The 57,671-nt window shown below is 64.5% G+C and carries 43 protein-coding genes and 2 tRNA genes (1 of these 45 running past the window's edge); 26 read left to right on the top strand and 19 right to left on the bottom strand.

Translation table 11 applies throughout. From position 1 onward, the window contains the following. Window positions 1-229, top strand: partial view of a DUF6994 family protein gene (locus AC3A3W_RS08470; protein ID WP_487441898.1) — the 3' end only. 491 nt of this gene lie to the left of the window's left edge; 229 of the gene's 720 nt are visible here — the last part of the coding sequence; its start codon lies beyond the left edge, outside the window; it ends in the stop codon at window positions 227-229. Window positions 230-473: 244 nt separating this feature from the next. Further along, the gene (locus AC3A3W_RS08465) at window positions 474-1,814 is read left to right on the top strand and encodes a competence protein CoiA (protein WP_487441896.1); all 1,341 of its coding nucleotides are present in this window, start codon (window positions 474-476) and stop codon (window positions 1,812-1,814) included. Here the strand turns inward: AC3A3W_RS08465 and AC3A3W_RS08460 are convergent. Then, window positions 1,811-2,653 (bottom strand): GIY-YIG nuclease family protein, encoded by an 843-nt coding sequence (locus AC3A3W_RS08460; RefSeq protein WP_487441895.1) that lies wholly within the window; start codon window positions 2,651-2,653, stop codon window positions 1,811-1,813. The two genes, AC3A3W_RS08465 and AC3A3W_RS08460, sit on opposite strands and share 4 nt — an antisense overlap. Window positions 2,654-2,727: 74 nt before the next feature. After that, complete coding sequence (locus AC3A3W_RS08455; RefSeq protein WP_487441894.1) at window positions 2,728-4,572, bottom strand: zinc-ribbon domain-containing protein; 1,845 nt, start codon at window positions 4,570-4,572, stop codon at window positions 2,728-2,730. Between the two features lie 89 nt (window positions 4,573-4,661). On the opposite strand from AC3A3W_RS08455, the gene AC3A3W_RS08450 reads away from it, so the two are divergent. From AC3A3W_RS08450 to AC3A3W_RS08425, 6 genes are all read left to right on the top strand, one after another. After that, complete coding sequence (locus AC3A3W_RS08450) at window positions 4,662-4,952, top strand: hypothetical protein (RefSeq protein WP_487441892.1); 291 nt, start codon at window positions 4,662-4,664, stop codon at window positions 4,950-4,952. 12 nt (window positions 4,953-4,964) lie between these two features. Then, window positions 4,965-5,732 carry a GIY-YIG nuclease family protein gene (locus tag AC3A3W_RS08445; RefSeq protein WP_487441891.1) on the top strand — a complete coding sequence of 256 codons (768 nt, stop codon included), beginning with the start codon at window positions 4,965-4,967 and terminating at the stop codon, window positions 5,730-5,732. Between the two features lie 377 nt (window positions 5,733-6,109). Beyond that, entirely contained in the window at window positions 6,110-7,186 is a 1,077-nt protein-coding gene (locus tag AC3A3W_RS08440; RefSeq protein ID WP_487441889.1) for a hypothetical protein, read from the top strand. 48 nt (window positions 7,187-7,234) lie between these two features. After that, window positions 7,235-7,552: a hypothetical protein gene (locus AC3A3W_RS08435; protein ID WP_487441887.1), complete on the top strand. Its 318-nt coding sequence runs from the start codon at window positions 7,235-7,237 to the stop codon at window positions 7,550-7,552. A gap of 267 nt (window positions 7,553-7,819) precedes the next feature. Then, a complete protein-coding gene (locus AC3A3W_RS08430; protein WP_487441885.1) occupies window positions 7,820-8,194 on the top strand; it encodes a hypothetical protein in 375 nt (124 codons plus the stop codon). Window positions 8,195-8,237: 43 nt separating this feature from the next. Next, window positions 8,238-8,942, top strand: coding sequence for a helicase associated domain-containing protein (locus tag AC3A3W_RS08425; protein WP_487441883.1), 705 nt, complete (start codon window positions 8,238-8,240; stop codon window positions 8,940-8,942). A gap of 86 nt (window positions 8,943-9,028) precedes the next feature. On the opposite strand, the gene AC3A3W_RS08420 is transcribed toward AC3A3W_RS08425, so the two are convergent. Further along, window positions 9,029-10,759, bottom strand: a complete 1,731-nt coding sequence (locus AC3A3W_RS08420; protein WP_487441881.1) for a hypothetical protein — start codon at window positions 10,757-10,759, stop codon at window positions 9,029-9,031. Window positions 10,760-11,055: 296 nt separating this feature from the next. Continuing rightward, window positions 11,056-11,304, bottom strand: a complete 249-nt coding sequence (locus AC3A3W_RS08415) for a helix-turn-helix domain-containing protein (RefSeq protein WP_487441880.1) — start codon at window positions 11,302-11,304, stop codon at window positions 11,056-11,058. A 2,116-nt stretch (window positions 11,305-13,420) separates the two neighbouring features. Between AC3A3W_RS08415 and AC3A3W_RS08410 the strand changes: the two genes are divergently transcribed. The 3 genes from AC3A3W_RS08410 (at window position 13,421) to AC3A3W_RS08400 (ending at window position 19,794) form a co-directional block, all read left to right on the top strand. Further along, entirely contained in the window at window positions 13,421-14,194 is a 774-nt protein-coding gene (locus tag AC3A3W_RS08410; protein WP_487441878.1) for a hypothetical protein, read from the top strand. A gap of 52 nt (window positions 14,195-14,246) precedes the next feature. Further along, window positions 14,247-14,720, top strand: coding sequence for an AAA family ATPase (locus AC3A3W_RS08405; RefSeq protein WP_487441876.1), 474 nt, complete (start codon window positions 14,247-14,249; stop codon window positions 14,718-14,720). Between the two features lie 265 nt (window positions 14,721-14,985). Beyond that, on the top strand, window positions 14,986-19,794 hold the full coding sequence (locus AC3A3W_RS08400) for a DEAD/DEAH box helicase (RefSeq protein ID WP_487441875.1): 4,809 nt from the start codon (window positions 14,986-14,988) through the stop codon (window positions 19,792-19,794). Window positions 19,795-19,917: 123 nt separating this feature from the next. Here AC3A3W_RS08400 and AC3A3W_RS08395 read toward each other — a convergent pair whose 3' ends face one another. From AC3A3W_RS08395 to AC3A3W_RS08380, 4 genes are all read right to left on the bottom strand, one after another. Beyond that, on the bottom strand, window positions 19,918-21,189 hold the full coding sequence (locus AC3A3W_RS08395; protein WP_487441874.1) for a tyrosine-type recombinase/integrase: 1,272 nt from the start codon (window positions 21,187-21,189) through the stop codon (window positions 19,918-19,920). Then, window positions 21,189-21,395 (bottom strand): helix-turn-helix transcriptional regulator, encoded by a 207-nt coding sequence (locus AC3A3W_RS08390; RefSeq protein WP_487441873.1) that lies wholly within the window; start codon window positions 21,393-21,395, stop codon window positions 21,189-21,191. The genes AC3A3W_RS08395 and AC3A3W_RS08390 overlap by 1 nt, the downstream gene beginning before the upstream one ends. Before the next feature lie 899 nt (window positions 21,396-22,294). Further along, the gene (locus AC3A3W_RS08385) at window positions 22,295-23,464 is read right to left on the bottom strand and encodes an MFS transporter (protein WP_487441871.1); all 1,170 of its coding nucleotides are present in this window, start codon (window positions 23,462-23,464) and stop codon (window positions 22,295-22,297) included. A 44-nt stretch (window positions 23,465-23,508) separates the two neighbouring features. Next, the gene (locus AC3A3W_RS08380) at window positions 23,509-24,423 is read right to left on the bottom strand and encodes a LysR substrate-binding domain-containing protein (protein ID WP_487441870.1); all 915 of its coding nucleotides are present in this window, start codon (window positions 24,421-24,423) and stop codon (window positions 23,509-23,511) included. Window positions 24,424-24,698: 275 nt separating this feature from the next. Between AC3A3W_RS08380 and AC3A3W_RS08375 the strand changes: the two genes are divergently transcribed. From AC3A3W_RS08375 to AC3A3W_RS08355, 5 genes are all read left to right on the top strand, one after another. After that, window positions 24,699-25,778: a PrpF domain-containing protein gene (locus tag AC3A3W_RS08375; RefSeq protein ID WP_487441869.1), complete on the top strand. Its 1,080-nt coding sequence runs from the start codon at window positions 24,699-24,701 to the stop codon at window positions 25,776-25,778. A gap of 83 nt (window positions 25,779-25,861) precedes the next feature. After that, a complete protein-coding gene (locus AC3A3W_RS08370) occupies window positions 25,862-27,061 on the top strand; it encodes a Bug family tripartite tricarboxylate transporter substrate binding protein (RefSeq protein WP_487441867.1) in 1,200 nt (399 codons plus the stop codon). A gap of 8 nt (window positions 27,062-27,069) precedes the next feature. Continuing rightward, window positions 27,070-29,040: a tripartite tricarboxylate transporter permease gene (locus AC3A3W_RS08365; protein ID WP_487441866.1), complete on the top strand. Its 1,971-nt coding sequence runs from the start codon at window positions 27,070-27,072 to the stop codon at window positions 29,038-29,040. Window positions 29,041-29,078: 38 nt separating this feature from the next. Further along, window positions 29,079-29,459, top strand: coding sequence for a universal stress protein (locus AC3A3W_RS08360; RefSeq protein WP_487441864.1), 381 nt, complete (start codon window positions 29,079-29,081; stop codon window positions 29,457-29,459). Window positions 29,460-30,012: 553 nt separating this feature from the next. Then, window positions 30,013-31,458, top strand: coding sequence for an SLC13 family permease (locus tag AC3A3W_RS08355; RefSeq protein WP_487441863.1), 1,446 nt, complete (start codon window positions 30,013-30,015; stop codon window positions 31,456-31,458). 37 nt (window positions 31,459-31,495) lie between these two features. Here the strand turns inward: AC3A3W_RS08355 and AC3A3W_RS08350 are convergent, their stop codons facing one another. Next, window positions 31,496-32,569, bottom strand: coding sequence for a DNA polymerase IV (locus AC3A3W_RS08350; RefSeq protein ID WP_487441861.1), 1,074 nt, complete (start codon window positions 32,567-32,569; stop codon window positions 31,496-31,498). Window positions 32,570-32,885: 316 nt separating this feature from the next. Here AC3A3W_RS08350 and AC3A3W_RS08345 point away from each other — a divergent pair, with 316 nt between their 5' ends. Further along, a complete protein-coding gene (locus AC3A3W_RS08345) occupies window positions 32,886-33,893 on the top strand; it encodes a hypothetical protein (RefSeq protein WP_487441860.1) in 1,008 nt (335 codons plus the stop codon). A gap of 39 nt (window positions 33,894-33,932) precedes the next feature. Beyond that, window positions 33,933-34,112, top strand: a complete 180-nt coding sequence (locus tag AC3A3W_RS08340; RefSeq protein WP_487441859.1) for a hypothetical protein — start codon at window positions 33,933-33,935, stop codon at window positions 34,110-34,112. 128 nt (window positions 34,113-34,240) lie between these two features. On the opposite strand, the gene AC3A3W_RS08335 is transcribed toward AC3A3W_RS08340, so the two are convergent. The 8 genes from AC3A3W_RS08335 to AC3A3W_RS08300 form a co-directional block, all read right to left on the bottom strand. Continuing rightward, complete coding sequence (locus AC3A3W_RS08335) at window positions 34,241-35,086, bottom strand: aldo/keto reductase (protein WP_487441857.1); 846 nt, start codon at window positions 35,084-35,086, stop codon at window positions 34,241-34,243. A gap of 95 nt (window positions 35,087-35,181) precedes the next feature. Further along, on the bottom strand, window positions 35,182-35,625 hold the full coding sequence (locus AC3A3W_RS08330) for a hypothetical protein (protein WP_487441856.1): 444 nt from the start codon (window positions 35,623-35,625) through the stop codon (window positions 35,182-35,184). Between the two features lie 7 nt (window positions 35,626-35,632). Continuing rightward, a complete protein-coding gene (locus AC3A3W_RS08325; protein ID WP_487441855.1) occupies window positions 35,633-36,310 on the bottom strand; it encodes a bacterial proteasome activator family protein in 678 nt (225 codons plus the stop codon). Window positions 36,311-36,348: 38 nt separating this feature from the next. After that, window positions 36,349-36,813 (bottom strand): GNAT family N-acetyltransferase, encoded by a 465-nt coding sequence (locus AC3A3W_RS08320; protein WP_487441853.1) that lies wholly within the window; start codon window positions 36,811-36,813, stop codon window positions 36,349-36,351. Between the two features lie 2 nt (window positions 36,814-36,815). Beyond that, window positions 36,816-37,007 (bottom strand): YbdD/YjiX family protein, encoded by a 192-nt coding sequence (locus AC3A3W_RS08315; protein ID WP_487441851.1) that lies wholly within the window; start codon window positions 37,005-37,007, stop codon window positions 36,816-36,818. A gap of 13 nt (window positions 37,008-37,020) precedes the next feature. Continuing rightward, complete coding sequence (locus tag AC3A3W_RS08310) at window positions 37,021-39,321, bottom strand: carbon starvation CstA family protein (RefSeq protein WP_487441849.1); 2,301 nt, start codon at window positions 39,319-39,321, stop codon at window positions 37,021-37,023. A 119-nt stretch (window positions 39,322-39,440) separates the two neighbouring features. Further along, on the bottom strand, window positions 39,441-40,001 hold the full coding sequence (locus AC3A3W_RS08305; RefSeq protein ID WP_487441848.1) for a PadR family transcriptional regulator: 561 nt from the start codon (window positions 39,999-40,001) through the stop codon (window positions 39,441-39,443). Next, entirely contained in the window at window positions 40,001-40,984 is a 984-nt protein-coding gene (locus AC3A3W_RS08300; RefSeq protein ID WP_487441846.1) for an NAD(P)H-quinone oxidoreductase, read from the bottom strand. Before AC3A3W_RS08300 ends, AC3A3W_RS08305 begins: the two co-directional genes overlap by 1 nt. A 114-nt stretch (window positions 40,985-41,098) precedes the next feature. Between AC3A3W_RS08300 and AC3A3W_RS08295 the strand changes: the two genes are divergently transcribed. The 4 genes from AC3A3W_RS08295 (at window position 41,099) to AC3A3W_RS08280 (ending at window position 47,320) form a co-directional block, all read left to right on the top strand. Beyond that, window positions 41,099-41,186, top strand: a tRNA-Ser gene (locus AC3A3W_RS08295). Between the two features lie 197 nt (window positions 41,187-41,383). Beyond that, a complete protein-coding gene (locus AC3A3W_RS08290; RefSeq protein ID WP_487441844.1) occupies window positions 41,384-41,587 on the top strand; it encodes a hypothetical protein in 204 nt (67 codons plus the stop codon). Window positions 41,588-41,695: 108 nt separating this feature from the next. Then, window positions 41,696-42,487 (top strand): VOC family protein, encoded by a 792-nt coding sequence (locus AC3A3W_RS08285; protein ID WP_487441842.1) that lies wholly within the window; start codon window positions 41,696-41,698, stop codon window positions 42,485-42,487. Window positions 42,488-42,769: 282 nt separating this feature from the next. Continuing rightward, the gene (locus tag AC3A3W_RS08280; RefSeq protein WP_487441840.1) at window positions 42,770-47,320 is read left to right on the top strand and encodes an ExeM/NucH family extracellular endonuclease; all 4,551 of its coding nucleotides are present in this window, start codon (window positions 42,770-42,772) and stop codon (window positions 47,318-47,320) included. 144 nt (window positions 47,321-47,464) lie between these two features. Here the strand turns inward: AC3A3W_RS08280 and AC3A3W_RS08275 are convergent, their stop codons facing one another. Then, complete coding sequence (locus tag AC3A3W_RS08275; RefSeq protein WP_487441838.1) at window positions 47,465-49,402, bottom strand: FAD/NAD(P)-binding protein; 1,938 nt, start codon at window positions 49,400-49,402, stop codon at window positions 47,465-47,467. A 61-nt stretch (window positions 49,403-49,463) separates the two neighbouring features. Here AC3A3W_RS08275 and AC3A3W_RS08270 point away from each other — a divergent pair, with 61 nt between their 5' ends. The 4 genes from AC3A3W_RS08270 (at window position 49,464) to AC3A3W_RS08255 (ending at window position 55,227) form a co-directional block, all read left to right on the top strand. Next, window positions 49,464-51,719, top strand: a complete 2,256-nt coding sequence (locus AC3A3W_RS08270) for a prolyl oligopeptidase family serine peptidase (RefSeq protein WP_487441837.1) — start codon at window positions 49,464-49,466, stop codon at window positions 51,717-51,719. 124 nt (window positions 51,720-51,843) lie between these two features. Next, window positions 51,844-51,931: transfer RNA gene (locus AC3A3W_RS08265), tRNA-Ser, on the top strand. Window positions 51,932-52,060: 129 nt separating this feature from the next. Next, window positions 52,061-53,671 carry a phytoene desaturase family protein gene (locus AC3A3W_RS08260; protein WP_487441835.1) on the top strand — a complete coding sequence of 537 codons (1,611 nt, stop codon included), beginning with the start codon at window positions 52,061-52,063 and terminating at the stop codon, window positions 53,669-53,671. Between the two features lie 152 nt (window positions 53,672-53,823). Then, entirely contained in the window at window positions 53,824-55,227 is a 1,404-nt protein-coding gene (locus AC3A3W_RS08255) for an MFS transporter (protein WP_487441955.1), read from the top strand. Here the strand turns inward: AC3A3W_RS08255 and AC3A3W_RS08250 are convergent. Then, window positions 55,172-57,385 carry a RecQ family ATP-dependent DNA helicase gene (locus tag AC3A3W_RS08250; RefSeq protein ID WP_487441833.1) on the bottom strand — a complete coding sequence of 738 codons (2,214 nt, stop codon included), beginning with the start codon at window positions 57,383-57,385 and terminating at the stop codon, window positions 55,172-55,174. The genes AC3A3W_RS08255 and AC3A3W_RS08250 overlap by 56 nt on opposite strands. Window positions 57,386-57,671 lie beyond the last annotated feature (286 nt).

Here is a 57,671-nt window from a genome sequence, read left to right as displayed (position 1 = left end):
ATTCTTTGCCCTGTTCTGCGACTTCAACGGGTACGTCAACTTCTTCTTGCTGCAGGACCTTCTGAACGATGACGGAACCATCGACTTCTTGCACGACTTCAAAAACTTCGACACCCCGGCCGTCCCGCAGGACGAGACCGAATACCTGAAGTACCTTGCCAAGAGCAACAGCTTCATCAGCGCACGCAACGACAGGATCGCCGCAGAACCCTGCATGGCTCCCAGCTGAAATGCAGTACGCGCTGACGTTGCTTACCCGGCAGCGGGGTGGGGCCAGCTAATTCGACGGTGACAGACGGGTTCTGCAGGCCCTTCACCTCAGGCTGAGCTACGCACTGTTCAGGACGTGGTTCATGGGAGTCGGCGGCCCGCCGCAGATTGTCCATTGACAGACAGGCGGGCCCTTGTGGTCGAATCACTCCCAGGGGCCGGGGCCGGCTCATGATTTGGGGGGAACATTGCTGCTGACCGCGATGCTCGATGGGAGTCGGGTCGACGCTACGATGTACAGCAAGGAGGCCTGGTCCGAGCTGCAGGAGTCTGAGGACCGGAAGCGCATGGTCATGCCCGTATGTGGTGTGCGTGCCGTGGCTAAGACCCGTGGCGGAACCACCAAGTTCTTCGCGCACCTCCGGAAGGCCGGCTGCAAGGTCGATCACGGCGGCGAGTCACCACAGCACCTGGCTCTGAAGGAAGCCCTGAAGAACTGCATCGACCAGGTGCCCGGCTGGCATGCCATCATCGAGCACCCGCACCCCTCCCGGGAATGGATCATCGACGTCCTGGCCGAGTCGGACGACCTCACGAAACGTGTCGCCTTCGAGGTCCAGCTCTCCTCGCAGACCCCGGACAAATACTTTTCCCGTTCCCAGCGTTACTTCGACAGCGGCATCTTCCCGGTCTGGCTGGTGCCCCGCCAGCTGGAGTATCAACAGACCAAGGTGCCAGTGGTGGTCACCGGATTCGGCAAATCATCCACTCTCCCTGAGGACCCTTCCGAACTACTGGCCCTGCCAGCCGACCAGGAATTTGTCCCCTCCCAGAAGAACCTCGGGGACTTCGTGCCCTCCCTGCTCAGTCGAGGTCCGTCCTGGACGGCCGGCACTCCGGAGTACCAAGCATCCCTGCAAAAGGCCCTGGCGGAGCAGGAAGCAGCGCAGGCAGAGGCTGAGCGCAAGAAGCTTGAAGCAATCGAGCAGGCCATCATGGAGATGAATGATCGCTCTGCCTCTCCTGAGACGGCATTCGGCGAGCACCTCATCAGGACGCAGACGGACACGTACGTGTGGGGAAGCCTCACGCCCTGCTGGAACTGCGAAGAGCCGATGCTGGTCTGGGATGCGCGCATCAAGGCCAGGGGCGGATATGCCGGGGCGCCCGGCCTGCGGGTGAAGTCCGAGGTCGGCGAAAAACGATGGGAGAACCACCCCGAGGTGCACCGCGCCGTCGACAACTGGATCAGGGCTGCCAAGTCCGACATTCCCAAGGCCACCATCCAGAAGCGGCGCACTAAGGCCAGTGGCCGGCTCTACAGTGCCTTTGTCTGCCCTGGCTGCGACAGCACCATGGGCCAGCTCTATATCTCCTGCATCCGTCCCGAGAACTGGTCCCTCATCAGCAGCCCCATCGGAGTTCCGTCACAGCGCCCGACAGGGACGTCCTCGGCTGTGAAGACCGAACCTGCAGCAAGCGCCCCTAGGTCAGTCCAGACTGTCACTCCCCCACGCCCGGCCGCCGTGGCCGGCACGTTGCGGTGCCGCCTCCACTCGGCACCGAAGCAGGGTTGTGACTATTGCCGGCGGGCGCAGACCTAGTTCAGGTTCATGCCGAACTGCCGGGTCAGGAGCGCCCGTTTGAAATGGGCCTCGGCGGCATCAACCTGGGCGGCCGGAGCGCTCGGCGAGAAGACCTGCAGGATGCTGAACTGGAAGTGCTGCCGGTGCCGGGCGTCAGCGGCGGCCAGCTCCCGGAGCGCGACGTTGCCGCCGTGGCCGTTCCTGGCGTACTCGCTCCAGCGGCCATAGAAGCGCTCGGCGCCGTCGGCCTTGCCCACATACATCCTGCCGTTGCTGGTGTCGGCGATGAGGTAGATGCCCTGCACGGCGCGGAGGGCTGTCTGCCATTGCTCGTAGCGGTCGTCATTGATGACGGCCTGGAGTTCGTCGAAGCTGACCAGGAGCGAATCAAATCCCGGGAACGGCACGCTGGACGGGTCGGAGATCTCGACAACCGTCATGGAGGTGGCCTGGTCACCTGTCTTGGCCCAGTTCACCGCGTCCTTGGTCCACTCGATCACCAGCCGGTCGGCCAGGGCAGCGAACACCGGGGTGGGCCTCAGGTCGAAGAACCGGCGATCGTCAGTGCGCTCGGCGAGCACTTCGCCGTGGTTCTCGTGTGCGGTGATGAACCGTGCGCGCCGGCCGGTGGTGGCGAGGAAGTTCAGCCAGAACCTTGGAGGCGTCGCCGGCAGCTTGCTGTTGCGGATGCCCTGTTCGCGCACGTACGGCAGCAGGCCAGGTCCCATCGCGTCCGCCCGGGCTTTCAGCCCGTCCGGTTTGAGCGTGTGTCGGATGACCTGCACATCCCCTGGCGCCAGCCCGGAAGCCCGAAAGAGATCGCCGAGGCTCAGTTCGCCCGAGTTGCCGCTATCCATGCCCTGCCTTCGCTTCAGTTACTTGCCGCCCCGACCCGGAACGCGTCCTCACGGTTCCGGAGACGCCGGAGAGGTTATCGCTCAGCGGATTCTAGCCCGCCCAGCCAGGATGAGATTTCCTCCATCGCTTTCTGCGGCTGGGGAGCAGCGGAGTACACGCGAATCTCAAGGTATCGGTCGCTGTTGATCTCCAGCGGCGGCAGGTCATCTTCCCGCAGCCGGACCACCAGGTAGCCGGCGGCCAGCAGGTCGGCAGTCTTCCGCACGTCCGTCATCACCTTGGCAGGCTCGCGGTGCCAGTAGGCGCCGTCGTACTCCACGACCAGGACGCGTCCGCCAACGTTGACGCTGATGTCCGCCGACCAGGACTTGCGGGTCGTGAACGCCTTGTCCCGCAGCACCGCACCCGAGCGCGCCCCGGGGAAGCACTCCTCCGCTGCGGCGTGGTGGGCCAGTTCGACCTTGGACTTGCCGACCTCCCGGCATTCAGGGCACTCGGCCCCGTTCGAGCGGACGCTGAGTGAGCCCGTCCAGACGTGCGCGGGGTTGGTGGCGCAGATCCACTCCGGGACGAAGGGCGTTGACGCATAGGGCCGGACGTGCCAGGCCGTCACCGGATTCGCAGGGCTCCACTCGGCCGCCAGTCCCGGGTCCTGCCACGCCAGGGATCCAAGAATGGTGCGGCACTCCGGGCAGCGCAGCCGGTCGTATTTGTCCCGGGACCGCGGGGACTCCTTCCACTCATGGCCACAGCAATCGGCCAGCCACCACACGACCCGTTTCGAATCCCAGACGACGTCCGCGGCGGTGAGTTTGCCGTTGCGGGTCGGGTGCCACTGGGAGGCAATCTCCGGCAGGGTGTCAGCCAGCCAGTTCTTCTGGGACTTCCGCGTCTCCGTGCCCCGGCAGCTCGGGCAGCCCGATCGCAGGAAGGTGAGGGGGCTGATTCTGGGGTGGTGGCCGACGGGGCAACGGAAGCGGCGCAGCTCCCAGTCTCCGGCGACCATGACGGTCCGCGGGTCGGCTTCATCCGCCCAGGCGGCGGCCAGTTCGGGGACGTCGGCAACCGGGGTCGACTTCCACCGTTCGTACTCCTGATCCCATTCGGCCTTCCGGATCGCACTGCAGGGCGGGCAGGAGTGGCGGCCGGCAGTCATGTCCAGGACCTTGGCTTCGAACTGATGCCCGCACTCGGGACAAACCCAGTGGCAGGTCCTGGTCGCACGGAGGGTCACCGTACGGAATGCCTTCTCGTCGTTGCGCTGATGGTCCCACCACCCTTTGGCGGGGTCGTCCGACTCCGCCAGGAGGACTCCGGACGTGCGCGGGCTCGCGGGATTCGCTGAACGAATGTTGCGGGCCGGGGTTGCCGTCACCGTTTGGGAGGTCGGGCTGGCGGAGCGGGTGTTGCGGGAGCAGGAGCAGCCCCAGCTGATGTCGCCCATGCGCTCAGCGGAGATCCTCTTGCATGCGCGGCACTGCGCCACAACCGGCTCGTAGTCATCTGTGAGTTCACCTGTGGTGGCGACGAGGTCATAGCCGTGCTTGTCGAGGTGGGCGACGATCTCCTCGGTTGAATACGTGTGCCGGAAAGGCACCACGCCCGCAAGGGACCGTGCGTCCTTCGCCCACTGTTTCCAGTAGCAGGCCCGGCAGGTCTTCTCGCTCACGGCGTTCTTCTCGAGGGTGTAAACAAGCCGGTAGTGGGCCTGAACCCCGCATTCCAGGCATTTGGTGAGGCGCCAGGCCTTGGGACCCTCGAAGGACTCCACGGCGGCGAGGCCGCCTTCGGCCAGGATGAGGTCGATGCACTCGGTACACCATGCCGGCTGGCTGCGGGTTTTGTAGGCGGCAGCCTTCCCGCACCCATCCGTCGAACACGGCTGGCCCGTGGTTGGCGCCGGTGCCGGTGCTTTCATGAAGTTCCCCCAATAGTCCTTCTCTCCTAGGAGGGTACACACAAATACCCGTGAGAGACGGCCGATCCGATTGCTCCTAGACTGGCGGCATGGACACCACCAGGGAAGATGCCCGCCTCCGCGAAGCCGTGACGGCGTGCCTGAACACCCACGACCTGCTCGGGGTGCTGGACCTGGGTGCGCCGGCCGACGAGTACGAGCCGGAGATGGAAGACTTCGCGCAGCTGCTGGCCGCCGGCGAACCCATCACCCCCGAAGTCGTGGCCGGCGTCTGGCACAAGTGGTTCGGTGACCCGTCAGAACACCCCGGGCCTCCCACGGCTGAGATGGGAGCCCTGGCCGTCGACCTGCAGGGCCTCTCACGCTTCGCCGCGCACTAGGCGGCGGACAGCATGGCCGACAAACACCTTCCGGGCGCCCCGGTAGAACACTTCGGGGAAATGATCCGGCCGGGGAAGTACGGGCACCGCTTGACGCGCGAGATGTACGCGCTGGTGAACAAGAAGTCATCGACCCGGATCCCCGAGCACATGCTCACCGACGAGCTGAGGGCCTACCTTGCCCCGCATTACGAGGACGCAGAACTGACGATCCACACCGACGAGTTCTGCCGTCGCCACCGGGAAATGGCCCTGGAAAACTTCGACCTGAACATGGCCTTCTTCGCGCAGATTCCCCAGGAGTCCTTCAACGATGCCCTGGACGAGATGCTCCGGAAGAACAAGCGCCTGCGGCCGGTGACCGACCTGAAGTCCCTGGACGAAGAATGGGGCGTCTACGTGCTGGTTCTGGACGAGTACCGCCAGGCCTACATCGGCCAGTCCTCGTGGGACATGCGCAAACGCATCAAGGCGCACTGGAACGGCACCAAGCAGTTCGACCGTCTCCTGTGGGGTGGCGTTGACGAATCGGTGATGTCGATCGATTCTTTCCGTGCACTGGACACAACACGGATCTTCGCCTCCCGGACGATGAACTACGACGCACTGGAGGCCCGGCTCGTGAAGACCTTCCCTGCCGACTATCTGCTCAACCGAATCGACGGCGGAGCGGTAACAGGCATGCGCGGGCTGTTCATCTCGTCTGAGATGAAGCGGAGAGGGCTGGTGCCGGCTGAGGCTACGCCCGACAGCCCCGCCGCCGTGGTCCCGACCTCCTAGACGAACCAGATCCGACAAGCACTAGTGAGACAGCATGCACCTCAGACATCTTTGTCACCGAACCAAAGGCTCGGGCAGCCCCGCCACCGAGCTTTCCGGTACACGCGAGGCGAACGCCCCGATGGCGCAAACCGAGGAGCTGAAGGAGCCCTGGGCTGAACTGACCGAAGCCGCCAAGAGCTCCAAGGTGTTGAATTTCCATGTTGCACCCGTTCGGGGGTGCCGTGGGGCCAGGACCCGGCCTCGGTCTGGGCTGTGGCCGCGATACTCCGTGACTTCCCTGACGGCCAGCGGCGATTGATCCGGAACCAAAGGGCCCGGAGAGTTAAGTGGAGCCCGCTGCGGCGGAAAAGACTTCCGGCAGTGATAATTGGCTGGTGCTGCGCGAACGAGAGATAAATTTCACCTACGACTACCGGATGCGGTGTGAGCACTGCACGTTCAGCAACTCGCTGACCGCCGAGGACTACCACTCGCTCTCCGGGTCGGGGATGATAGCCTGCTCCAGTTGCCGCGACGACTTCAACTTTGGACCGAAGGTTATCGATGTCAGGGACCCGGAGGACAAGGCTCTCGACCCAGCTAAGGTCCCGGAGTTCTATTGGTACCACACGACAACAGACCCCGAATGGCCCAGGGCTTCATGGGCATTGCCAGACAAGGAACTCCGGCACCTCCGCGAAAGAGCGGGCTGGCCTGAGGAGGAAATCGAAAGGCACCGCCGGTTTTACGAAAGCCAGGCTCTGCATGTTGGCACCTACGAAGCAGCTATCGAATCAATGCTGCGCCGAATGGAGGAGCAGGACGATCGTGAATCGGTTTTTTACCTGCACCGCGTCCGGCTTCGACGGGACGTCCGCGTCGCCCCCGAGTGGCGGGACGAGAACCACGAACAAGCGGCGAAAATCACCCGGATGGACCTCACCGCCCAGGACTGGGACGTTGTCCGCTACCTGAACGCTCACGAGGCGATGGGAAGCATCTCGCTTGCCCTGGTACGGAAAGCCATAGGGTCGACCCAGCAAATCCGCCTGCCTGTTTCAGGGCTCATGGATCCCCACAGCGAAGCCACCCTCGCGCGGGCTCGCTCCTACCGGAAGGAGGAGGCCGAAATCCGGGAGGCGGCAGCCGGCAGGGCTCTGAGCCCGTTGGAGAAGCTGCAGCGGCGGGCCGCCGAGCGGCAGGGAAAGCTGCGAACTCCCGAACCCATCGAGGTTCACGGTGTACTGTCGAAAATGACGGATTACGTGGCGGACCAGTATCTGGCTGGAGTGTCGCCTGTTGTCAGACACGACTTCCTGCACGCCATCGGAGGACCCAGCGCAGGGAATAACGCTGATGCGGATGTGGGCTGGCTCACAAAGGTCGCCAGCATGGCCGCCCTCCTCACCCACCCAGACAAGGTGCTGAATGCCCTCGGCGATCAACCCTGGCTAGACATTCGGGCGGCATAGCTGAGGTCCCGCCGTCTCTCACTGCCTTGCGGCCTGAAAGCTCCTAGAATGGCGCCAATAGACATCATCAAACCCACCGCACGCCGGCTCCGGGCAGCCGTCACGGACGTCCTCAACGCCCACGACCTGCTCGGCGTCCTGGACCTCGGGGCACCGGCCGGTGAGTATGACCCGGAGATGAAGGACTTCGTCCGCCTCATCGAAGACGGCTCCGTCATCACACCGGAAACTGTCGCCGATGTCTGGCACAAGTGGTTCGTTGATCCCGGCGAAGCATCCGAACCACCCACGCCCGGCATGATCGCCCTGGCCGCGGACCTTCAGGTCATTCGGACCGGCCTTGCCCGGACGCCGACAGCGGATTAGACGGCACGCAAGACGACACCTGACGTCGTTCCGATTCACCAGGGCCAGCTGCTGCCATGATTTATCCGACAGCACCTGCCCCTTCCAGATAGGCCACCATTGACTCATCTGCCGCACTCCCCCGGACACCCTGGACAGCAGCCCTCGCCCCCGCAGTCGGAGTACCCTGCTCCCCCGCAGACGGGCTTCCAGCACTACAGTCAGCCCCAGTATCCCTACCAGCACCCAGGCGGACCCTTCCTGCCGCCCACGCCACCCGGGTCCGGCTTGCGCATTACGGCGGGAATCCTGGGAATCCTGACGAGCCTCTGGGCGGTCATCCTGGCCATTGCCACGGGAAGCGTGTTCGTCCCGGCTGCGGCGGTTTTCGGACTGGTGGCGCTGAGCCTCCTCACTCTGGGCATCATCCAGATCGTCAAATCCCGGTCCAGGGACGCGGGCATACCGCAGGCGCTTCTCGGTACGACCGCTACCGGCATGGCCGGTGCCGTTGTCGCCGCGGTGCTCGAACTGACCGGCGGGGCCTTTGTCATCGTTGCCACCGGCTTGTTCCTGCCCGTAGGGGTGCTCTCGCTCCTGGCCTTCATGGAAGCCAGGACGGCTAGCCGGAAGCAGGGTCGCTCCGGAGGGCGTTCCCGCTAAGGAGATCCGACCGACGAAGCGTTGCGACTGGCAGGATAGCCGTGTGACGAATCGCTGGGAGGCTGCCCCGAACCCGGAGTGGGTGCTGATGTACCGGGGCGGGCTCCGGCGTGGCCAGATCGCCAAGCTAGTAGGGGCCGCGACGTCGACCGTCGGCTACCACCTGGCCGCTGCAAGAGCCGCTGATCCACAGCTCCAGTCCGCACACGAGGCGGCAACTGCCCTGAAAACAGCGCACACGGCGACGGCATCCGGTCTGGAGCACATGCGCGAGCTCCTGGCGTTCATCCAGGGCAGCGACCGCTATCCTTCCCGGGCCAGCACCGACGATACGGAGCGGACCCTCGCAGCGTGGCTGCAGCGGCGCCGGGAGGAGGCTCGCGACGGGACGCTGGCCCTCGCCTACCGGGATGGTTTAGAGGCTCTTTCGGGGTGGCAGACACCGACCCGGGCGGAGTCTGACAAAGTCTGGTGGGAGAAGCGGCTCGCGGCCCTGGTCCAATTCCGGGCCGCCGGCAATGACTGGCCGCGACACAAGGCGGCCGTGGAAGGGCTGGAGCATGACCTTGGCGTATGGCTGCATTACCAGCGGGCCAAACTCCACCGCGGCGAACTCGACCAGGTCAAAGTGAAGCAGCTGGACCGGGCGCTGCCCGGCTGGCGGACCGGCCGCCGGCGGGGACGGAAGCCCCGCCAGGACGTCCCAGCTAAACCCGGCCGTGACACTGAGGCGTTACATAGGAAGTAGACGGATCTGCAGCAATTTACCGGTGGATTGGCGCCGATGTATGCCTCCCCCTCAATCGGAAAATACTGCTGGTCAGACTCAACGAATCAAACCGCAGTTCGGACAGGGGCAAGCTGCCCAAACTGCGCGTGCTCTGGGATCCCCTCTAGTCCCCATGGTTCGGCGACTACTTTATCGGCCGGCTTCGTCCGGGCAGGGCTATAAATTCGGAAGGGCGTGTTGTCGTTGGGCTTAAAGTGAACTCTCCGGCCAGCAGCCTTGCCGGCCCGAAGTGCCGCCAAATGAGCTGGGGCGTCGTCGGCGCCCACGTGCGGATGATAGATACCAACACTGCCAATAAAGAGCTCCTCGCCAAGGAGTTCAATTGTCCATTCGTCATTTCCGATGAACAGCGTCGCCCCTTCGCCGAACAGGCCGGACTCGGCGATGCCCTGCTTGCCGTTCAATGTCACGTTGAAGCCATTCGCGTCCGGCAGAACCGCGCAGCCTCCGGACAGCATGATGCGGACTACACGGATCCAAACCCTCTCCAAGGCCTCCGGGAGCACCTCCGGGAACTCGAAGGCGACGTTCAGGTGAGATTCGATGAATGCGAGATCATCGATGAGTTCCTGCAGGGCAGCGCTGGGCTCATACGGTTCAACGAACTCGGGAACACCTAACTGGCTAGTATTGCCGTCTACACTCACAGCGACCCGGACAGCCTCGGGCAGCGATTGCAGGAACCGGACTGTCTTCTGGATGTCCCTAGCGGCGCTTCCTGCCGGTTTGAAGCTCATGTCGACCCGGCAGGGCTGGTTTCGGTCGAGAGGGAAGATCCACCGCTGTGTCAGTCCACCCCTGAACGTGCACGTGAGGGTTCCTCCTGCCGAACCTGAGGTGACGTAGGAAGTTCGACCGGAAAGACTGCTGAGCCTGCGGTCGTCAGCACTGTAAGTGGTCGCAGACATCTTCAACTCCTGCTTACTCGAGCTAGGGGGCAGCAGGCGTAGCTCGGCGATGTCTTCTGTTCCGGTGAACCACTCTGGGCCAATCCTTGTGAACGACGTGACGACGTGATCGGGCAGCACCAAAGGCTCGACCACCCCGTAATCGAGAGACTCCTGAAAGGACTTCTGCAATGCAGCATCCTTCGGTCCGAAGGCAGTTTCGACTACAAAGGAAAGAGGCTCGCGCTCTGCTGCGTCCGGTCTCTTGGCGTACAGCTCCTCGTGATACCTCCCACCCTTAACTGACCAACTCCTCCCCCAGTAGGCGCTAATGCCGTCGGCACGCTGATCGAGGCGGAGTGCTTCCGACGCTAGATCCCCCGGTTTAGCCAATACAGACTGTTCACGTCCAACTCTGGACAAGGCATCGAGGCCAGCTTCACGGGTAGCCCAATCATGGACATCAGGGTATTTGGCCAGGAGAAGGTCAAGGCTTGTTGCATCGATGAACCGGATCAACACGTTCCGATCTTTTCTCAATGCCCAGACAGACTTGCGTTCGTTTGTCGTCAATTTGGCTGGCACAACCAGAGTCCAGACGTCCGGATTATGGGCCATGGCCCTCTCAAACGATTTTTTTATCTGTTCTTTGCGGGGACTGAACAGCTTCGAAAAGCCTTCCGGGAACCACTTGAGCTGAAGAATTTCAGTGAGCTGGCCGGTCCGTTCCACCCGGACATCAATGTCGATCCCTCCATCGCCACCACGGCCGTCAATGGCTTGTGCGACCATCCCCTCGCCGGTCCGATCACGAACTATGAGAGACTCGGCGACCTCGTTGAAATCCGTCTCGGAGATGGTACGCCAGTTGATTCTCGATCCCGACAAGTGCCCTCCCTACAGCAGTGGAGCAAGCCTACCGCGCTGCAGAAATGATCAGCGGTCTCACTGCCTGGCAGCGAGGCGCCGTGGAGGAATGCTTGGTACCGGCATGGTGTTTCCCAAGAGGCGGGTAAGTAGTCAGCGTTTTAGACCTGAGCCTTCCACCGGGTCTCCGATTCGGTCTGGATCGCATCAGATCGAATCAAAACCGACGGGTCCAGACATGATCGGTGGGGGCACCACGGCGACCATTAGCAAGGACACCGAGCGCCAGTCACCTTGAATTGAAAAGTCCAAGGCGGCTAGTCTTCAGGCTCCCCGTCGTCCTTCAGTTCACCGGCGACAATGCGCTGGGCAGTGCGACGGTATGCCCCAGCAATGAAGTCTTCAATGTCATCGGTCCCAATGCGCCACACGCCGCGGCCCCCAACCTGAATTCCGCGAAGCTCCCCAGTCTGTAACAGAGCCCGGATCTGGCTTTCGGAAACGTTCAGCTCTTCAGCGGCCTGCGGAATGGTCAGGAAGCGGCGTTTTTGGGGTTGGTCGGACACGGACCCATCTTATGTGCGGTCCGACCCGTCGCAGGCAAGTGGAACGCACATTGCGCATTCGCGCGGCCGCACGCCGCCACTCCAATCAAGGATGGACGCCTACGGAACAGAAGACGACAATGAAGGGAACTGCAGCGACGGCAGAGGCGGATCGGGGGCACGACGACATGGCACGGTCGGCATCGCACCGCAGACCATCGCAGGAAACGGATGAGATTCCACCGTCACAGCGTCCGGCCTCAGTGAACCCCGCAGACCGGAGAGTGCAGATTGCCGCTGCCAAGGCACGGGTCACCTTGGACAAACTTACCCACGATGAGACACCTCGATGGATCATCGCCCTGTCTAAGGAAACACCCGAGTAACAGACAGTCGCCATAACGCAGCATCTCAGAGGGCTAGCGAGCAGAAGGAAATGAGCGTGATGACTACGCAGGAACCTTACCGCGAGCACGACTCCAGTGCCGCGGCAGAGGACGAACAAAGGAACCCTGCTGGCTCAACCCGGACGTCGCATCGTGCTGCCTCCTACGACCGGGGCGTGCAAATTGCGGCGGCCCAGTTGCGGTTGGTGACAGACCGCCGTCTTGGGAAAGCGACGCCGGAATGGGTCACGGCCCTCGCTCAAGAAGAACCACAGGCGCCCTGACCCCCGCTGTCCTGCGGCAGCAGAGCGTCCCCAAGTGGTCCATCGTGGTGGTCCTTCACGGTCCACAGGCGGTACTTGTTGGGCAAAGTCCCGCGAAATTAATGGATTCTCGCCGACCAGACGGACCACTATCCAACTCCTCAAGGATCATCCTTGGACCACCTGAGGACCAGAAAAGGACGAGCCCTAGGAGCACCGGCCACGCGCCGCTGAAGCTGTCCTGATGACTGAACTTCCATATTGTCAGGGGCCGACCACCGGGGAGAGCCCAAGGCAACACTGAGCGGCGGCCTGCTCAGTCTTGCCTGCCTTTTGGCAATTAACGATGCTGTGATCCTGTCTGTGCGGCTACCTTCGACGCTTGATGAGTGGCCGTTCATCCGCACGCGGATTCCTGGCCTACCCCCTTGGAGTCGTGCTGCGTTGACGGACCCGACCATCGAGACTGCCGATTATTGAAGCGCAAACTGTCCGCCGACTTTACATTGACCAGTGGTGACCTATCGTCCGCACGCGGATTCCTGGCCCATCACATGGATGCGGATTTTCGGCGGTCAATCATTCGGCTTGTTGTTGGGCACAATGAAACGGCACAACTTTCGACTTCAGCATTGGCATCACTATGAGGTTTTCAATTTGAAGAGCATCGCGGCACGAACAGGAATTACCCTTTGATCCGCACACCATGTCCCTCACTGAAAACTCTAGTTGAGAGACGAGGGATCCATCAAGCTGAGAGATTACACCGGAACTCACGGCGCATTACCGCGCATTCTCTCACCGTCCCTGACAAGACCTCGGTGCGCGCGCCGATCCGCACCACACGCCCCGTTACTCCCACCGAACGACCATGAAACGACCATCTGGTCGAGTGACAAATTCCGCGGAATACCGGGGAATATAGGGCCCCTACTACTACTACTCTACTTAAACGACCTTAAAAGAGAGATATATATAAGGGGCTCCCTTGTTCTCTTCCTAAAGGGCACCCTCCTTTCCTAGTTAATACACTTTCCCTTCCATATAGGTGTCCCCTCCCGGGTCGTTTTGGTCGAGTGAGGGTCCCGGCGGACCACAATTCCGCGCCAGCGTTGGGATGCGGGCCCGTTTTGCCACCCTACCGGCGGTAGGGTCCCGGGCGATTCAGGGGCCATGTGTGGTGGAGCGGACACCTGGAACCACAGGTGAGAGACGTCCGTTTTAGGCCTCGTGATAACCTGAGGAACGATATTCCGGCTCTAGAGACGATGGTTATCACGTTTCCCATTGCGCCCCGGAAGGCTCCCTTTCCACAGGCGAATGCCTTGAGCCGCAAAAATGCGATGACCCGTAAAAGTTCGCTTCCTTCCGCTCCTCTCCACGCCCCCCTGGATCTCCTGTGGGGCATACTTTCAATGCCAGCATCGCGCGAAGCCTCACGGTCAGCTCGAGACCAAGGACAGCTGGTGATAGATGAGGAGGCACAGATTGGCACAACAAAGAGGCAGTCGCAGTTCTGGGAGAAGGCCCGCCGGCCAGGCATATGCGGCGGTCGAAATATTCACGAAGAAAACGGTCGAGGCTGCGCTGGTTTCCAAGGCGCACCGCGCTGTTGGCCACGTGCATAGGCTGCGGCGAGCCGATCCGAAGCTGTCCCGGGATGACCTCATGAAAGTGCTTGCAGACGAGTTCTACGAGGCCGCCAGGCAGAGTGGCCTGTCAGCTGGAGCGGCCATCTCATCGGGGTCAGCGTCGGCGGTGTCGGAGACGAGAAAAGAGACCCTGGAGGCCGCCGTCTTCTTTGTCCTGGCTGCCACCGAAGCGTACGAGATCCCGCTGTCAGAACTCGAATACCGGGAGGGAGTGGTGCGCGCCGTTCTCCTCGCTAAGAATGCAGACTGGCTCGTCAACCTTCTGGCGTCCAAGACAGCTCCGCATTGGGCCGGGAAGTTCGTAGCCTGGCTTCCGGAGCCAGCTGCCAGAGGCATTAGCCGCATCAACGATGTCATGGGCCCTGGGTTCATCGTCGACCAGGGCGAAGGCGACATCGTGATTGAGAAGGTTGTAGAACGCGGGGTCGGGAGCGCCTTTGGTGTGGTCACCAACGCCGCCTTCGCATGGAATGTCATCAGAGTTACCAAGGGTGCCCTTACCGACCTCGAGCGTTCTCTGGCTCTCGATGGTGACATTGTGGGAGAGGACGATGGCGAGCCCGACGACATTGTGGACAGCGGTACCCAGGGGCCAGCCGGCCACAGATAAGAAGCTCAGCGGTGCGGTGACACCTCGGGCCTGCTCCGCACACATGAGGAGCATGACATCCCTCGGAATTGATCTCTCAGACCTCGGCATCACGCCAATTGTTGATGTGCCGGAACAGACGCCGGCCGAACCCGCCGATGACGGACGCACCCTCATCGTCGGTTCCACCCTGGCCAAGGCGCTCTACAGCGTCTGGTCCGGCGCCCCGATCACGATCGTCGACTCCCCTCCCGGTGCCGGCAAGACCACCCTCGTCGCCCAGGCCGTCGCGTACTTCCGGGAACGGTCCAGCCTGAAGATCATCGTCGCGTGCGCCACCCGCCGCGCGGCCTACGACATTGCCGAGCGGATCGCCGCCGAGCTGGGCCCGGACCGGGACGGAAACCCGCAGGTCGCCCTCTCCGTGTCGAACATGGAACCGCCGATCGGCGTCTCCAAGGGCGGCGCCACACCGGCGGCCGGAACATCCCGGTGGTCCGCACGATCGCGTCCTGCAAGACGAGCAACCGCCCCGCCTGCGACCTGATGATCATCGACGAGGCGTACCAGGCGACGTTCGCCGGTGTCTCCAACGCCTCCGACGAAGCCCAGCAGCTTCTCATGGTGGGCGACCCCGGCCAGATCGGCCCCGTCGTGACCGCCGACGTGTCCGCGTTCCGCGGCCGCGAAACGGCTCCGGCTTACCCGCTTCGTCAAAGTATCGGTTGTCATGAGCCCCATGCGCACGGCACACCCCGGCGCCCTTCCGGTAAATTCAACGGTGCACGTACCGGTAGGGCAAGATACTTCCCATGGGTTCAGCAAGTTTCGAAGACGTCCTCGACCGCCTCTATTTTTCGGCGACCGACCAGCACGACAAGGGCACCAAATTCGAACACCTGATGAAGCGCTACCTGGAGCTGGAGCCCAAGTACGCCGACCAGTTCTCGGACGTCTGGCTGTGGACGGAATGGCCGGGACGGAACGGCCACGTCGACACCGGCATCGACCTCGTCGCCCGGGACCGTTACACCGGCGAACTGACCGGGATCCAGTGCAAGTTTTACGACCCGGCCCGGACCCTGGATAAGAAGCAGATCGACTCGTTCTTCACCGCCGTCGGCAAGAGCGAGTTCTCCTACGGGATGGTCGTTTCCACCACAGACAAGTGGTCCAAGCACGCCGAGGACGCCCTGGAGGGCCAGTCCAAGCCGATGACCCGGCTGCGCTTCGCCGACCTTGCCGACTCCACCATCGACTGGTCCGAGTTCAGCATTGACGCGCCGGAGCAGATGAAGCAGCTGGGCGGCGGCAAGGAGCCGCGCAAGTACCAGCGTGAAGCCATCGAGGACGTGAAGAAGGGCTTCACCGTCAGCGACCGCGGCCGGCTGATCATGGCGTGCGGCACCGGCAAGACCTACACCTCCCTGAAGATGGTCGAGGAGATCGTTCCGATCGGCGGCTCCGTGCTGTTCCTGGTCCCCTCCATCGCGCTGCTGCAGCAGACCCTGAACGAATGGACCGCCCAGGCCTCCGTCCCGCTGCGCCCCCTGGCCGTCTGCTCCGACACCAAGGTCGGCCGGAAAGAGCACGAAGACGTCAGCGTCCACGACCTGGCCTTCCCGGCCACCACCGACCCAGCCAAGCTGCTGAACCGTGCCCGCATCAGCACCGGCCAGGAAGCCATCACGGTGGTGTTCTCCACCTACCAGTCCATCGACGTGATCCACCAGGCACAGAAGGACGGACTGCCCGAATTCGACCTCATCGTCTGCGACGAGGCACACCGTACCACCGGCATCACCGAGGCAAGCCACGACGACTCCGCGTTCGTGAAGGTGCACGACAACACCTACATCGAATCCGGCAAACGGCTCTACATGACGGCCACCCCGCGGATTTACGTTCAGGAAGCCAAGGCCAAGGCCGGCCAGGACGACGTCAAGATGTACTCCATGGACGACGAGGCAGTCTACGGCCCCGAGTTCCACCACCTCGGTTTTGGAAAAGCCGTGGAGATGGGCCACCTGGCCGATTACAAGGTCCTGGTCCTCGCCGTGAATGAGGAAGCGGTCAGCAAGTCCTTTCAGGGCCTGTTCGAGGAGAACGGGGACCTAAACCTGGACGACGCAGCCCGGATCGTCGGCTGCTGGAACGGGCTCTCCAAGCGCGGCGTCAACGGGGAACGGCTGGAAATCAGCGACTCCTCCCCGATGCGCCGGGCCGTCGCCTTCGCCCGTAACATCAAGGAGTCCAAGAAGCTGGCCGCCGACTTCGAGCTGGTGGGCCGGCAGCTGCTCGTGAACCGTGGCGAGTCTGAAGCACCGGCCCTGAAGCTGGAAGCCGACCACGTGGACGGCACCTTCAATGTCCTGGAACGCTCGTCCAAGCTGGACTGGCTCAAAGCCGAGGACACCGCCACCGCGGACGGGGAAGACACCTGCCGGATTCTCTCCAACGCCCGCTGCCTCTCCGAAGGAGTGGACGTCCCGTCCTTGGACGCGGTTCTGTTCCTGAACCCGCGGAACTCCCAGGTCGACGTCGTCCAGTCCGTCGGCCGCGTGATGCGCAAGGCCGAAGGCAAAGAGTACGGCTACATCATCCTGCCGATCGCCGTTCCGGCCAGCCAGGACCCGGAGACGGCCCTGAACGACAACAAGAAATACAAGGTCGTCTGGGATGTCCTGCAGGCTCTCCGGGCCCATGATGACCGGTTCGAAGCGATGATCAACAAGCTCGAACTGAACCGGAACGCCAATGACAAGATCGATGTCATCACCGTGGCAGACCCGTTCGGCGACGGCCCGGGCGGCGGTGGGAACGACAAGCCCAACGGGACTGGCACGGAGGCTTTGTTCCACATGGCCGGCGCCGACCAGTGGCGCAACGCCATCTTCGCCCGCATGGTTCGGAAAGTCGGCGACCGCCGCTACTGGGAATCCTGGGCCAAGGACGTCAAAGAGATCGCCGACCGGCACGTGCTCCGCATCCGCACCATCCTGGACGGTGAAGACCAGCGCCCGCGAGAAGAATTCAGCGTCTTCCTCCAAGGCCTGCGCGGGAACCTGAACGACTCCATCACCGAGTCGGACGCCATCGACATGCTCTCCCAGCACCTGATCACCAAACCCGTCTTCGAGGCGCTCTTCGAGGGGTACTCGTTCGCAGCCAACAACCCCGTCTCCCAGGTCATGGACTCCATGGTCGACATCCTGGAGAAGTACAACCTGGACTCCGAGGTCGCCAGCCTCGAATCCTTTTACCGCTCCGTGCGGGTCCGGGCCGAAGGCATCACCAACGCCGAGGGCAAGCAGAAGATCGTCACCGAACTCTACGAGAAGTTCTTCAAGCTGGCCTTTCCGCGGACCGCCGAGTCCCTCGGCATCGTTTATACCCCGGTGGAGGTTGTGGACTTCATCATCCGCGCCGTCGATGACGTGCTGGCCAAGGACTTCGGCGCTTCCATCAGCGATGAGGGCGTCCACGTTCTGGATCCGTTCACCGGAACCGGCACGTTCATCGTGCGGCTGCTCCAGTCCGGCCGGATCAAACCTGAAGACCTGCTCCGCAAGTACACGCAGGAGCTGCACGCCAACGAGCTCCTGCTCATGGCGTACTACATCGCCGCGATTAATATCGAGGCCACGGTTCATGGGCTGCTCGAGGAACAGGCTGCCGCCGAAGGCAAGGACCCGGCAGCCGTCGAATACCGTTCGTTCGACGGCATCGTCCTGACCGACACGTTCCAGATGACCGAGGACGGGGACACCCTCGACGACTTCGTTTTCACCTCCAATAACGACCGTGTCGTGACGCAGAAGTCGCTCGACATCCGGGTCATCATCGGCAATCCGCCTTACTCAGTTGGCCAAACCAGCGGCAACGATAACAACGCCAATCTCAGGTACAAAGGCCTGGACAACTCCATCTCAACCACCTACGCGGCGGAGGGGACACTAAAAAACAAGAAGTCCCTCTACGACAGCTATATCCGGGCCATACGATGGGCCTCGAACCGCGTGTTGCAGTCGCCCAAGGGGGGCATCGTTTGCTATGTCTCCAACGGCGGCTACATCGACGGGAACGCCGCCGACGGCATGCGAAAGACCCTCTGCTCAGAATTCCATGAGCTGTACGTCTACAACTTGCGCGGAAACCAGCGCACCGCCGGTGAATTGAGCCGTCGTGAGGGCGGAAAGATCTTCGACTCCGGCAGCCGTAACACCGTAGCAATCCTTCTGCTCGTGAAGCGTCCAGGCCCGGTCACGTCATGCAACCTCAATTACAGGGATATTGGCGATTACCTGGACCGCAAGGAGAAGCTCGCCATCGTTGACGGCGCCAGCATCGACAACATCCCGTGGGAGCGGATAGTTCCCAACGCAAACGGCGACTGGATCAACCACCGAAGTGACCTGACAGATTCCTTCACACCGGTCGGGCCAACGGCAGGCGGCCCTTCGATATTCACGCTCGGATCAAACGGAATCACGACGGCTCGCGATGCCTGGGTGTACAACTCATCCCGTGCAAAGCTCCTCAGCAACATTGAAAAAACAGTTGCGACATACAGCGAAGCCTTGGAAACCGGGGAGCAGACCGATGACGCATCTAAAATCAGCTGGTCCCGGGCATTGAGGCGGAAGTTCGCCTCACGGGCAACTCTTGAAGTCGACACCTCGAGTGTTCGCTCCGCCACTTATCGCCCGTTCAACAAGACCAACGTGTACTTCGATCCGAAACTGATCGAAGTACAATCCAAGATGCGGAGCATCTATCCTTCGGAAGCAACCCAGAATCTCGGGTTCTACGTTGTTGGTGCGGGGTCGGACAAGCCATTTTCAGTCCTCATGACGGATTCAATTCTGGACATCGCTTTTTGGGGATCGAGCTCAGGAAATTACTTTTCCCGGCGTACGTTCCAGGAAGCCTCACCCCAAGAGACCCATCTCCTTTCTGCGCTGAGCATTGGCTCCGGTGACGAGCCGGTCGACAACATCTCGGACGACGCTATCCGGGATTTCCGGGAGACATACGGTTCCGATGTCAGCAAGGACGACCTGTTCTTCTACGTCTACGGGCTCCTTCACTCCCCCGAGTACCGGGCCGGCTTCGAGGCCGACCTCGGGAAAATGCTCCCACTAATTCCGAAGGTTGCAGGTGTCGACCGTTTCCGGGCCTTCGTTGAGGCCGGCAAGGCGCTCTCTGACCTGCACATCGGCTACGAGTCGCTGGAGCCGTACCCGCTGAACGAGGTGGCCACCGGCATGGCCGTCGATCAGGACGAGTACGCCCGATATACGGTGAAGAAGATGAAGTACGCAGGGAAGGCCCCGGCCTGGGACAAGACCCGCATCATCTACAACCCGCAGATCTCGCTGGAGGGCATCCCGGCGGACGCGCACCGGTACATGCTTGGGTCCCGGTCCGCCCTGGACTGGATCCTGGAGCGGTACCAGGTCAAGACGGACAAGGCATCAGGCATCATCAATGACCCGAACGACTGGTCACTGGAGAATAAGCAACCGCGCTACATCATCGACCTGATCGGGCGGATCGTGACGCTGAGTCTGGAAACCAACAGGATCGTGGACGGACTGCCGGGCCTCGGGCTGACCTAGCCTACGCCTGGGCTGTCCGCCGCAGCCTGGCCGCCTCGACCGCCCAGTTGGTGCCGAAAGCGACGATGACAGCCGCCCCGAGCAGCCCGGCGGTGTAGGTCGTCAGCACAACGTGATTCGAAGTCAGCCGGCTTTAGACCTTCCTTTCTTTGGAGGAGCCACATTCTTGAGACCGTCTGAATAGTCGGGCACAATCTCCGGTCGATGGATGTAATGCCTGCGTGTCGTCTCGGGTGAGGAATGGCCCAGCTGTTGTTGCGCGGCTTCATCGCGGTAGTGTTCAGCGATCTCGCTGCTGACTGTTGATCGGAAGAAGTGTGGGGTGATTTTCTCGCTGATATTAGCTGCCGTTTTTGCCTTCTTCAGGTCTGACCTGAAATTGCTGGGCCGGACGAAGGTCCCGTTCCGTGTGGCAAAAACAGCGTTGGTGCGGGTCGGGCGCTTGTTCCTGTGCCGTTGCCGAATCATGGCTTGGATCCAGTCCTGCGTCAGCTGCAGTATCCGTTGGCTATCGGTCTTGGGATAGTCCTGACGGTAGAAGAGTCCGTCCTTCTCAACCAATGTGCCGCTCACGGTTACCAAGATGCGGTCTCCATCGAATTGGATGTCGTCCCAACGCACGGCAAGTGCCTCACCAATGCGAACGCCGGTAGCGAAGAGAAACTCCACAACGTCAGACAGCCGTCCGGTAGGTTTGGGCCCTCCGACTCCTGGTTCTGGCTGCCGAGCGCGTACCGCCTCATGTACTGCTGCCACCGTGGATGGCTTCAATCTTGTCGGGAGCTTCCTGGGACTGGGCACCTTGGAGACAAAGCGGACAGGATTGTCTGGGCGGAGCCCTTGGCGTACGGCGTAGTCCATGATCTGGCTAAGCACCTGTTTAGCCAGATCTGCGGTTCTGTACCCGGTTCCGGCTTCCTTGTCATACAGGCTATGGATGGCCTTTTCGCACTCGGGCGTTTTCAGCTCAGCCACAGGGAATCCTCCCAAAACAGGAAGCAGATGGCCACGGAGGTTTGCTGCGTACGAGGTCCATGTCTGCATACGCAGGCCGGTAGTGGGCGACGCACCGGTTTGGGTGATGTGATCGATTTTCACAGGAGAAGGTTTTCTTACCTGCAACCAGCGCTCCGACAGCTCTTCCAGAGTCACGACAGAGGCCTGTGTCTCGGCTTCGTCAGCATCCTTCCTACGCTTTTCGGCCTGTTTTTGAGCCTCTTCGACGGCACGCCGCAATGCAAGGTCGGCGGCGCCTTTGGTCCGGCCTGACCGCTTGATGTCATGCCGCTCTCCCGCATCATCGTTGTACCGGCTTCGAGCTGTCCACTTACCGGTCTCGTCCTTTTTGGGTGTGTACTCGAAAAGTTGCCAAGCGGGAATCTTCGCCCGGGCCATCAGCCGGCCCTCTTCGCCTGGTTTTCCATCCAGGCGTCAATGTCACCCAAGCGATAAAGGACGCGCCCCCGGCCGATTCGCACGTACTCCGGGCCGCACTCAAGGCTTGCCCAGTTTGCGAGGGTGGCAGGGCTCAGCCGCATGTGCTCGGCGGCCTCTTTGCGGGTCAGCCAGGTTGTCTTCTTGGTATCTTCATCTCTATTCACAGCCTTCCCTATGCCGCACGAAAGACGGCGGGTGTCACTTTTCGGCGCCGCACCTGAAGGGCACACTTTGGGGCACACTTTGAAAAGTGATTCCCGGGAGGGTCCGTGAATGCTTCCACCGGGAAATTCGGCTAGTTTGCAGGGTAATGGCCATGATCGGGGAGGGCCGGGTATCCCCGTGATTCCATCACTCGTAATGAAAAGGTCATCAGTTCGATTCTGATAGGAAGCTCGGGCAAAACCCCCTGGAAACCAAGGTTTCTGGGGGTTTTTTGCTGGCTGTTGACATTTTCAGGTGCCTGGGGCGGTGACGCCGCACGGCGACCTTGAAGCACCGCAGCGGAATGTCCGCGCCCGGTGGAGGTCGCTGAGGATCGGGCGACGGCAGGCTGTGTGGGGCCGAATTGCCTAGTGCGCGTGATACCCGGCCCGTCGACTGGCTCGCCGTTCCTGGCGTCGTTCCCGCCTCTCATCGCGGTCTACGCGAGACAGCAACACCAGGATCGTACCGACCCAGATGACAAGAAACACAAACACCAGAGCAATCGCTTCCTGGCTGGCCATACTGCAATTTTATGCCGGAAAGGGCATCACGGGGCGACATCAAGCAGATCTACGGGATTCGGCTCCGGCCGCGGCGGGACGGCCTTCGACGGTGTGCCAGCCGCCGCGCTCGTGTTATGCGGTGCACCCGCTGGTGAACCGCCCGGTCCGCTCTCCGCTCCTGGCGCAGCACCCGCCTTTCAGGGCGGTCCAGCCTGGAAAGCAACAGCAGAATCGTGCCGGCCCAGATAATTGCCATCACAAATACCAGTGCGATCGCTTCCTCGGGGCGCATATGGCAATTTTATGCCTTGGAGCGTGTCAGGGATCCAAGGCGCGTCACTATTCTTGCCGGCTCAGGTTTTTCTCGGCCACCTTATGGATGCGGCGCACAGCACGGCTGAGGACATCCAGAGGGCACCGCCCGGTCCCGCCGGCGCGGCAAGGAGGCCGGCACCGATCGGCAAGGCAACCTGTCCGAGCCGGTTGCCCAGCAGCCTCAGCGCCAAAGCCGCGCCGCGGGCATCGGGAGGGACGGCCTGGGTGATCAGGGTCATCGTTATCGGTTGCCCCAAGCCGAGGAAGAACCCGGCAGCGGCCAGAAGGATGCCGGCTACAACTGGGTTGTCGAACAGCCAAGGCAGGATGGCCAGACCAATGCCGGCACCAGCAAGGCTCGAGGTAACGAGACCGGTTCTGCTCCAGCGGGACAGCAGGACGGGCAGGAGAAGGCGGGACGAAATCGACGCCGCCGCCCGGACCGCCAGCAGGACTCCAATTCCAACGGGAGCAATGCCGGTCTCTTCCCCCAAAAGAGGAAGAAAGGCAACAATGATGTCGGTTGTGGCAAGCAGGGCAAGGCTGGCGATCATGTTGGTCTTGACGGTGCGGACTCCCAGGAGGTGCACCACTGACGTCGGCCGGGAAGGCGCGGATGCCGCTGAGATGTTTGCCCGGGCTCGGGGTGTTGCCGTTGCCGATGCACCTAATGCGACCGGAACCGCGAACAGGGCGATGGCCCCGGCGAGGAGCAGCGCCAAATTGGCGTCTGTGAGCCGGGTTTCGGCAGATACGTTTCCAGCGGACCCCATGGCCAGGCCCGCGACGAGTGGGCCCATGAGCTGCCCGAGTGAGAATGCGGCCGTGAACCATCCGAAGGCTGCGTCCATTTGGCTCAGCGGGACGAACCTCGCGATGGCGGACTGGCCGGCAATCGTGAAGCACAGGTGTCCCATCCCGAGCACGGCACTGGCCAACGCCACCAAGAGCAGGGATGGGGCAGAGGAGAGCAGGAAAGGACCGGCAGACAGCAACAGCGTCCCGACGACCGTGATGCCCCGGAGCGACGCTCGGCGATCGGACATCCGACCCAGCCAAAGCGCGAAGGCCACTGGTAGGAGCGCGAAGGAGGCAGATGTCAGCCCGACCATCACCGAGTCACCGCCAAGGGCAAGCACCTTATAGGAGATCAGGGGACGGGCAAGGTTAAGAGCCATCTGGCACAGCACGGCGGCGGCGATCAGCATCCACAGCCACCGCCGCGGCCCCCTTTCGGGCTTTGGCAGCCCCGTCACCGGAAGTCAGCGGTGGTGTCTTTTGCGACCTCCAGGAGCGTGGTCTGGAAGGCTATTTCAGCGGCCGCGCGTACCCTGTCATGTCGGTGGGCCAGGAGCACCCGTCGGGATGGTGCGCTGCTTCCGAGCGAAACGATGCTGACGCCGGGGTGCTTATTGACCACGGCAGTTCTAGGTGCCAAGGCGATCCCCAGACCAACGCTCACCATGGCCTGGGCTTCCTGGTAATCATTGGCATGGAAGGCGATACGGGGCGTGAATCCTGCTGCGCGGGCGCTTCGGTGCAGCACTTCGACGACGGGATGCGCCTCTTCACGCACAATCCATTCCTCAGCAGCCAGGTCTGCCATGTCCACGTGCTTCCGGCGTGCCAATCGGTGGTCCTTGCCCACGATCAGGGCCGTCGCGTCCTCGAACACGGTGGTCAGGGCAAAGTCCTCCGGGTTTATCCGGTTCCACTCGTAGTCCCAAAGGAGGGACATTCCCACCTGGCCGTTCTCGAGCATTTCAATAAGCTCCCCGAAGCGGCTACTGCGGACGTGCAACTCGATCGCCGGGTATTCCTTCTTGAACCTGCTAATCACCACGGGGAGGAACGAACCGCCCAGGGTGGGGAATGTTCCCATCGTGAGGCTTCCGCGGTTGAGCCCGGCGATTTCCGCCAGGTCAGCCTCGGCCGCGGCCATCTGCCGCAGGATCCGGCGGGTGTGCGAGGCGAGAACATGCCCGGCATCGGTGGGAACCATCCCCCGGGTTTGTCGCTGCAGAAGGGGTTGGCCGATTTCGGCTTCGAGCCGCCGAAGCTGCTGGGACACTCCTGACGGAGAATACACATGCTTCTCCGCAGCGGCAGTGATTGAACCGAGTTCCACCACATCAAGCAGTAACTCAAGTCTGCGCACGTTCAACAAGGCGGCTCCTTTTGAAGTATTTGTTATGCCCCCCACAGCATTCTACGTATTCCGTTCACGCTCGGCACGTTTCAAGGACCCGTGACGACGGAGAAGCATTGTGGCCGCGGCGAATTTACATGCCGAGCCGCGTGAAAGCACCAGTGATTGAAGCAATAGTGCATACTCCTGCAAGATCTGGCGTTTGTAATTCATCTGAGGTTCGCATCACACTTGTACCAGCCGGACAGGCTTGTCGGCCCAACGAAGGGCCCAGGAAGGTATGGAAAGCAATCATGTACAAAATCCCAGCAGTGTGGATGCGGGGCGGCACCAGCAAGTGCTGGGTCTTCGAATGGGACAACCTTCAGGTTCCCGGAAAGAGTGTGGACGAAGTTCTCCTGCGCCTTTTCGGCAGCCCCGACAACCGCCAGGTCGACGGTGTCGGCGGCGGAACGTCCACGACGAGCAAAGCTGTCATCCTCTCCCGCTCCCTCACAGACGACGCTGACGTCGACTACACGTTTGCCCAGGTCGCCATCGATGAGCAGAAAGTGGACTGGGGAAGCAACTGTGGCAACTGCTCGGCAGTCGTTGCACCGTATGCCATTGAACGAGGTTGGGTCTCCCCGGGCCAGCAGAGCACATCGGTCAGGACCCTGAACACCAACACCGACCAGCTCATCCTGCAGAAGGTTCCCACGCCGAACGGCGAGCTCCAGGACCCCGGAACCCAAATGATTCCGGGCGTGCCGTTCCCCGGACTGGCGGTTGGCATGGGCTTCCTCGATCCTGCGGGCAGGACCACCGGAAAGCTGTTCCCCACCGGAGAACCGCTGGACAAAGTGACCTTTGACGGGCAGGAGGTACCGGCCACGCTCATTGACGCCGGCGCTCCCCTGATCATCCTCGACGCCGTCTCCATCGGCCTGACTGGCCACGAGACCGCCGCTGACATCGATGGCCAGGCGGCACTCCTCGTCCACCTTGACGATGTACGCCGAGATGCTGCCGTCCGCATGGGCCTTGCGGCCACTAGGGCAGAGGCGGCACGCGCCATTCCAAAGCTTGCACTCGTGGCCAGGGCATCGCCGAACGACGAAGCTGACCTTATCGTCCGCATGCTATCCATGGGCAAACTTCACCCCGCTCTCGCAATCACCGGAAGTGTGGCGCTCACCATGGCTGCGCAGCACGAGGGCACCGTGGTCCGGGACCTGCTGTCCATGGATCCTTCATCCGGCCTCGTCATGCGCACGCCTGCAGGCGTCGTTCAGACCTGGGCGGAACTACGTGACGGCGTCCCCGTCGTCGGCACGCTTCGAAGCGCCCGCCGCATAGCTGACGCAGAACTGCTGCTTCCAGGCACCTGGTAAGCGGAACCCAACAAAGCCTTCCCCTTCCTGGTACGCCGCATTGGTGTTGCATGGTGGTAGGCACTTAATCAAAGGACCCCTCAATGACGAGCAGTAAGTCATCCTTGGAGCCGCCCGGAACTTCCCGGGAAGGCAGCGTCGGACAGACCGAGCAGCCCGATCCGCCCAAACACTCCCGACGGACCGTCCTAGCCGCCGTCGGTGCCTTCGCACTACTTGGCACGGCGACCACTGTCCTCGGCGGGAGCCTTCTGAACCCACCGTCCAGCACGGAAGACGGAGACTTCAGCGGCGAAACGCTTGAGTTCCTCATCCCCCTTGCCTCTGGCGGCGGAACAGACACCTGGGCTCGATTCATCGGGACGGAACTGACAAACTACGTCCCTGGACGTCCCGGGTTCGCACCCGTGAACGAAGCTGGCGGAGAAGGCATTCTGGGAACCAACAGGTTCGCCCGCTCAGCCAAGACAGACGGTACCGAAATCCTCGTCGGCACGGCATCCACCGTTGTGCCATGGGTCTTGGGACGCTCGGCGGTCAAGTACTCCTTCGAAGACCTGAAACCTGTCGTCGTCAACGGAACAGGCGGAGTCATCTACGCCCGGGCCGAAGCCGGCGTAGCCGGCCTTCAGGACCTGATCAACCGGGATACACCACTGGAATTTGGCGGCATCAGTGCCACGGGCCTGGACATCACTACCTTGGTGGCTTTCGACCTGCTCGAAGCCGATGTCACAAGTACCTTTGGCTTTGAAGGCCGAGGACCCGTCAACCTGGCCCTCCAGCGCGGTGAAATCGACCTCGACTACCAGACCACCTCCGCCTACGCGTCTGCAGTCGCTGGCATCGCCAAGGAAGGCAAAGCCGTCGTCCTCATGTCCTTCGGCCAGCTGAACGATGCGGGGGAAGTTGTCCGTGACCCGAACTTCCCTGACGTGCCCACGGTCGCGGAAGCCTACGAAACGCTCCACGGAAAGAAGCCCTCCGGCGAAAAGTACGAGGCCTACAAGACCCTTCTCGGACTGACCTACACCTACCAAAAGGGACTGTGGGTCCCACAGGAGACCCCGGAGAACGCCTACAGGCTGCTGCGCGAATCCAGCGAAAAGCTCGGCACCGATCCCGGATTCCAGGAAAAGGCTTCCAAAGTCCTCGGCGGCTATCCCCTGGTAGCCGACCCCGGCGTGGCAGACCGCGTCCGGGACGCCTACACAGTCAGCAGCTCCGTACGGTCCTATGTCACTGGGCTGCTCGCGGACAAATACAACATCCACGTTGAATAAGGACCATCATGCTTGACTCCGCAATGGCAGCGCTGGCATCCCTCGCTGATCCTTCCCTTCTCATCATGCTCCTCATCGGCACCGTCGCCGGTCTGATCATGGGCCTCATTCCGGGATTGGGCGGCACCGGCGCCGTGGCGATCCTGCTACCCATCACGTTCGGCATGGAGCCGCCCCAGGCACTGGCGCTCCTTATCGGCGCCCTGGCCGTTGTCCATACCTCGGACACCGTCTCCGCGGTACTGCTCGGTGCCCCAGGGTCCGCCTCGGCCAGCGTCACGATGCTGGACGGATATTCCATGGCGAAGAAAGGGCAGGCTGCACGCGCGCTGACCCTGGCCTTCCTCTCCTCCATGGCCGGCGGCATCATCGGCGCCATCGGCCTGACCCTGGCCATACCCCTCGCCCGACCGCTGGTCCTTTCCTTCGCCAGCCCCGAGCTCTTTATGCTCACCGTCCTCGGTGTAGCTTTGGCCGCGGTCCTGTCCCGCGGAAACATCATCAAGGGAGTCTCCGCAGGCCTCCTCGGTCTGGTGCTCGGCATGGTCGGAACCTCACCGACCACCGCGGAAGAACGCTTCACTTTCGGCAGCCTCTTCCTCGGCGACGGCCTGTCACTCGTAGCCGTCGCATTGGGCATCTTCGGCCTCGCCGAGATCGCCTCACGTGCAAGTCAGCGCCGCGGACAGAAGGAAACCATCACCCTCGGCGGCGGCTGGGGCCAAGGCATCCGCGAGTGGCTCACCCACTGGACCCAGGTTATTCGCGGAGCCCTGATCGGCATCTGGGCCGGCGTCCTGCCCGGCGTCGGCGCCACCGCCGGAACCTGGCTGGCCTACGGCCAGGCCGTCGCAACCGCCAAAGACAAGCGCCAGTTCGGCAAGGGAGACCCCCGCGGCATTGTTGGCCCCGAATCAGCCAACAACTCGGTGGAAGCCGGCGACCTGATCCCCACGCTATTGTTCGGCATCCCCGGCGGCGTCCCCTCAGCCATGCTGCTCGGCATGCTTCTTACCTACGGCATCCAGCCCGGACCTTCCATCATCACCGAACACCTTGACCTGATGTATCTGATCGTTTGGTCCTTCGCGATCGCTTCGATCCTGGGCGCGCTGTTCTGCTTCCTGAGCGTCAAGCAGCTCGCCAAGCTCACCAAGGTCCCCTTCGCAGTTCTGGCAGCAGGCCTGGTGGCCATCATGCTCCTGGGGTCCTTCCAGGAAGGCGGCCAGCTCGGCGACCTCTGGATCATGATCATCCTGGGCGTCTTCGGCTGGCTGTTGAAGTCCACCGGATTCCCCAGGGCACCTTTCCTCATCGGCTTCGTCTTGGCCATCCCGCTGGAACGCTACTACTTCCTCACGGACAGCCTGTACGAAGGATTCGACTGGATGGCGCGCCCCGGCGTCCTGGCCTTCCTGGCAATCCTGATCCTCCCGATAATCTGGGCCTTCATCAAGTTCATCCGTGCGCGCCGCCATACCAACCTGGATGACGGTCACCGGGACGAACAGCCCGAGGACGACGAAGCTCCGCTCAAGAATTCAACCTGGTCCCTCGCCGCGTCAGCGATCTTCGCCCTCGCCTTCGCCGCAGCCCTGATCTCATCCACCTCCTTCTCACCGGAGGCACGGCTCGTCCCGCAGCTGGTGAGCACCGGTGGCCTCGTGTTCTCCGGAATCTTGCTGTTCATCGAGATCCGGACTCGTCTTCGGGCCAAGGCCAGGAGCGCAGGGTGGACGCTCGATGCCGGCTTCGCACTCAAAACCTTCGCCTGGATGACAGGATTCCTGGCCCTCACCGCAGCCTTCGGATACCTGATCGCGGTAACCATCTTCATCCCCGCGTTCCTGCTGGTGGTCGCAAGGGCACGGCTAAAGGTCGCCGTCATCTACACCGGAGTCCTGTACATCGTGCTCCTTGCCCTTCCCTCCCTACTGCCAATCGATTTGCCCCAGGGCTGGCTCAACACCCTGGTTTAGTACTCAGACGCCACATTGAAAGCCATTGGAGAAAACACATGACGGTACTCGTAGCCTATGCACCCGCACCGGAAGGCAGGGAGGCGCTCACAGAGGGCATCAAAGAAGCCCATCTGAGAAAGGCCGACCTGCTAATCGTGAATATCGGACGTGGACACCACGACCTGGAGGCGCAGGAACTGCACGAACTGGAAGCCCAGCTGACCGCCGCCGGCCTTGCCCTGACCATCGAATCCTCTGTCCTGGCCGATCCGGGGGACGCAGTGATCCAGATTGCCCAGGAACGAAACGTCGACATGATCGTCATTGGACTCAGGCACCGGTCCATGGTGGGCAAGCTCATCCTTGGCAGCACCGTCCAACGGATACTGCTTGACTCCACCTGCCCCGTGCTTGCCGTCCGGGCGGACAAACTCTGACGCGACGCCATTTGACTGCCGGCCCAAACGTCCGGCACGCGTGCTGCCGTCCCGCACTCCATCGCAACAGGTAGCCCGAAGGACGGGCGCGAGGACTACGCAGCATGCAAAGGAGGCAGGGGGACACACTGTCGCCCTGCCTCCTCTAATGACTATTCCCCCGCACGGTCCATTCCTCAGACGATCTCTCGATCAAGGAGACCTCCATGAATTACCGTCCCCGCCCGGCCAACCCGCATATGGGATCCCCGACTCTGCAGCCAGTTCCCAACTGGTCCAAACTGTCCCGCACCGATGAAGTCGAGATCCACTGCAACGGCCGGCCTGTAACTTCAGGACGGATCGACATGCTTGCCATGGACGGCAGCATGCTCTGGCTACAACAGAATGAAGGGAGAGGCCGAGCACTCTTCCTTCGCAGCGACGGGTTGCGCGTTTATCGGCTGCCCGTCAGTCGAGACACGTAGAGCCTGGGCAACGTCCCCCTCCCCAAGCCCTCGGCAGCGCCGTCGAGGCCTCCCTCGCAGGAGCCACCCAATGAGGAGAACCCACCATGACTAAGACTGCGGACCGAACTGTCGCCCCCTCGGCCGACACCCGCGACGACCTTTCCGCGCGTCCTGACCGTCGCCGCCGTATCCTGCTCGTGGCGGTGGCCGCATTCGCGGTCCTGGGTCTGGCCGCCCTTCTGCTAGGGGGTACGCTCTTCAGCCCGGCGGCGACGGCGGAATCTGAACCGACCATGACCGCCGTCCAGATCATCCCGCTCGTCGTCCTCGTCGTGATGTTCGTCGTCGCCACGAAATGGCCGCTGAACATCGGGGTGATGGGGCTTGTCGCATCCTTCGGCGTCGGCTACTTCATGCTCGGAATGACAGACAAGGAGATCCTCGCGGAGTTCCCCGCCAGCATCGTCCTAACAATCATCGGGGTTACTTACTTTTTCGGCATGGCGCAAAAGAACGGCACGATCGACGTCATCGTCCAAACCTGCGTGCGCCTCGTCAGAGGAAAGACACTGCTGCTCCCGTGGGTGTTCTTCCTCATGGCTGCCGCCCTGACGGCACTGGGCACTTTCTCCCCGGCCGCCGTCGCCCTGCTGGCACCGGCCGCCATCGGATTTGCCTACGAATCCCGCATCCATCCGGTACTGATGGGCGCGTTCATCATCAACGGAGCCCACGCAGGCGGCTTCTCTCCGCTGTCCGTGGCCGGAGTTCTGGTGCACGACATCGCCATTGAGAACGGCTTCCCCATCTCCCAAGGCGCACTCTTCGCCGCCAGCTTCGCGCTTAACCTCATCCTCTCCGTACTGACCATTGTTCTCTTTGCCCTCCTTGGCAAACTGCGCGACGGCAGGGGCGGCCAGCACTTCGAACTCGACGCTTCCCGTACAAGCCGTCCACACGGCCAGCAGATCCTCACACTGGTGCTGATCGCAGCGATGCTCGTATGCACCCTGGGGTTCCACATGCCCATCGGCTTTGTCGCCCTCTCCGCCGGACTCCTGCTGGCACTGATCAACATCAAGGAACACCAGACCTTCATCGGCGGCATCTCCTGGTCCACGGTGTTGCTGGTGGCCGGCATGATCACCTACGTCTCCCTGCTCCAGCACGTGGGCGTCATCGACACCCTCGCTGAGCAAGCCCTGGCCCTTGGCGCTCCCCTGCTCATCGCGCTGGTCCTCTGCTACGTGATCGGCGTCGGCTCGGCCTTCGCTTCGTCAACAGCTTTGCTCACCGCCTTCATCCCCATGGCCGGCCCGCTCCTGGCCACCAGCTCGTTGAGCGCCTCTGGAACAGTCGCCGCCCTGGCCATCGCCGCAACCGTTGTGGACGTCTCCCCCTTCTCCACTGACGGCGCCCTGATCGTCGCCAACGCCCGCGACGACGACAGGCAGCGCGTGTACCGCCAGCTGATGATGTACGCCGGCGCAGTCGTGCTGGTCGCCCCGCTGCTGGCGTGGGCCATGCTGGTACCCACCGGCATTATGTGACGGTCCCGCCCCGCCGGTCAGGAAGGGAGCGACGCCGTCACCAACCGCCGCGCGTCGGCGTATGCCCCTTTCGGGCATCGTCGGGCATTGCCATTTCGGCCCGCAGGCCCAGGAGGCGGATCGGGCGGCCCGCTTCGATTGCGGCTGCGAGGTCCAACGCCCGCGCGAGGATTTCATTCCGGTCGAATGTCTCGGGAATCTTCCTCGCGTGGGTCTTGGTGAAAAACGGCGCGTACCGAACCTTGAGGGTCAGCCCAATCACGGGCCGTCCTTCGGCCACAACATCCTCAAGGACACGCGCTGTCAGCTCCCTCACGGCGTCGTCCACCTGGGCGGGCTCGGTCAGATCCCGCTGGAAGGTGGTCTCCCGGCTATGCCCGCGGGCAACCCACGGGGTGTCGTCCACAACGCTGGCGCCATCCCCGCGTCCGAGCTCCGCATACCAGGGACCCATCCTGGGGCCGAACTCCGGGACCAGGTCTTGGGGGTCGGACGCGGCGAGCTCGGCGACGGTGTTGATGCCGAGTTTGGCCAGCCGGCCCGATACTTTGGTTCCTACGCCCCACAACTCCTTGGTGGGCCGACTGCCCATGACGTCGAGCCAGTTTGCGGCAGTGAGACGGAAGACGCCGGCTGGCTTGCCGAAACCGGTGGCAACCTTGGCGCGGACCAAGGTGTCGCCGATGCCCACGCTGCAATGCAGCTGCGTCCGCTCCAGGACAGCGGCCTGCACCTGCCGGGCATAGGCTTCCGGGTTCTCTGTCTCAGTGCCTACAAAGGCTTCATCCCAACCCAGCACCTGCACGGTGGCGCCGGGCTGCGCGCGCAGGGTGGCCATCACCGTTTCAGACGCCGCGAGGTAAGCCTCCTGATCGACGGGCAGGATCACCACGTCGGGCACTTTCCGGGCCGCAATGCGCAAGGGCATTCCCGAACCCACGCCGAACGCCCTGGCTTCGTAAGATGCTGTCGACACCACAGCCCGTTCCGTGGGATCGCCCCGACCGCCGACAATGATCGGCTTGCCCGCGAGCTCCGGCCGCCGGAGCACTTCGACCGCCGCGATGAACTGGTCGAGATCGACGTGCAACACCCACCGGATTCCACTCACGCCACCAGTCTGCCCTAAACATCCCCGGCTGGCATCGGCTCTCCCGCAGGCTTGGCGCTGACCCAGAGCACGCCCGTGATGACTGCCGCGGGGATCCGCGATTTCCGGTTACCGGAAATGCGGGCAGTCAACCGGGCTGTTTCAGCGCCTCAATGGGGAGGATAATAAGTAGTGGATCACCGGGGCTGGGCCGGCGGCGGTGCCGCCTGTCTGAGACCAGGGCGGTGTCCCCCCAGCCGTCGTCGGCCCTTTGGGCGAGGAAATTTGCACGGACGGGCTGCGCTACAACTATTGCCTCCGCCCTAAGATGGCTGACATGGAAGAGCAGGACCTTGCCGACGTCGCCGGGCGTCTGTATGCGCTGCCCCTCGACGACTTTGTGACAGCCCGCACCGCCGCTGCGAAGGCTGCCGCGGCCGAATCCAACCGCTTGCTCTCCCAAGCCATCAAGGCCCTCCCCAAGCCCTCCGCCGCCGCCTGGGCGGTCAACATGCTGGCGCACCACCGGCCGGATGCAGTGCGGGAACTGCGCAACCTTGGAGAGACGATGCAGAGCGCACAGGCCGCGCTCGACGCCGCGGCCCTGCGGGAGCTGTCACGGGAGCGGCGCAAGCTCCTCGCCGAAGCCGTCAGCGCCGCCCGGCTCGCTGCGGAGCAGCAGGGCCGCGCCGTCAGCGGACCGGTGGCCTCGGAAGTGGAAGAAACGCTGCGGGCAGCCACTGCAGACGCGGCGGCCGCCGCTGCTGTCCAGAGCGGCATGCTCCTGCGGGTTCTCACGGCCGACGGCGTGGACCGGGTTGATCTCGCCGGCGCTGTCGCCGTTCCTTCCGCCCTCGGGCGGGTGCCCGAGCCGCCCGTACGGCCGCGCGCGACGCCAGCGGCCCAGAAACCAGAAACTCCGCGCGCTGCCGGTGGCCGGTCAGGGCAACCGTCGAAGTCCAGGCGCCCGCCTGCGGACGCGCCGGAGAAACCCCGGCTGCAGGCGGTGGGACGAGCGCCCCGCCCGCCGTCGCCCTCCATCCTGGACAAGGCCCTGGCCGCCCTTGAGGAGGCCGAGTCAGCGGCGGCATCAGCCGCGGCGGAGACCGAAACCCGGGAAGAAGCCTTCCAGGCGGCGTCCGGCGAGTTCACACGCCTGACAGCAGAAGTCAGCGAGGCCAAGCAGCGGCTAAAGGCATTGGAAGCCTCGCTGGAGGCCGTCCGGAAGGACCGCGAGGCGGCGGCAGCGGAGGCGAAACAGGCGGCCCGGGCCGCCGAACGGAGCCGGCGGACGGCGGACCTGGCGAAGGAACGGGTGCTCCGGCTACGCAACACACCGGACTGAAGAACAAAAAATGTCAGACCCCGGCTGCACCATGGAGTCATGGAAATGAACCAGGAATTCCACGTCACGTTCTTCGAAGCCGACAGCGGCCGGATCCGGACCGAAGTCTTTGATACCGCTGCCGACGCCGAGCGGTTTATGAGCCGCTGCCTCTCCAGTGAGGACGACTGGGCCACTGTCGATGCTGTAGCCGTCCGCCAGGACCAGCTGGCAGCCTAGCAGGGACCGGCGCCCGGTCCGCAAGGCCCCCGCCTTATGCTGACAAAGGCCCCGCGCCGCTCAATCGAGCTGCCGTAACGGCAGTTTCAGCGGGACGGGGCCAGCGCCGCGGACGGCGCGCCTGACGATCAGGCGAAGTCAGAGACGGCAGGATCAGGTCCGATGCGTCCCGACCCGGCGGCCGTGCGGTCCAGGCCGTTGATGGCTTCAACGTCCCCCGCATCCAGGGTGATGTTCAGCGCTTCAAAGTTCTCCCGGATCCGCGACTCGGTGACGGACTTGGGGATGACCACGTTGCCGATGGCCAGGTGCCAGGCGATGACCACCTGGGCGGGCGTGGCACCGTGCTTGTCCGCGAGTGCGGTGATGGTGGCATCCTCCAGGAGCTCGCCGCCCTGCCCCAGCGGCGACCAGGCCTGGGTCAGAATGCCCTTGGACGCGTTGAACTCCCGGAGCTCGGCCTGGTTGAAGAAGGGGTGCAGTTCCACCTGGTTGATGGCGGGCACCACGCTGGTTTCGTCGATGATGCGCTGCAGTCCCTCAATCGTGAAGTTGGAGACGCCAATGGACTTCACCCTGCCGCGCTTCTGCAGCTCAATCAGGGCCTTCCAGGTGTCCACGTACTTCTCCTGCTTCGGCTGGAGCCAGTGGATCAGGTACAGGTCCAGCGTTTCGAGACCCAGCCGCTCCATGGATTCTTCGAACGCCGCGAGCGTCGACTCGTAGCCCTGGTCGGAGTTCCACAGCTTCGTCGTGATGAAGATTTCCTCCGGCGACAGCCCGGAGCTGGCGATGGCCCGGCCCACCCCGGACTCATTACCGTAGATCTTGGCCGTGTCGATGTGGCGGAACCCTGCCTGGAAGGCCTGGAAGACGACCTTTTCAGCAACGTCGTCTTCCACCTGCCATACCCCGTAGCCAAGCTGGGGAATCGTGTTTCCGTCATTGAATGTCAGTGTCGGTGAAGGAGTCATCCATCCATCCTGCCAACACTCCCGCCGGGATGCAGCCGCTGGGCGAAAGCTAAGCTAGGCGCTTAATGCCCGCAGGCGGGAATATTTTGACCGGTTCAGGCTTCGGCAAGCAGGCGCTCCGCGTCCGCCACCTGTTCGAAGACGGTCTCTGCCCGCCGCCAGACCGAAGCCGCTCCCACGGGAACCGGGCCGACCGCCAGCCGCAGCATCGCTGCCGCCTCCGCGGTGGCCGCCAGCGAGTTTCCCGCCTTCGACAGAGCACGGTGGACACCGGCCAGCGAGTGCGGGATATCCAGACCGTCGCTGGGGGAACGCTGCTGCGCCTCAACGCAGACCATCCGGACCCGCCCGGATAATCCCGCCAGCTCGTTCGCTATTTCGACAAGTTCGGCATACAGCTGCTCATCCTCCACGCCCTCGAGGACCTGGTGGTAGCGGTCCAGCCCCCGGTGAAAGCGGTCGTTGGCTCGGCGCCATAGCCCCTTACCCAGTTCGGCGTCGTCTTTCCGCCCTTGCCGGGCAGCGGTGAAGAACCCCAAGCCGGACCTACAGGTACTGGCCGGGGCCGTGGTCAGGTTCTTCCTGCCGGCCCGGTTTAAGCGGATCGGAGACCGGCTGAGGGGCCTTGGCCCGCTGCGGTTCGCCGTTCTCTCCGATGACTACCCCGGGCGCAATGACCGTCCCCGGAGGAAGCTGCCTCAACTGCATCTGCGCCATGGCGTGTTCCCGTGCCGCGTGCTGGGCCGCTATGGCCGTTTGAATGCCGTGGAACAGTCCTTCAAGCCAGCCGACCAGCTGGGCCTGGGCGATGCGTAGTTCGGCGTCAGACGGCGTCCCGTCCTCCGGGAAAGGCAGACTGATCCGTTCCAGCTCGGCCACGAGTTCCGGGGCCAGTCCGTCTTCAAGCTCCTTGATGGAGCGTTCGTGAATTTCGGCCAGCCTGCCGCGCGCGGCGTCGTCCAGCGGCGCCGACTTCACCTCTTCAAGCAACTGGCGGATCATGGTGCCGATGCGCATCACCTTGGCCGGCTCATCCACGAGGTCCTGAAGGCTGCTTCCCCGAGGTTTGGCCGGCTCCGCGGGCTTGTCGCCATCGGCAGGGACTGCCTCGACATCAATGGTGGTGCCTTCCACGACGGGCACGTCGTCACCCGGCCGCGCCGCCTGGAAACCGGCGCCTGAGTCAACCGCAGGGCCGGTTTGAGTGTCGTTCGGATCGCTCATGCGTTCATACTCTCACGAGCCCGGAACACGGAGTCCAGTCAATGAAGCTCCTTGACCAGGATTTCGCCTTCGTCCGTAGCGAAACCGCATTTCCGGTAGAAGCCGACGGCAGAAGTGTCGGCAGGCACCCAGACGTCACGCACCCCGTTGGCCCGCATCCACTCCTCCATGGCGGCGATCAGCGCCCGCCCGATCCCCTGTCTGCGGTAACCGGCACGGGTGCCCATCTCCATGAGGAGCAGTTCGGCCCATGGGCCGTGAGTACGACGGCGCTGCACACAGCAATGCAAGAAGCCCACCGTCAGGTCTTCGACCTGAGCCAGCCAGAACAGGACGGTGGGATCCGCAAGGAAGTCCCTGGCGCCGTCGGGCGTTAACGCAACCGACGGCGCCACGGCGGGATCTTCATCGAACAGGTTGTCCGTCTCCGCCAGGGCATTGAGCGACGCGCCGGCCTCCGGCCCGATCCTGCGGATCGACAGCCCGGCGGCGGGGACCCTCATGGTCAACAGCACCGTCCCTGCGGGTTGCTGTCCTGCCGGTCGGTCCGGTCCCGCCAGAATTCCCGCTCCGTCATGGGCTGGCTCGAGTGCCCGGAGGCGGAGTGGTGCTCCAGGTACTTCTGGTAGGCATCAGCCCCCATCACTCCGCCAAGGTACCGGGCGAATCCCCGGAAGCTTTCGGCAATCGCGCTCATGGCCGGCTCCGCATCAGTGGTGCGCGGACTTTTCGAGCCGCAGCTCCGCCGGAAGTTTGTTCCACTCGGCCATCAGTTCCCGCTCGGCGGCCGTCGGAATCAACCCAGCGGGCGCGTAGCCCCTGGACGGAACAGCTGGGTCCTCGTGGTCATCATGGCGGATGCCGGCAGCCTCGTGGCGGAAGGCCTTCACAGTGGCGATCACAGCCGTGATGATGACGATGATGCTCAGCAGGACGAAGATCACGGACAACCACCCCTGGATCATGGTGTTGCGGACCACGGCCTCCATGGCGGCGACGGTCTTCGCTGTCCCGAACTCAGTCTTCCCGTCCGCCAGGGCCTTGGAGAAGGCCGCATTGTTGGCGAAGTAGCCCACGGCCGGAACGGGCGAGAAGATCTTCTGGAAGCTCGCGGTGATGGTGACCACGGCCGCGAACGCCAGCGGCAGGGCCACAATCCAGAGGTACTTGAATGAGCCGCGCTTGGCCGCGATGGCCATGCAGACAGACAGGGCGATGGCGGCCAGCAACTGGTTCGCTATGCCGAACAGCGGGAACAGGGTGTTGATGCCGCCCAGCGGGTCGGTGACGCCCATCAGCAGCACCGCGCCCCACGCGCCGACCATTATCGCCGTGCAGAGCCAGGCTCCCGGCCGCCACGAGTGCTCCTTGAACTTGGGAACGAAGTTGCCGATGGAGTCCTGCAGCATGAAGCGGGCCACGCGGGTTCCTGCGTCAACTGCGGTCAGGATGAACAGCGCCTCAAACATGATGGCGAAGTGGTACCAGAACGCCATCATGGCCGTGCCGCCGATGAACTGCTGCATGATGTGCGCCAGACCCACGGCCAGCGTGGGGGCACCGCCGGTGCGGGAGACGATGCTTTCCTCGCCGACGTTCCTGGCGGTTTCCGCCAGGAGATCCGGGGTGAGGTTCACGCCGGCGAGCCCCAGGCCGTTGACCCAGGTGGCGGCGGTTTCGACCGTGCCGCCTGTCAGGGCTGCGGGTGAGTTCATGGCGAAGTACAGTCCGCGGTCGATGGAGATGGCTGCCACGAGAGCCATGATGGCCACGAAGGATTCCATCAGCATGCCGCCGTAGCCGATGAGGCGGGTCTGGCGTTCCTTTTCGATCAGCTTCGGTGTGGTGCCGGAGGAGATCAGGGCGTGGAAGCCGGACAGCGCGCCGCAGGCAATCGTGACGAAGAGGAACGGGAACAGCGCCCCGGGGAACACCGGACCGTTCTCACGGCTGGCGAACTCGCTGAAGGCCGGCACGGTGATTTCCGGGCGGACCACGATGATGGCCAGCGCCAGCATGACAATGACGCCGATCTTCATGAACGTGGAGAGGTAGTCCCGGGGTGCCAGGAGGAGCCACACGGGCAGGATCGCGGCGATGAAGCCGTAGACGATGAGGCCCCACGCGATGGTGACCTTGTCCAGGTGGAAGAACGCGGCACCCCACTCGGTTTCCGCGACGATGCCGCCACCGATGATGGCTGCCATGAGCAGGACGAAGCCGATGAGCGAAACTTCCATGACTTTGCCGGGCCGGATAAACCGCAGGTAGACGCCCATGAACAGGGCGATCGGGATGGTCATTCCTACGGAGAAGACGCCCCACGGGCTTTCGCCGAGTGCGTTCACGACGACGAGCGCGAGGATGGCGACGATGATCACCATGATCAGCAGGGTGGCGACGAGGGCCGCCGTTCCGCCGATCACGCCGAGTTCTTCCCGGGCCATCTGGCCCAGGGAGCGGCCGCCGCGCCTCATCGAGAAGAACAGCACGAGGTAATCCTGGACGGCCCCGGCCAGCACGACGCCGATGATGATCCAGATGGTGCCGGGAAGGTAGCCCATCTGGGCCGCGATGACGGGTCCGACGAGTGGACCGGCGCCTGCGATGGCGGCAAAGTGATGGCCGAACAGGACGTTGCGGTCCGTACGGACATAGTCCTTGCCGTCCGCCTTGTACTCGGCCGGGGTGGCGCGCCGGTCGTTAGGCCGGGTGATGTAGCGTTCGATCACCTTCGAGTAGAAGCGGTAGCCGATCAGGTACGTACAGACGGAGGCAAACACGAACCAGATCGCGTTGACCGTTTCTCCACGAATGATCGCCAGCATGAACCAGGCCACGCCGCCCAGCAGCGCAATCGCCGCCCAGACGGCAATCTTCGTGGGCGTCCACTTCCGCTCTTCCGCTTCGCGGACCCCCTCGTCCACCGCGGTCGGCGGCAGCGACGGGTCTGGTGTCAGTTCCAGGTCGTCGTCCGCGGTCCGAGCCCTGCCGCCAGGCATGCTGCTCATGTCTCCTCCTCGAGATTAAAAATGTGGCAACCCTCTTAAGCGCACCCTACCAACGGGCGCCGCAAATCGATACGCTCTGTTGCCGGGTGCCGCCGGGCGCAGCGCCAGGCGGTCTTGGGTCAGCGCTCAGCGGTCACCGAAGCCGTCACCGAAGCCGGGGCCAGCTGCGCCATGCGCGCCTCGCAGAGGTCCAGCCAGCGGACCTCCGCCTCGGCGTGGAAGATGAGTGAATCCAGCACCAGCAGCCCCGCGAGGTCGGCGCCGCGCGGGCTGGCGGCCGTGTCCCGTCTGGACTTGGTGTACTCCTGCAGCACGGCCAGTGATGCTGCGCGCTGGGCCCGGATCACGGCAGTCACGTCCACACCTGGCAGCGTCAGGGCAAGGGACAGTTTGATGGCAAGTTCGTTGCGGGGCGGAGCGCTGCGCTCCACGGGCGAGGAGAACCAGGCCCGCACCTGGCCGGACCCTTCGTCCGTGATGCCGTAAACCACCTGGCTGCCGCCGCCGCCTCTTACCTTCCGGACCAGGCCATCACGTTCCAGCCGGTCAAGGGTGGTGTAGACCTGACCGATGTTCAGCGGCCAGGCCGAGCCTGTGCGTTCGTGGAACTCGCTCCGTAGCTGGTACCCGTACCGCGGCCTGTCGTGCAGCAGGGCCAGGAGACTGTGCCGGACGGACACTAGGTCACCAGCAGGATCTTGCCTACGTGCTCCCCCGAGTCGAAGTATTCGTGGGCGGCCCTGACCTGGTCCAAAGGAAACGTCTTGTCCACGAGGGGGTGGATGCGCCCGTCGGCGATGAGGGGCCACACGGCCTCCCGGACGGCTGTCATGATCACGCCCTTCTCTTCGACGGGCCTGGGCCGGAGCGCCGTGGCGACGACGGCCGCGCGCTTCCGCAGCAGCTGTCCCAGGTCCAGTTCGCCCTTGGCCCCGCCTTGCAGTCCGATGACGATGAGCCGCCCGTAGTCGGCCAGTGCGTCAACGTTCTGCTGCAGATACTTGGCACCCACCACGTCCAGGATCACGTCCGCGCCCTTGCCGCCGTTCTGGGCCCGGAGGCTCTCCGCGAAGTTCTCCTCCGCATAGTTGATGGCGATGTCTGCACCCAGGAAGGCCTTGGCGGTGCCCACTTTCTCATCGGTTCCGGCCGTCGCGGCAACAGTTGCCCCGATCGCCTTCGCAAACTGGATGGCCATGGTGCCGATCCCGCCGGTGGCGCCGTGGACCAGGACCGTTTCACCGGGCTGAAGCTGGGCGGTCATGATGAGGTTCGAATACACCGTCGCGGCAACCTCCGGGAGGGCCGCAGCGGTGACCAGGTCAACGCTGTCGGGAATTCTCACCACCTGCTCCGAGCGGACCGCCACCTGCTGGGCATATCCGCCGCCGGCCAGCAGCGCCACCACCTTGTCGCCGATGGAAAAAGGTTTCGTGACACCTGGGCCGAACCCGGCGATGCGGCCGGAAACTTCCAGCCCCGGAACTTCCGAGACGCCCGGGGGCGGTGGGTAGAAGCCCTTCCGCTGGTGCACGTCTGCGCGGTTCACGCCTGCCGCCACGACATCGATCAGGACTTCACCGTGCCCCGGCACCGGCGCCGGGACCTCCCGGATTTCCAGCATTTCCGGCCCGCCCGGCTCGGAGATGTAGACGGCTTTCATGGAGAACTCCCGATTTCCTAGCTGATTCCTGCCCCAAAAATAGTGGGCAGCGGCAGCAACCGCCACATTTCAGTTTTTGTTGCAGCCAACTGCCTATGAAACACTACTAGTCAGGGAAGGTTGTCCGAGCGGCCGAAGGAGCTGGTCTTGAAAACCAGTGTGCGGTAACCCCGTACCAAGAGTTCGAATCTCTTACCTTCCGCGCGGCGCACTATGCGCACGACAAGGGCCGGTGGGGCCAACCTCAGGGTTGGTGCCACCGGCCTTTTCCGCAGGCAGGTAGAGCGTGTACCCGGCGCCGGAAAACAGGTACCGGCGAGTACCGGTGCCCTGAAAATTCGAGTACGCACCACTCATGCGCAGACCACCCCCGCGGGCGTTCCATTGAAGGTACCAACGGTGCTCCTGCCCCGGTTCCGGGACAAGGGCACCATTCCACACCCGCCGCCGCTGTTGGGGGAGGTCGCCGTCGTGAGCAAGGCCGAGAAGCAGAGCCTGAGGTACTCGGACTACTACTGGTGCATGTCGCTCAAGGACTTCATCGAGTGGGTCGAGGCCGACGACGACAACGAACCCGGGACGTCGTTTTCCGACCGGACCTGACGGCGGAAACCATTGAAACTGTCATAGCCCCGGCATAGGGTCGGTCCTGTCTCCACATCCCTTGACCTGCGGACATGCATTCCCGCGGCACCCAAACAGGAGCTGACTATGCCTACCCCTGACATCACCCCCGGCGCGCCCTGCTGGATTGACCTGATGACCTCCAACACCGACACCGCGAAGCAGTTCTACGGCGAACTGTTCGGCTGGGAATTCCAGACCGGGGACGAGGAAAAGTACGGCGGGTACATCACTGCAAACAAGAACGGCAAGATGGTCGCGGGCATTATGCAAAAACCGGCGGACCAGGCTGCCATGCCCGATATGTGGTCCACGTACCTGCGCACCGACGATGCCGCAGCGACGGCCGCGGCTGTCACCGCAAACGGCGGCCAGGTGTACGTGGAACCCATGGACGTCCCCGAGCAGGGCCACATGGCAATCTTCGGCGACGTTTCCGGCGCCGCCATCGGAGCGTGGCAGCCGAGGGAAATGCGGGGGTATGAGCTGGTGGCCGAGAACGGCGCGCCCGCGTGGCACGAGCTGCACACCAAGGACTACGACGCCGCCGTGAAGTTCTACCAGGAGGTTTTTGGCTGGGACACGGACGTCATGAGCGATACCCCGGAGTTCCGCTACACCACGTTGGGGGCCGGTCAGGACGCCAAAGCCGGCATCATGGACGCCTCCGGCTACCTACCCGCCGAGGTCCCGTCCAACTGGCAGGTCTACTTCGCCGTGGGAAACGCCGACACCTCCGTCGAAAAGGCCGTCAGCATGGGCGGGGCTCTCGTGGACGGACCCGACGACACCCCCTTCGGGCGGCTGGCGACGCTGACAGACCCCACCGGCGCCATGTTCAAGATCGTGGCGGACACGGGCCAGGCAGCACAGGGCTGAGCGGCCCCCTGAGTTCACCAGAATAGATCCTCGAAAAAACTACCGGCCGGCAGCTGCCCATGAAGCTACCGGCCGGTAGTCTTTGTGCTGGCTGGGGGCAGTCCGTTCCGCTGGGGAGCGTTCCGCCAAATGCACGCGCCATCAACCCTGCGTTCATCCGGCCCTGTTCTGATGGCCCGGAACTGCCTCACGAGACGCCGTGCCCGGTCCATCTGCTGGCAGTATGCGTGCACATTCCATTGGGTCCCTTACCCGGGACAACCCTATTGAGAGCCAGAGCGGATGCATCAAACACCATGGAAATTCACGCTGGGCGCCGTGCTGTCAGGGGGGCTCATTGCAGCCTCGCTGACCGCGGCCCCGGCTAATGCAGTGGAGGTCTCGCCGGCCGCTGCAGGATCATCGTCCGTCGTCATCAACGAGGCCTACCTCAGCGGCGGCAGCGCCGGAGCGGCATACAAGAACAAGTTCGTGGAGCTCTACAATTCCTCGGACGCCCCCATTTCGCTGGAAGGCTGGTCCCTCCAATATCGCTCGGCAACGGCGACCGGGGCCCCTAGCGGCATCGGCAAGCTGAGCGGCACCATCCCCGCGAAGGGATATTTCCTTGTCAAAGGCGGGACCAACAACACGGCCTCCGCTGCCCCTGATCTTCCAGCCGCCGACGTCGATGCCACGGGTTTCAGCCCGTCAGGCACCACCGGCACGATCGTCCTTGCCAGGCAGGCCACGGCCCTCAACCCGCTCCCGACCGGTTCAGTCGTTGAGCCTGACAACGTTGCGGATCTGCTGGGCTACGGCACGTCCAACACCTTCGAAACCCGGGCGGCAGCAGCGCCGTCCGACAACGGGGACGTTCGGAGCCTGAACCGGACCTCGGGTACCGACAGCAACAATAACGCCGCAGATCTCGTGCTGAGCGCGACCATCACGCCGGGAGCAGCGAACCAGGCCGCGGATTCGGATCCCGCAGAACCCGTGGATCCGGATCCGGGCGCCGCGCTCAGGACCATCGCCGAGATCCAAGGAACCGGGGCCGCGAGTCCGCTGGCCGGCTCCACGGTGACCACGAGGGGCCGCGTGACGGCAGTCTTCCCCACCGGGGGCTTCGCCGGGTACTACCTTCAGACGCCGGGAACCGGCGGCGACCTGACGCCGGCCAACCACCCGGCGTCGGACGCTGTTTTTGTCTTCTCCCCCGCAACCGTGGGCAGCGTCCGGACCGGTGAATATGTGGAGGTCAGCGGAACCGTCAGCGAGTTCTACGGCATGACCCAGGTTTCGGTCGGCAGCGCTGCCGACCTGGCCAAACTCACCGAGGCGGCGCCCGAAGTCAAAGCCACCGGATTCTCACTGCCGGCTGCCGAGCCGTTCCGCGAGTCACTGGAAGGCATGCTGCTCGCGCCGCAGGGAGCGTCCACGGTCTCGGACAACTACGCCCTGAGCCAGTACGGCGAAATCGGACTGTCCGGCGGGACCACCACCCTGGTCCAGCCGACCGCCGTCGCCCCGTACGGTTCGGCCGAGTACGCGGCGACGGTAGCGGCCAACGCCGCCCGGGGGATCAAGCTCGACGACGGCGCCACCACCAATTTCCTGAAAGACGCCTCCACGAAAGCGCAGGTTCTCCCATACCTGACTCCGACGGACCCCGTCCGGGTCGGTTCCCCGGTGACCTTCAAAACCAACGTGGTGCTCGGCTATGCCAACAACGCCTGGAAATTCCAGCCGCTGACCCAGCTCACAGCGGCAAATGCAGACGCTGTCCAGCCGGCATCCTTCGGCAGCACCCGGACGGAAGCCCCCGCCGCAGTGGGCGGAAACCTGAAGCTCGCCTCCTTCAACGTGCTCAACTACTTCACTACCACCGGGGATCAGGTGGCGGGCTGCACTTTCTACACCGACAGGGACGGCAATGCCATCACCGTCAGGGACGGCTGCAACGTCCGAGGGGCAGCGGACGCGGACAACCTGAAGCGCCAGCAGGACAAGATCGTGGCTGCGATCACGAAGTCCGGCGCCGACGTCGTATCCCTGATGGAGGTGGAAAACTCAGCGCAGCTCGGCAAAGACCGCGACGACGCCCTGGCGAAGCTCGTGGATGCGCTCAACATCGCCACCCCCGGGATCTGGGACTACGTCCGCTCACCGGCCAACGCTCCACCGCTGGCCGACGAGGATATGATCCGCACCGCCTTCGTCTTCAAGAAAACCGCGGCCGAGCCTGTCGGCGAATCCATCATCCACAACGACACCGTGGCCTTTGCGAGCGCCCGGAAACCCCTGGCCCAGGTGTTCAAGCCGGTGGGCGCTGCGGACGACAAGAGGTTCATCGCCATCGCCAACCACTTCAAGTCCAAGGGCTCGGCCGCCACGCCGGATGACACCGACAAGGGCCAGGGCGCCTCCAACGTGGCCCGCACGGCGCAGGCCCGGTCCCTTCTGGCCTTCGCCGACGGGCTGAAAACGTCCAAGGGCACGGACAAGGTCTTCCTGATGGGCGACTTCAATGCCTACGCCAAAGAGGATCCCATGAACGTCCTCACCGCGGCCGGCTACGTGAACCAGGACGAGAAGGCGAAGCACGCCGACGGAACGGCCAAGCACTCCTACCTCTTCGGCGGCCTGGTGGGCTCTCTCGACCACATCCTGGCGTCACCTGCCGCCAATGCAGTTGTTACGGGCGCCGACATCTGGAACATCAACTCCATAGAGTCCGTGGCGCTGGAGTACAGCAGGTATAACAACAATGTGACCAACTATTATTCGCCGGACCAGTACCGGGCCAGCGACCACGATCCCGTGCTAGTTGGCCTCGACCTGCCCGCCGCGCCGGTCCCGCCGGCCAGCGTGGACCTGAACTTCCTGGGCATCAACGACTTCCATGGCCGCATCGATACGAACACCGTGCTGTTTGCCGGCACCGTCGAGAAGCTGCGAGCGGAAGCCGCTCCGGGTGCCACTGCTTTCGTGTCCGCCGGTGACAACATCGGAGCTTCACTGTTCGCCTCCGCCGTTGCCAAAGACCAGCCCACCATCGACGTCCTGAATGCACTGGACGTGAAGGCCTCCGCGGTGGGCAACCACGAGTTCGACGGCGGCTGGGCTGACTTGCGCGACCGCGTCGCCGCGGGCGCCAAGTTCCCGTACCTGGGGGCCAACGTGTACAAGAAGGGCACTGCGGAACCCGTGCTGCCGGAGTTTACGGTCCTCGAGATGAACGGGGTCAAGGTGGCCGTCATCGGCACCGTGACCCAGGAGGTGCCGACCCTGGTCACGCCGGCCGGGATCACGGAGCTTGAGTTCGGCGATCCGGTCGATGCCATCAACCGCGTCGCGGCCAAGATCAAGGCCGAGCAGCTCGCGGACGTCATCATCGTGGAAAACCACGACGGCGCCGGCGCCGGAACGCCGGAAGGCGCCACTTTGGAGCAGGAAGTCGCGGCCGGCGGCCCGTTCGCCAAGCTGGTCACCGAAACGTCCGCCGCCGTGGACGCGATCTTCACCGGCCACACGCACAAGGAGTACGCCTGGGACGCTCCCGTGCCCGGCGTTCCAGGCAAGACCCGCCCCATTGTGCAGACCGGCAACTACGGCGAAAACATCGGCCAGATCCAGCTGACCGTCGATACCAAAACCAAGACCGTCACCGGCTACAAGGCGGGGAACGTCCAACGCACCACGGATGCCGCTGCAGACCTGATAGCCGCCTACCCGAGGGTTGCCGCTGTCGATGAGATCGTCAGGAAGGCCCTGGCCGACGCCGCTGAAATCGGAAACCAGCCGGTGGGCAAGGTGACGGCCGATATCACCACGGCTTTCACGCCGGCGACCGAGACAACACCTGCCAAGCGGGATGACCGCGCCAGCGAGTCCACCTTGGGCAACCTCGTGGCGGACTCCCTGGTGGACGCCCTCAAGTCTCCGGATACCGGCGGCGCGGAGATCGGCGTCGTCAATCCGGGCGGACTGCGCAACGAGCTGTACTTCGCGCCGGACGGAACCATCACGTACGCCGAGGCCAACTCGGTCCTGCCGTTCGTGAACAACCTGTGGACCACGTCCCTTTCCGGGGCCCAGTTCAAGACACTCCTGGAACAGCAGTGGCAGACCAACGCTGACGGGACCGTTCCCAGCCGCCCCTACCTGCAGCTGGGGCTGTCCAAGAACGTCGCCTACACCTACGACGCCGCCCGCCCCGCAGGTGACCGCATTACCTCCATCCGGGTGGACGGAAACCTGATGGACCCGGCGAAGTCCTACCGGATCGGCACCTTCAGCTTCCTGGCCACCGGGGGCGACAACTTCCGGATCTTCACGGAGGGCGCCGGCACCAAGGACTCCGGACTCGTGGACCGGGACGCCTGGATCAAGTACCTCCAGGAGCACACTCCGGTGGCACCGGACTTCGCGCGGCGCACCGTTGCCTTGGTGAACACCACGGCAGCCGGGGTCAGCGCTGGGGACCCCATGACGCTGGAGGTCTCCCGCCTGGATCTGACATCGCTGGGCAGCCCCGTCAACAAGTCCCTGACAGCGGAGTTCACCGACTCAGCCGGAACGCCCACTCCGCTGGGCACCGTTCCGGTTTCAGGCGGCGCCGCCACGGTGAACCTCACGGTTCCCGCCAAGGCCGCATCCGGAGCGGGAACTCTGACCCTTACTGCGGCGGAGTCCGGAACGGTGGTCAAAGTCGCGGTCAACGTCGCAGCCAGCGGGCCGGTCCCGCCGGTGTGCACAGCACCGGTTCCGCCGGCCCACTGGTACGACCTCGCCGGGTGGATCAGGTACGCCATCGCCTGGACCGAGTACAGGAAGTGCCTGCGGGGTTAACCCCCAGACCTGAGACCCCATCCGAGAATGCTCCCCGCTCAGGCGGGGAGCATTCTTCGTTTGGCTGCGGGAGGGTCGACCAACAAGCGGCAGGAACTGCGGGAGGGTCGCCCAAAAGGCGGCAGGAACTGCGGGAGGGTCGAATCAGGGGCCGAGGATGGCACGGGCGATCTCGTCGGCGTCGCGCAGGGTGCGCTGCCCGCTGGGGTAGACCGGTCCGGCCTGCTGCACGGCCTCTGCAGCGATGGCCGTCCCCCACTGGTTGGCCGAAAGCTGGAGACCCAGCACGAAGAGCCGCCCGGCGACTTCCCCGTTGGCGGCCACCGGGCGGTACGGGTGCGCTCTGACGTCCAGGCCCGAGGCCTGCACCGGCGTTCCTTCCACCGTCATCATCGTCCGTGGCCTCACCAGCCCGTCGGCGAGCAGCTGCTGCAGCAGGGGCGAATCGCTGACGGCCACCCGGTTGGCCGGCGCCAGGGCCTCCACCATGGTGCGTGCCTGCGCGGCGCCGCCCTGCACCCACGGCGAGGTGGCCGTGAAGAGCCGGGCCTCGCGGTCAAGTCCGAATTTGGGGTCCGGTCCGACGAAGCTGACCACCCCCGCCCGCGCCAGGGCTGCCAGCTGCTCCGCCCGGAGCGCCGGCGGGCCGCTCGCGAGGCCCTCGACGAACGACTCGAACCAGCCGCGCAGGCCGGCGACCCACGACTCGTCGGTGATGCCGCCGTCGGCCACCACCGATTTCAGCACCGCACGGCCGTGGTGCAGCGCGCCGATGGTCATTTTTACCGGATCGCTTTCGCCCAGGGCCGAGCGGCGGGCATCGTCGAGCAGATAGTCCACGACGGCGGCGTCAAGCTCCGCACGGGAACCGAACGCCCGTCCCGCCAGCGGCGCCGCGAGGCTCAGCAGGTCCAGCCTGTGTTCGGGCCGGACATGGCCCTCGATGACGGCCTTGACCGTCTCCTCCCACCTCGCCGTTGTGTGCGCATGCGGGTGCAGCGCCTCGTCCAGCTCCTCCAGAAAGGCGCCGGGATCCGGCACAGCTCCCGGTTCGGAACGCATCAGCGTGGAGTAGTAGGCCCACAGGGCATCGCGGTGCAGCAGGGGCCAGATGTCGTGGTCGAAAGCCGGGATGATGCCCGCCGACTCGAACCGCTGCAGTGCGGCCGCGGTCAAGTACCGCAGGGTCACCGACGCCGGGTAGTAACCGTCCAGCGTGGCTTTGGCACGGTACGGGGTGCCCCGCCGGGAGGCCGCGATGATCAGCGGTTCCTGGCCCGACGGCAGGTATTCGAGGACGTCCCCGGCGTCGATGAATTTTCCGCCCCGCCCCTCGGTGAGCTGGCCCATCACGTCGAAAAAATTCAGCCCCATGCCGCGGACCAGCACGGGTTCCCGGGCCGGGACGGCGGCCCAGTCGACGTCTGCGGGGGCGGCGGGCGGAAAGTACCGCAGGCCCAGCTGGACGGCGGCCGCCTGCAGCTGCCGCTGCTCGGGGCTGAGCCGGGAGTCCAGGTGGCCCAGCGCGAAGACCACCGAGTCTGCGCTGAGCGTGCCGCGGCCAGCCAGTTCGACGTCGAACTTTCCGTCCCCCACGGGGCGCACGGCGGTTGCCGCCGTCTCGTGGAAATCCACGGTGACGCCGTCGGGCAGGACGGCGAGCAGTTCCTCGAGCGTGCAACGGAGGTACCGGCCGTACAGTGCGCGGCTGGGGAAGTCGCGGGCCTCGAGGACGGCGAGTTCGGCGCGTTCCTCGTCCGTCAGCGTGGGCAGCGGATCATGCTGCTGGCGTTCCCGCCACCGGTCGAACGTCGTGCCGGCCAGGGGCGGGGCCAGCTGCGGGTCCTCCGGGATGAGCGTGGGGTAGAACGACTGCGTATTCATCAGGTACAGGCGCGACTGCCCGGGCTGCCACACATGGCCAGGGCCGGCGGGGTGGGGATCGATCACGTCGATGTGCAGCCGGGATCCCGCCGAAGCGGCCCCGCCGGCGGCCCAGTTGGCCAGCAGCCGCTCCAGCACGCTGGTACCCCTCGGGCCGGCGCCTATCAGTGCCGTCCGGATGCTTAGCGATGTGACCACGGCATCCAGAATATCGGCATGTGACTTGCTACCTGTGCCGGGATGTTGTTTGGATGGGGCGATGACCACCACCGCAGCTGATTCTGCCTCCGCATCGGGCGTTCCCAACGGAACTTCGCCCGAGCCCACCGACGAAAACATCTGGCTGGAGGACATCTACGGTGAGGAGCAGCTGGCATGGGTCCGCGAGCAGAACGCCCGGACCGAGGACCTGCTGGAAGATGCGGAGTACGCGCGCCTGGAGGGCGAGATCCTCGAAGTGCTGGACTCCACGGACAAGATTGCGATGGTGTCCAAGCGCGGCGACTGGTACTACAACTTCTGGAAGGACCGGGAAAACCCGAAGGGCCTGTGGCGCCGAACCACGTGGGACAGCTACTGCAGTGATTCCCCGGAATGGGATGTGCTGCTGGATGTGGATGCGCTCGCCGCCGCGGAAGGGGAGGAATGGGTCTTTCACGGGGCGAACTTCCTCCGGCCGGAGCCCGGCCAGCCATACCGGCTGGCGCTGCTGGCCCTCTCCCCCGACGGCGGTGACGCCAACCGCTACCGCGAGTTCGACGTCGAGACCCGCACTTTCGTGGACCCCGCGGCCGGTGGGTTTGACCTTCCGACGGCGAAGGGAAACGTCTCCTGGCTGGATGCGGACACTCTGCTGGTCGCCAGCACCGCCGACGGCCTGCCGCGCACCGCGTCGTCCTACGCGCGCACGGCAGTGAGGCTGCACCGCGGCCAGTCGCTGACCGACGCACCCCGGATCTTCGAGATCCCCGAGGACCACATGATGGCGATCGTGTCCCACGACTCCACGCCCGGCTTTGAGCGGACGTTCGCGGTGGACTGGATCGATTTCTTCAACAGGACGACGTCGGTGCTGCGGGACGGGTCCTGGACGGCCATCGATGTGCCCACGGACGTCAATCTCAGCGCGCACCGGGACTGGCTGGTGTTCCGGCCGCGGCGGGAGTGGACCGTGGGTGGAGCGAGCTATCCGGCCGGATCGCTGCTTGCGGCGGACCTTGACCGGTACATCGCCGGCGAGCGCTCCCTGACGGTCTTGTTCACCCCGGACGCCCACACGTCCCTGCAGTCCTGGAGCTGGACGCGGAACTTCCTGCTGCTCAACCTGCTGCGGGATGTCTCCTCGGAGATCCGTGTGCTCGACCCGTCCGCCGCGTGGTCGTCCTCGGTGCTGGACGCCTGCCCTCCGCTGCACGATGTCAACGCCTTCGCGGTGGACGACGAGGACGAGGCCGAGGGCGGCTCCGAGGGTGGCCACCGCTCTCCCGGCCCGAGCGGAGCAGGGGACGATTTCTGGCTCGTGGCCACCGGCTTCACCACCCCCACGACCCTGACGCGCGGCACCCTGACCCGCGGTAGTCTGACACGCGGAACCCCAGCCGGTGATGCGGGCGTGGTGAGCAGCCATGTGGTGGTCAAGGCATCGCCGTCGTTCTTCAACGACGCGGCGTATGAGGTCCAGCAGCACTTTGCCGTTTCCGAGGACGGGACCCGGGTGCCGTACTTCCAGATCGCGGCGCGCAACCTGGTGCTGGACGGGCAGAACCCCACCCAGCTGTCCGGCTACGGCGGATTCGAGGTCTCCCGTACCCCCGCCTACAGCGGCGCGGTGGGGCGGGCCTGGCTGGAGCGCCGGACCGCGGAATCCGCCGACACGGACGGCACGGCACCGCACAGCCGCGGCGGCGTCTATGTCGTGGCCAACATCCGGGGCGGCGGCGAATACGGGCCCTCCTGGCACCGGGCCGCACTGCAGGAAAACCGGCACCGGGCCTTCGAGGACTTCGCCGCCGTCGCGCAACACCTGATTTCACGGGGCGTCACGAGCCGGGAACGGCTGGGCTGCGTGGGCGGTTCCAACGGCGGTCTTCTCGTCGGCAACATGCTGACCCGTTACCCCGATCTGTTCGGCGCGGTGTCCTGCGGCGTTCCCTTGCTGGACATGAGGCGGTACACCCGGCTGTCGGCGGGCCATTCGTGGATTGCCGAGTACGGTGATCCGGAGCGCCCCGAGCATTGGGACTTCATCCGGACCTTCTCGCCGTACCACCTGCTGAAGGACGGTGTGGACTATCCCGAGACCTTCATCTGGACCGCAACCTCCGACGACCGGGTTGGCCCCGTGCAGGCCCGCAAGATGGCCGCCCGCATGCAGGCCATGGGCATTCCCAACGTCTGGTTCCACGAGGCGCTCGAGGGCGGGCACGCCGGCGCATCGGACAACAGGCAGGCCGCCGCGCTGCAGAGCCGCAGCCAGCACTTTCTGTGGAAGTCGCTGGCCGGCGGGACTGCCTGACGTCTTTGCGGCACACGCGGGCCACTTGGCGGCGAGCACGATGGTGCCGCCAGCGGCCAGGAGGGCGCCGTTTTGCACTGCGTGGCCGGTTCTGCGTATCCTTGGTTGGCTAGTAATAGCGAATGGAGACGTGCCAGAGCGGCCGAATGTGCTTCACTGCTAATGAAGTGTGGGGCACAACTCCACCGGGGGTTCAAATCCCCCCGTCTCCGCGTTTGGCCCCGGTCCCCGGACCGGGGCCTTTTGCGTACCCGGCGACTTTTGCGGCCTTCGGCGCCGGGGTCGGTCCGGGTAGCGGACGGATGGCGCCGTCACTGCTTCCCGGGTGGCAGGATGATCGCATGACTGGCAGCGAGGCATTCGATTCCATCGTCGTGGGCGGCGGGCACAACGGGCTGGCGGCCGCCGCGTACCTGGCGAGAGCGGGTCAGCGCGTGCTGGTGCTGGAAAAGCTCGAGCACGCCGGCGGTGCCGCCGTTTCAGCCCAGGCGTTCGACGGCGTCGCGGCGCGCCTTTCGCGCTACTCCTATCTGGTCAGCCTCCTGCCGCAGCAGGTCATCGACGATCTGGGCCTCCGGATCCGGCTGGCCCGCCGGCGGTTTTCGTCCTACACACCTGACCCGTCGCACCCGGGACGGGGTCTCCTGATCGACAACGGCGACGCCACGTCCACCGCGGCGTCGTTCGCAGCGATCGGCGCCCCGGAGGGCGAGGCGGCGGCCTTCGACGGCTTCTATGCCAGCTGCCGAAAGCTCACCGAGGCGCTCTGGCCCACCATGACGGCCCCGTTGCAGACCCGCTCTGAGGCACGGACTCTGGCAGCAGCTGCAGGGGCCGCGGAGGCATGGGAGGCCGTGATGGAACGGCCCATCGGCGAAGCCATCGCCGGCGCCCTGCAGCACGACCTGGTGCGCGGCACCGTCCTGACCGATGCCCTGATCGGCACGTTCGCCCGGGCCGAGGACGGGGACCTCCAGCAGAACATTTGCTTCCTGTACCACCTGATCGGCGGCGGCACGGGCGACTGGGACGTGCCGATCGGCGGCATGGGGGCGGTGTCCGGGGAACTGGAGCGGGCCGCCCGTGAAGCAGGCGCCACCGTGCTCACCGGCGCCGAAGTGACGGCGGTGGACGCCGCCGGGAGGGTGGGCTACCGGCGCGGCGGCGGGCACCATGAGGCCACGGCCAGCTGGGTGCTCGCCAACGTGGCCCCCGCCGTCCTGGACCGGCTGCGGGCTCCACGGGATGCATCCGACGGCGGGCCCTCAAACCCGAACCACGCCCGGGAAGGCGCGCAGGTCAAAGTGAACCTGCTGCTCACCCGGCTACCGCGCCTCCTCGACCAGTCTGTCCGCCCCGAGGCCGCGTTCGGCGGGACCTTCCACGTCAACGAGTCGTGGGAGCAGCTCGACCGGGCATACCGGACCGCGGAATCCGGATCGGTTCCCGAGCCGCTCCCCTGCGAGATTTACTGCCACTCGCTGGCGGATCCCAGCATTCTGTCCCCGGAACTGCAGGCCGCCGGGGCGCACACCATCACGGTGTTCGGGCTGCACGTCCCGGACCGCCTCATCACCGACGAGAACAACGATGCCCGGCGGGCGGAACTGCAGGCTGCCGTGCTCAGGTCCCTGAACTCGGTGCTTGGCGAACCCATTGAGCCGCTCATCATGACAGCACCTGACGGCAGCCCGTGCATCGAAACTAAGACGACGCTGGACATCGAGCGCGCCGTCGGAATGCCGCGGGGCAATATTTTCCACGGCGGCCTCGACTGGCCGTTCGTCGAGGACGGCACTCCGCTGGACAGCCCGGCCCGCCGCTGGGGTGTGGCCACCCGCGATGAGCGCATACTCCTCTGCGGCTCCGGTGCGCGCCGGGGCGGTGCGGTCAGCGCCATCGGAGGGCACAACGCCGCCATGGCCGTTCTGGAAATGGCCCGCGGCGCATGAGCGGCATCAACGGTCCCGACCTGCCCGCAGCTAACGCTTCCAGCGGGGAGCCTGGGGGTTCGCGGCCGGCGGCTTCACAGGCTGCTTCACCGGCGGCGGCACTGCAGGCGTGGAACCCGCGGCTGGCCCTGCTCGTGGCGGCGACGTTCTTCATGGAGTTCCTGGATGGAACGGTGCTGGTCACCGCCATTCCCAGCATCGCCGGTGACTTCGGCGTGGCGGCCGCGAGTGTGAACATCACCATGACGGCCTACCTGATGACGGTGGCCATGGGCATACCGCTCAGCGGCTGGCTCGCCGAACGGTTCGGCGCACGTCGCATCTTTTGCGCGGCCATTGCACTCTTTACCGTGGCGTCCCTGCTCTGCGCCCTGAGCCAGGACCTGACCATGCTGACCCTGAGCCGCATCCTGCAGGGCGCCGGCGGGGCCATGATGGTCCCCGTTGGCACGCTCGTTGTGCTCCGCGGGACGCCCAAGTCGGAACTGCTCCGGGCCACCGCCTTCCTCGTGTGGCCCGGGCTTCTGGCCCCGGTGCTGGCACCGCTGGTGGGCGGTGCCCTGACCACTTATCTGTCCTGGCACTGGATATTCCTTGTGAACCTGCCGCTGGGCGTCGCGGCTTTCCTGGCCGCCCTCCGCCTCGTGCCGAGGGTATCCGGTGACCGGAAGCGCAGGCTTGACTGGCTGGGGCTGGCCCTCACCACCTTCGGCGTGGGGGCCCTGGTAGTGGGTCTGGAGCTGGCCAGCGCCCACCCGGAAGGGCCGTGGACTCTGCTGAGCGTGGTGTTCGGGGCAGCGGCACTGGCAGCAGCGGTGCTGTGGATGCGCCGGGCCGCCCATCCGCTGTTCGACCTCACGGTATTTTCCACGCGGACGTTCCGGGCAACGAACACCGGCGGCTTCATCTACCGCCTGACCATCAGCGCCGTGCCCTTCCTCCTGCCGCTGATGTTCCAGGAAGGCTTCGGCTGGAGTCCCCTGCACGCAGGCATCATGGTGGCGGCGGTGTTCATCGGCAACATCGGCATCAAACCAGCCACCACGCCGCTCATCCGGCGTTTCGGGTTCAAACCCGTCCTCGTCTTTGCGTCGCTGGCGTCAGCCGTCACCTTCGCCTTGTGCGCCCTGCTCACTGCCGGCACGCCGCAGCCGCTCATCTTCGCGCTGCTCGTGTGCAGCGGCGCGTTCCGCTCGATCGGCTTTTCCGCCTACGCCTCGGTCCAGTACGCGGACATCGTCCCGGCCCAGCTGACCTCGGCCAACGCGGTCTCGGCCACGCTCGTTCAGCTCGCCACCGGGGCTGGCATCGCGGTAGGAGCCCTGCTCCTTCGAGTGTTCGATGCGGCTCCGATGCTTGCCGCCGGCCTGGGCGGGCTGCTGGGCGCACCGCCGGATGCCGCGGTGGCCGCCTACCGCGGCGCATTCCTTTCGCTCGCGCTGCTGATGCTCCTGAGCACGGCGGACAGCCTCATGCTGCACCGCCACGCCGGGGCCGAGGTCAGCCGGCCTGGGCCAGCACCAGCGGCAGAACGGCCCCGGCGCCGGCCCGCCTGAGGGCGCGGCCGGCCACGGTGACGGTCCAGCGGCTGTCCACAAGGTCGTCAATGAGCATCACGCTCTGGCCTCCAATCCCTGCCAGGGCCGGCTCCAGGTCACGCCCGACAACAAGCCGGTCCCATACGCCGGCCAGCCGGTAGGCACTGTTGCCGCCGCGGCCGCCCGTTGGCCCGCCGTGCTCCATCTCCAACTGGCCCAGGTAGGGAATGCGGCCGATCTCAGAGATTCCCCGGGCCAGCGATTCCACGAGCGCCGGCTTGCCCCGCGACGGCAGGCTGACAATTGCCGCCGGCCGCCCTGCACCGCTCCAGCCCGGGGACCGCGAGTCACCGGCGCCCCATTCGCGGAGCACCTGGACGCAGGCCTGCAACATGCCCGGGTCCACGGCACGGTCCGGGGCGCCCGATGCGAAGAGCTCCCGAAGCGCCCCGCCCCAGCCGAGGTCCGTCAGCCGGGCAAGCACACGGCCCTCTGCCAGGCTTTCGTCGGGCTTGATCTTTCCCTTGACCGGCACGCCCAGCCGGTCCATGCCGCTGGGCCACTGGAGTCGGGGTTCCAGCACCATGCCGGCACGGCTGAGCCTCTGGCTGGCAGCCTGGGTCGCCGAAGACGCGACGTCCGTGGAGAACCACCGGCCGGCGCAGTTGTCGCAGCGGCCGCAGGGCGCCGCCGTCTCGTCATCGAGCACCGACGTGATGTACTCCATGCGGCAGCCGGCGGTGTCCTGGTAGATGACCATGGAATCCTGCTCATCCACCCGGGCTTCGGCGATCCGGCGGTAGCGTTCGGCGTCATAGGACCAGGGCTGGCCGGTGGACCGCCAGCCGCCGCCCACGCGCTCCACCGCGCCGTCAACGGCGAGCACCTTCAGCAGCAGTTCCAGTGGTGTCCGGCGCAGGTCCACGCGCGCTTCCAGCGCCACGGTGGACACAGCCGTCCCGGCCTCAGCCAGCGCAGACAACACCGCGGCGGCCTTGTCCTCCGAAGGCATGGAGGCCGTGGCGAAGTACTGCCAAATGTCCCGGTCCTCGGACCCGGGAAGAAGCAGCACGTCCGCGTTGGCGGCACCACGGCCGGCACGGCCCACCTGCTGGTAGTACGCCACCGGGGATGACGGCGCCCCGAGGTGGACCACGAAGCCGAGATCAGGCTTGTCGAAGCCCATGCCCAGCGCGGACGTGGCCACGAGGGCCTTGACTTCGTTGTCTTTCAGGAGCTGTTCTGCCCGTTCGCGGTCAGCCGGATCCGTGCGGCCGGTATAAGCCAGCACTTCATGGCCGGCCTCGGCCAGCAGCCGGGCCGTGTCCTCGGCAGCAGATACGGTCAGCGTGTAGATGATGCCGCTTCCCGGCAGATCCGCCAGATGGGTCAGCAGCCAGCCGAGCCGCTCACGGGAATCCGGCAGCGCGAGCACTCCGAGCCGCAGGGACTCCCTGCCCAGGGAGCCGCGGATGGTGAGCACGCCGTCACCCAGCTGCTCTTCAATGTCGTGGACCACGCGGGAGTTGGCCGTGGCGGTGGTGGCCAGCACAGGAACACTGTCCGGGAGCTGGGTGATGAGGTCCGCGATCCGGCGGTAGTCGGGGCGGAAATCGTGTCCCCAGTCCGAAATGCAGTGGGCTTCGTCGATGACCAGGAGGCCGGTGCGGCTGACGAGCTCGGGCAGCTGGTGTTCCCGGAACGAGGGATTGGTGAGCCGCTCGGGCGAAACGAGCAGGACGTCCACCTGGTCCGCCGCGAGCTGCTCGCGCACGGTGTCCCATTCAAGCTGGTTGGCCGAGTTGATGGCGACGGCCCGGACCCCTGCGCGGGCGGCGGCGGCAACCTGGTCCCGCATCAGCGCGAGCAGCGGCGAAACAATAAGCGTGGGACCTGCCCCGCGCCGCCTGAGCAGCAGCGACGCCACGAAGTAGACCGCGGACTTCCCCCAGCCGGTCCGCTGCACCACCAGTGCCCGCCGGCCGCCGTCGACCAGCGCCTCGATGGCCTCAAACTGGCCGTCATGGAACTCGGCGCCGGAGTGGCCGACGAGCTCCCGCAGCACCTCCAGCGCCTGGCCACGGGTCCCTGAAGCCGCTGTTTCAGTCCCGGAAGGATCACCGGAGGCTGTACTGGATTCGGACGGAAGAACTGCGGCGTGCTGGTTATTGGCCATTGATTCAGTATCCCAGTCCCCTCTGACACCCCAAAGCGCGCCGCCGGCCATGTGGACAACGCACCCTCCGCATCCGGTGAGACCCGCGCTTCGGCAAGCTGCGGATTCGTGACTCCTCCTCCCCAGCCTGCTTGGCGCTGCAACGTAAGATAAATCCCGTGACTAGCAACCAGACCAATATTTTTGACCTTTCAGCCTCGTTCAAGGCGTATGACGTCCGCGGCATCGTGGGCGACTCCATCACGGCTGAAATAGTCGAAGCAGTGGGGGCCGCCTTCGTCGACGT

The organism is Arthrobacter sp. Soil_N43 (genome assembly GCF_057655195.1).
This window is presented reverse-complemented; position numbering and strand designations above follow the sequence as displayed.

Bases quoted from the DNA above. Each gene is read 5' to 3' on its own strand.
- AC3A3W_RS08465 (WP_487441896.1), top strand. From the start codon at position 474: ATGCTCGATGGGAGTCGGGTCGACGCTACGATGTACAGCAAGGAGGCC.
- AC3A3W_RS08460 (WP_487441895.1), bottom strand. From the start codon at position 2,653: ATGGATAGCGGCAACTCGGGCGAACTGAGCCTCGGCGATCTCTTTCGG.
- AC3A3W_RS08455 (WP_487441894.1), bottom strand. From the start codon at position 4,572: ATGAAAGCACCGGCACCGGCGCCAACCACGGGCCAGCCGTGTTCGACG.
- AC3A3W_RS08450 (WP_487441892.1), top strand. From the start codon at position 4,662: ATGGACACCACCAGGGAAGATGCCCGCCTCCGCGAAGCCGTGACGGCG.
- AC3A3W_RS08445 (WP_487441891.1), top strand. From the start codon at position 4,965: ATGGCCGACAAACACCTTCCGGGCGCCCCGGTAGAACACTTCGGGGAA.
- AC3A3W_RS08435 (WP_487441887.1), top strand. From the start codon at position 7,235: ATGGCGCCAATAGACATCATCAAACCCACCGCACGCCGGCTCCGGGCA.
- AC3A3W_RS08405 (WP_487441876.1), top strand. From the start codon at position 14,247: ATGACATCCCTCGGAATTGATCTCTCAGACCTCGGCATCACGCCAATT.
- AC3A3W_RS08400 (WP_487441875.1), top strand. From the start codon at position 14,986: ATGGGTTCAGCAAGTTTCGAAGACGTCCTCGACCGCCTCTATTTTTCG.
- AC3A3W_RS08395 (WP_487441874.1), bottom strand. From the start codon at position 21,189: ATGGCCCGGGCGAAGATTCCCGCTTGGCAACTTTTCGAGTACACACCC.
- AC3A3W_RS08385 (WP_487441871.1), bottom strand. From the start codon at position 23,464: ATGCTGATCGCCGCCGCCGTGCTGTGCCAGATGGCTCTTAACCTTGCC.
- AC3A3W_RS08375 (WP_487441869.1), top strand. From the start codon at position 24,699: ATGTACAAAATCCCAGCAGTGTGGATGCGGGGCGGCACCAGCAAGTGC.
- AC3A3W_RS08370 (WP_487441867.1), top strand. From the start codon at position 25,862: ATGACGAGCAGTAAGTCATCCTTGGAGCCGCCCGGAACTTCCCGGGAA.
- AC3A3W_RS08365 (WP_487441866.1), top strand. From the start codon at position 27,070: ATGCTTGACTCCGCAATGGCAGCGCTGGCATCCCTCGCTGATCCTTCC.
- AC3A3W_RS08360 (WP_487441864.1), top strand. From the start codon at position 29,079: ATGACGGTACTCGTAGCCTATGCACCCGCACCGGAAGGCAGGGAGGCG.
- AC3A3W_RS08355 (WP_487441863.1), top strand. From the start codon at position 30,013: ATGACTAAGACTGCGGACCGAACTGTCGCCCCCTCGGCCGACACCCGC.
- AC3A3W_RS08345 (WP_487441860.1), top strand. From the start codon at position 32,886: ATGGAAGAGCAGGACCTTGCCGACGTCGCCGGGCGTCTGTATGCGCTG.
- AC3A3W_RS08340 (WP_487441859.1), top strand. From the start codon at position 33,933: ATGGAAATGAACCAGGAATTCCACGTCACGTTCTTCGAAGCCGACAGC.
- AC3A3W_RS08335 (WP_487441857.1), bottom strand. From the start codon at position 35,086: ATGACTCCTTCACCGACACTGACATTCAATGACGGAAACACGATTCCC.
- AC3A3W_RS08325 (WP_487441855.1), bottom strand. From the start codon at position 36,310: ATGAGCGATCCGAACGACACTCAAACCGGCCCTGCGGTTGACTCAGGC.
- AC3A3W_RS08320 (WP_487441853.1), bottom strand. From the start codon at position 36,813: ATGAGGGTCCCCGCCGCCGGGCTGTCGATCCGCAGGATCGGGCCGGAG.
- AC3A3W_RS08315 (WP_487441851.1), bottom strand. From the start codon at position 37,007: ATGAGCGCGATTGCCGAAAGCTTCCGGGGATTCGCCCGGTACCTTGGC.
- AC3A3W_RS08310 (WP_487441849.1), bottom strand. From the start codon at position 39,321: ATGAGCAGCATGCCTGGCGGCAGGGCTCGGACCGCGGACGACGACCTG.
- AC3A3W_RS08300 (WP_487441846.1), bottom strand. From the start codon at position 40,984: ATGAAAGCCGTCTACATCTCCGAGCCGGGCGGGCCGGAAATGCTGGAA.
- AC3A3W_RS08285 (WP_487441842.1), top strand. From the start codon at position 41,696: ATGCCTACCCCTGACATCACCCCCGGCGCGCCCTGCTGGATTGACCTG.
- AC3A3W_RS08280 (WP_487441840.1), top strand. From the start codon at position 42,770: ATGCATCAAACACCATGGAAATTCACGCTGGGCGCCGTGCTGTCAGGG.
- AC3A3W_RS08270 (WP_487441837.1), top strand. From the start codon at position 49,464: ATGACCACCACCGCAGCTGATTCTGCCTCCGCATCGGGCGTTCCCAAC.
- AC3A3W_RS08260 (WP_487441835.1), top strand. From the start codon at position 52,061: ATGACTGGCAGCGAGGCATTCGATTCCATCGTCGTGGGCGGCGGGCAC.
- AC3A3W_RS08255 (WP_487441955.1), top strand. From the start codon at position 53,824: ATGGAGTTCCTGGATGGAACGGTGCTGGTCACCGCCATTCCCAGCATC.
- AC3A3W_RS08250 (WP_487441833.1), bottom strand. From the start codon at position 57,385: ATGGCCAATAACCAGCACGCCGCAGTTCTTCCGTCCGAATCCAGTACA.